This window comes from Mediterranea sp. An20 (assembly GCF_002160055.1).
Lineage (GTDB): Bacteria > Bacteroidota > Bacteroidia > Bacteroidales > Bacteroidaceae > Bacteroides > Bacteroides avicola.
This window is the reverse complement of sequence record NZ_NFJV01000024.1, coordinates 1-57,671: the sequence shown is the minus strand read 5'-3', so window position 1 is coordinate 57,671 and position 57,671 is coordinate 1. Positions and strand designations below refer to the sequence as shown.

General features: G+C 50.1%; 54 protein-coding genes, 1 tRNA gene and 3 pseudogenes (1 of these 58 running past the window's edge). 40 read left to right on the top strand and 18 right to left on the bottom strand.

Annotation, left to right across the window (positions count from 1 at the left end; all coding sequences use genetic code 11):
* From B5F34_RS13000 to B5F34_RS17930, 5 genes are all read left to right on the top strand, one after another.
* Positions 1-11 carry the 3' end of a hypothetical protein gene (locus B5F34_RS13000; protein WP_087339780.1) on the top strand. It extends 1,417 nt beyond the left edge of the window, so the window shows 11 of its 1,428 coding nt (coding positions 1,418-1,428); its start codon lies beyond the left edge, outside the window; its stop codon occupies positions 9-11.
* Positions 12-219: 208 nt separating this feature from the next.
* On the top strand, positions 220-1,449 hold the full coding sequence (locus tag B5F34_RS12995; RefSeq protein WP_087339777.1) for a site-specific integrase: 1,230 nt from the start codon (positions 220-222) through the stop codon (positions 1,447-1,449).
* Complete coding sequence (locus tag B5F34_RS12990) at positions 1,446-1,817, top strand: hypothetical protein (RefSeq protein ID WP_087339775.1); 372 nt, start codon at positions 1,446-1,448, stop codon at positions 1,815-1,817. The genes B5F34_RS12995 and B5F34_RS12990 overlap by 4 nt, the downstream gene beginning before the upstream one ends.
* Before the next feature lie 288 nt (positions 1,818-2,105).
* Positions 2,106-3,299, top strand: a complete 1,194-nt coding sequence (locus B5F34_RS12985; protein WP_087339773.1) for a primase-helicase family protein — start codon at positions 2,106-2,108, stop codon at positions 3,297-3,299.
* A 192-nt stretch (positions 3,300-3,491) separates the two neighbouring features.
* A complete protein-coding gene (locus B5F34_RS17930; protein ID WP_239448955.1) occupies positions 3,492-3,755 on the top strand; it encodes a hypothetical protein in 264 nt (87 codons plus the stop codon).
* A 194-nt stretch (positions 3,756-3,949) separates the two neighbouring features.
* On the opposite strand, the gene B5F34_RS12975 is transcribed toward B5F34_RS17930, so the two are convergent.
* Complete coding sequence (locus tag B5F34_RS12975; protein ID WP_087339771.1) at positions 3,950-4,513, bottom strand: Crp/Fnr family transcriptional regulator; 564 nt, start codon at positions 4,511-4,513, stop codon at positions 3,950-3,952.
* 159 nt (positions 4,514-4,672) lie between these two features.
* Between B5F34_RS12975 and B5F34_RS12970 the strand changes: the two genes are divergently transcribed.
* The 3 genes from B5F34_RS12970 (at position 4,673) to B5F34_RS12960 (ending at position 8,234) form a co-directional block, all read left to right on the top strand.
* Positions 4,673-4,999, top strand: a complete 327-nt coding sequence (locus B5F34_RS12970) for a multidrug efflux SMR transporter (RefSeq protein WP_087339769.1) — start codon at positions 4,673-4,675, stop codon at positions 4,997-4,999.
* Between the two features lie 13 nt (positions 5,000-5,012).
* Positions 5,013-6,194, top strand: coding sequence for an MFS transporter (locus tag B5F34_RS12965; RefSeq protein WP_087339766.1), 1,182 nt, complete (start codon positions 5,013-5,015; stop codon positions 6,192-6,194).
* A gap of 273 nt (positions 6,195-6,467) precedes the next feature.
* Entirely contained in the window at positions 6,468-8,234 is a 1,767-nt protein-coding gene (locus B5F34_RS12960; RefSeq protein ID WP_087339765.1) for a DUF3883 domain-containing protein, read from the top strand.
* A gap of 250 nt (positions 8,235-8,484) precedes the next feature.
* Here the strand turns inward: B5F34_RS12960 and B5F34_RS12955 are convergent.
* From B5F34_RS12955 to B5F34_RS12940, 4 genes are all read right to left on the bottom strand, one after another.
* Positions 8,485-8,557: transfer RNA gene (locus B5F34_RS12955), tRNA-Trp, on the bottom strand.
* A gap of 92 nt (positions 8,558-8,649) precedes the next feature.
* Positions 8,650-9,240 (bottom strand): uracil-DNA glycosylase family protein, encoded by a 591-nt coding sequence (locus B5F34_RS12950; RefSeq protein WP_087339760.1) that lies wholly within the window; start codon positions 9,238-9,240, stop codon positions 8,650-8,652.
* Positions 9,237-9,869 (bottom strand): hypothetical protein, encoded by a 633-nt coding sequence (locus B5F34_RS12945; RefSeq protein ID WP_087339757.1) that lies wholly within the window; start codon positions 9,867-9,869, stop codon positions 9,237-9,239. Before B5F34_RS12945 ends, B5F34_RS12950 begins: the two co-directional genes overlap by 4 nt.
* A gap of 215 nt (positions 9,870-10,084) precedes the next feature.
* Positions 10,085-10,729 (bottom strand): ATP-binding protein, encoded by a 645-nt coding sequence (locus B5F34_RS12940; protein ID WP_087339795.1) that lies wholly within the window; start codon positions 10,727-10,729, stop codon positions 10,085-10,087.
* 147 nt (positions 10,730-10,876) lie between these two features.
* On the opposite strand from B5F34_RS12940, the gene B5F34_RS12935 reads away from it, so the two are divergent.
* The 3 genes from B5F34_RS12935 to B5F34_RS12925 all read left to right on the top strand — a co-directional run bounded on the left by B5F34_RS12935 (position 10,877) and on the right by B5F34_RS12925 (position 13,176).
* Entirely contained in the window at positions 10,877-11,053 is a 177-nt protein-coding gene (locus B5F34_RS12935) for a histone H1 (RefSeq protein WP_087339754.1), read from the top strand.
* A gap of 87 nt (positions 11,054-11,140) precedes the next feature.
* The gene (locus B5F34_RS12930; protein ID WP_087339750.1) at positions 11,141-12,403 is read left to right on the top strand and encodes a putative DNA modification/repair radical SAM protein; all 1,263 of its coding nucleotides are present in this window, start codon (positions 11,141-11,143) and stop codon (positions 12,401-12,403) included.
* Complete coding sequence (locus tag B5F34_RS12925; protein ID WP_087339747.1) at positions 12,400-13,176, top strand: TIGR03915 family putative DNA repair protein; 777 nt, start codon at positions 12,400-12,402, stop codon at positions 13,174-13,176. Before B5F34_RS12930 ends, B5F34_RS12925 begins: the two co-directional genes overlap by 4 nt.
* Before the next feature lie 254 nt (positions 13,177-13,430).
* Here the strand turns inward: B5F34_RS12925 and B5F34_RS12920 are convergent, their stop codons facing one another.
* From B5F34_RS12920 to B5F34_RS12895, 6 genes are all read right to left on the bottom strand, one after another.
* Positions 13,431-13,943, bottom strand: a complete 513-nt coding sequence (locus tag B5F34_RS12920; protein WP_087339743.1) for a GNAT family N-acetyltransferase — start codon at positions 13,941-13,943, stop codon at positions 13,431-13,433.
* Positions 13,944-14,105: 162 nt separating this feature from the next.
* Positions 14,106-14,354 (bottom strand): DUF2442 domain-containing protein, encoded by a 249-nt coding sequence (locus B5F34_RS12915; RefSeq protein WP_087339740.1) that lies wholly within the window; start codon positions 14,352-14,354, stop codon positions 14,106-14,108.
* A 10-nt stretch (positions 14,355-14,364) separates the two neighbouring features.
* Positions 14,365-14,622 carry a DUF4160 domain-containing protein gene (locus tag B5F34_RS12910; protein ID WP_087339737.1) on the bottom strand — a complete coding sequence of 86 codons (258 nt, stop codon included), beginning with the start codon at positions 14,620-14,622 and terminating at the stop codon, positions 14,365-14,367.
* 112 nt (positions 14,623-14,734) lie between these two features.
* Positions 14,735-15,271, bottom strand: a complete 537-nt coding sequence (locus B5F34_RS12905) for a flavodoxin (protein WP_087339734.1) — start codon at positions 15,269-15,271, stop codon at positions 14,735-14,737.
* Between the two features lie 27 nt (positions 15,272-15,298).
* Entirely contained in the window at positions 15,299-15,952 is a 654-nt protein-coding gene (locus B5F34_RS12900) for a carboxymuconolactone decarboxylase family protein (RefSeq protein WP_087339731.1), read from the bottom strand.
* 195 nt (positions 15,953-16,147) lie between these two features.
* Positions 16,148-16,594: an aldo/keto reductase gene (locus B5F34_RS12895; protein ID WP_239448954.1), complete on the bottom strand. Its 447-nt coding sequence runs from the start codon at positions 16,592-16,594 to the stop codon at positions 16,148-16,150.
* On the opposite strand from B5F34_RS12895, the pseudogene B5F34_RS12890 reads away from it, so the two are divergent.
* From B5F34_RS12890 to B5F34_RS17920, 7 genes and pseudogenes are all read left to right on the top strand, one after another.
* Positions 16,572-16,847, top strand: a pseudogene (locus B5F34_RS12890) (AraC family transcriptional regulator); the annotation flags it as partial. The gene B5F34_RS12895 and the pseudogene B5F34_RS12890 sit on opposite strands and share 23 nt — an antisense overlap.
* A gap of 578 nt (positions 16,848-17,425) precedes the next feature.
* Entirely contained in the window at positions 17,426-18,106 is a 681-nt protein-coding gene (locus B5F34_RS12885) for a zinc ribbon domain-containing protein (protein ID WP_087339726.1), read from the top strand.
* Between the two features lie 5 nt (positions 18,107-18,111).
* The gene (locus B5F34_RS12880) at positions 18,112-18,456 is read left to right on the top strand and encodes a DUF3795 domain-containing protein (protein WP_087339723.1); all 345 of its coding nucleotides are present in this window, start codon (positions 18,112-18,114) and stop codon (positions 18,454-18,456) included.
* A 2-nt stretch (positions 18,457-18,458) separates the two neighbouring features.
* Positions 18,459-19,082 (top strand): DJ-1/PfpI family protein, encoded by a 624-nt coding sequence (locus B5F34_RS12875; protein ID WP_087339721.1) that lies wholly within the window; start codon positions 18,459-18,461, stop codon positions 19,080-19,082.
* Positions 19,083-19,109: 27 nt separating this feature from the next.
* The gene (locus tag B5F34_RS12870; RefSeq protein ID WP_087339720.1) at positions 19,110-19,538 is read left to right on the top strand and encodes a hypothetical protein; all 429 of its coding nucleotides are present in this window, start codon (positions 19,110-19,112) and stop codon (positions 19,536-19,538) included.
* A 120-nt stretch (positions 19,539-19,658) separates the two neighbouring features.
* Positions 19,659-19,865: a transposase gene (locus B5F34_RS17925; protein WP_239448951.1), complete on the top strand. Its 207-nt coding sequence runs from the start codon at positions 19,659-19,661 to the stop codon at positions 19,863-19,865.
* A gap of 25 nt (positions 19,866-19,890) precedes the next feature.
* A pseudogene (locus B5F34_RS17920) lies at positions 19,891-20,333 on the top strand (transposase); the annotation flags it as partial.
* A 171-nt stretch (positions 20,334-20,504) separates the two neighbouring features.
* Here B5F34_RS17920 and B5F34_RS12860 read toward each other — a convergent pair.
* Positions 20,505-21,938 carry an ATP-binding protein gene (locus B5F34_RS12860; RefSeq protein WP_087339717.1) on the bottom strand — a complete coding sequence of 478 codons (1,434 nt, stop codon included), beginning with the start codon at positions 21,936-21,938 and terminating at the stop codon, positions 20,505-20,507.
* Positions 21,939-22,231: 293 nt separating this feature from the next.
* Between B5F34_RS12860 and B5F34_RS12855 the strand changes: the two genes are divergently transcribed.
* Complete coding sequence (locus tag B5F34_RS12855; protein ID WP_204245608.1) at positions 22,232-22,975, top strand: alpha/beta hydrolase; 744 nt, start codon at positions 22,232-22,234, stop codon at positions 22,973-22,975.
* A 41-nt stretch (positions 22,976-23,016) separates the two neighbouring features.
* On the opposite strand, the gene B5F34_RS12850 is transcribed toward B5F34_RS12855, so the two are convergent.
* Complete coding sequence (locus tag B5F34_RS12850; protein WP_087339792.1) at positions 23,017-23,430, bottom strand: secondary thiamine-phosphate synthase enzyme YjbQ; 414 nt, start codon at positions 23,428-23,430, stop codon at positions 23,017-23,019.
* 134 nt (positions 23,431-23,564) lie between these two features.
* Here B5F34_RS12850 and pheS point away from each other — a divergent pair, with 134 nt between their 5' ends.
* The 11 genes from pheS (at position 23,565) to ilvC (ending at position 37,950) form a co-directional block, all read left to right on the top strand.
* Entirely contained in the window at positions 23,565-24,599 is a 1,035-nt protein-coding gene (gene pheS / locus B5F34_RS12845; RefSeq protein ID WP_087339713.1) for a phenylalanine--tRNA ligase subunit alpha, read from the top strand.
* A 120-nt stretch (positions 24,600-24,719) separates the two neighbouring features.
* On the top strand, positions 24,720-25,916 hold the full coding sequence (locus tag B5F34_RS12840) for an MFS transporter (protein ID WP_087339710.1): 1,197 nt from the start codon (positions 24,720-24,722) through the stop codon (positions 25,914-25,916).
* Positions 25,913-26,590 (top strand): endonuclease III, encoded by a 678-nt coding sequence (nth, locus tag B5F34_RS12835; RefSeq protein WP_087339709.1) that lies wholly within the window; start codon positions 25,913-25,915, stop codon positions 26,588-26,590. Before B5F34_RS12840 ends, nth begins: the two co-directional genes overlap by 4 nt.
* Positions 26,591-26,686: 96 nt before the next feature.
* Positions 26,687-27,943: a phosphoglycerate kinase gene (locus B5F34_RS12830; RefSeq protein WP_087339706.1), complete on the top strand. Its 1,257-nt coding sequence runs from the start codon at positions 26,687-26,689 to the stop codon at positions 27,941-27,943.
* A 74-nt stretch (positions 27,944-28,017) separates the two neighbouring features.
* On the top strand, positions 28,018-29,061 hold the full coding sequence (locus tag B5F34_RS12825) for a porin (RefSeq protein ID WP_087339703.1): 1,044 nt from the start codon (positions 28,018-28,020) through the stop codon (positions 29,059-29,061).
* 67 nt (positions 29,062-29,128) lie between these two features.
* On the top strand, positions 29,129-31,327 hold the full coding sequence (locus tag B5F34_RS12820) for a tetratricopeptide repeat protein (RefSeq protein WP_087339700.1): 2,199 nt from the start codon (positions 29,129-29,131) through the stop codon (positions 31,325-31,327).
* Between the two features lie 668 nt (positions 31,328-31,995).
* Positions 31,996-33,798, top strand: a complete 1,803-nt coding sequence (ilvD, locus tag B5F34_RS12815; RefSeq protein WP_087339697.1) for a dihydroxy-acid dehydratase — start codon at positions 31,996-31,998, stop codon at positions 33,796-33,798.
* 25 nt (positions 33,799-33,823) lie between these two features.
* Entirely contained in the window at positions 33,824-35,536 is a 1,713-nt protein-coding gene (gene ilvB, locus B5F34_RS12810) for a biosynthetic-type acetolactate synthase large subunit (RefSeq protein ID WP_087339694.1), read from the top strand.
* A 19-nt stretch (positions 35,537-35,555) separates the two neighbouring features.
* Positions 35,556-36,116: an acetolactate synthase small subunit gene (gene ilvN / locus B5F34_RS12805; RefSeq protein WP_087339690.1), complete on the top strand. Its 561-nt coding sequence runs from the start codon at positions 35,556-35,558 to the stop codon at positions 36,114-36,116.
* A complete protein-coding gene (locus B5F34_RS12800; protein ID WP_087339688.1) occupies positions 36,110-36,856 on the top strand; it encodes an acyl-ACP thioesterase domain-containing protein in 747 nt (248 codons plus the stop codon). Before ilvN ends, B5F34_RS12800 begins: the two co-directional genes overlap by 7 nt.
* A gap of 50 nt (positions 36,857-36,906) precedes the next feature.
* Positions 36,907-37,950, top strand: coding sequence for a ketol-acid reductoisomerase (gene ilvC, locus B5F34_RS12795; RefSeq protein WP_087339685.1), 1,044 nt, complete (start codon positions 36,907-36,909; stop codon positions 37,948-37,950).
* Between the two features lie 287 nt (positions 37,951-38,237).
* Here the strand turns inward: ilvC and B5F34_RS12790 are convergent, their stop codons facing one another.
* Positions 38,238-40,139, bottom strand: coding sequence for an AAA domain-containing protein (locus B5F34_RS12790; RefSeq protein ID WP_087339790.1), 1,902 nt, complete (start codon positions 40,137-40,139; stop codon positions 38,238-38,240).
* Between the two features lie 330 nt (positions 40,140-40,469).
* Here B5F34_RS12790 and B5F34_RS12785 point away from each other — a divergent pair, with 330 nt between their 5' ends.
* The 9 genes from B5F34_RS12785 (at position 40,470) to B5F34_RS12745 (ending at position 52,290) form a co-directional block, all read left to right on the top strand.
* Positions 40,470-41,237, top strand: a complete 768-nt coding sequence (locus tag B5F34_RS12785) for a DUF1295 domain-containing protein (RefSeq protein ID WP_087339680.1) — start codon at positions 40,470-40,472, stop codon at positions 41,235-41,237.
* A 92-nt stretch (positions 41,238-41,329) separates the two neighbouring features.
* Positions 41,330-42,568: an NADH:flavin oxidoreductase gene (locus tag B5F34_RS12780; RefSeq protein ID WP_087339675.1), complete on the top strand. Its 1,239-nt coding sequence runs from the start codon at positions 41,330-41,332 to the stop codon at positions 42,566-42,568.
* Positions 42,555-43,409: an SDR family oxidoreductase gene (locus B5F34_RS12775; protein ID WP_087339671.1), complete on the top strand. Its 855-nt coding sequence runs from the start codon at positions 42,555-42,557 to the stop codon at positions 43,407-43,409. The genes B5F34_RS12780 and B5F34_RS12775 overlap by 14 nt, the downstream gene beginning before the upstream one ends.
* Before the next feature lie 402 nt (positions 43,410-43,811).
* A complete protein-coding gene (locus B5F34_RS12770; RefSeq protein ID WP_087339668.1) occupies positions 43,812-45,443 on the top strand; it encodes a sialidase family protein in 1,632 nt (543 codons plus the stop codon).
* 94 nt (positions 45,444-45,537) lie between these two features.
* Positions 45,538-46,620 carry a cyclically-permuted mutarotase family protein gene (locus B5F34_RS12765; protein WP_087339665.1) on the top strand — a complete coding sequence of 361 codons (1,083 nt, stop codon included), beginning with the start codon at positions 45,538-45,540 and terminating at the stop codon, positions 46,618-46,620.
* Between the two features lie 75 nt (positions 46,621-46,695).
* Positions 46,696-47,256 (top strand): sugar O-acetyltransferase, encoded by a 561-nt coding sequence (locus tag B5F34_RS12760; protein ID WP_087339663.1) that lies wholly within the window; start codon positions 46,696-46,698, stop codon positions 47,254-47,256.
* Between the two features lie 333 nt (positions 47,257-47,589).
* Entirely contained in the window at positions 47,590-48,372 is a 783-nt protein-coding gene (locus B5F34_RS12755) for a DnaJ domain-containing protein (RefSeq protein ID WP_087339661.1), read from the top strand.
* Between the two features lie 128 nt (positions 48,373-48,500).
* On the top strand, positions 48,501-51,761 hold the full coding sequence (locus B5F34_RS12750) for a S41 family peptidase (RefSeq protein WP_087339658.1): 3,261 nt from the start codon (positions 48,501-48,503) through the stop codon (positions 51,759-51,761).
* Positions 51,762-51,897: 136 nt separating this feature from the next.
* A complete protein-coding gene (locus B5F34_RS12745) occupies positions 51,898-52,290 on the top strand; it encodes a hypothetical protein (RefSeq protein WP_087339787.1) in 393 nt (130 codons plus the stop codon).
* A gap of 159 nt (positions 52,291-52,449) precedes the next feature.
* Here the strand turns inward: B5F34_RS12745 and B5F34_RS12740 are convergent, their stop codons facing one another.
* Positions 52,450-53,652 (bottom strand): multidrug effflux MFS transporter, encoded by a 1,203-nt coding sequence (locus B5F34_RS12740; protein ID WP_087339655.1) that lies wholly within the window; start codon positions 53,650-53,652, stop codon positions 52,450-52,452.
* Positions 53,653-53,823: 171 nt separating this feature from the next.
* Here B5F34_RS12740 and B5F34_RS12735 point away from each other — a divergent pair, with 171 nt between their 5' ends.
* A complete protein-coding gene (locus tag B5F34_RS12735; protein WP_087339653.1) occupies positions 53,824-55,071 on the top strand; it encodes a 3-phosphoshikimate 1-carboxyvinyltransferase in 1,248 nt (415 codons plus the stop codon).
* A gap of 116 nt (positions 55,072-55,187) precedes the next feature.
* Here B5F34_RS12735 and B5F34_RS12730 read toward each other — a convergent pair whose 3' ends face one another.
* From B5F34_RS12730 to B5F34_RS17760, 3 genes and pseudogenes are all read right to left on the bottom strand, one after another.
* On the bottom strand, positions 55,188-56,057 hold the full coding sequence (locus B5F34_RS12730; protein WP_087339650.1) for an endonuclease/exonuclease/phosphatase family protein: 870 nt from the start codon (positions 56,055-56,057) through the stop codon (positions 55,188-55,190).
* Positions 56,058-56,162: 105 nt separating this feature from the next.
* Positions 56,163-57,326: a 6-bladed beta-propeller gene (locus B5F34_RS12725; RefSeq protein ID WP_087339648.1), complete on the bottom strand. Its 1,164-nt coding sequence runs from the start codon at positions 57,324-57,326 to the stop codon at positions 56,163-56,165.
* Positions 57,327-57,475: 149 nt separating this feature from the next.
* Positions 57,476-57,671 (bottom strand): annotated as a pseudogene (locus B5F34_RS17760) (hypothetical protein); the annotation flags it as partial.

Here is a 57,671-nt window from a genome sequence, read left to right as displayed (position 1 = left end):
ATAATCTGTGAATTAAGTAGTTAGGAGAAAATCACGGAAGTTGGGAAGAGGGCTGAAAACCGTTTCAAAGCGGATTGAAGCAAGAGAACGGTTTCCTATTCGTTACCCAATGAAAGTGCAGATTTAACAGTCGCCGTTCCGTTTGCGCCGCTCTGCGTAGGTTTGCTTATCAAGGTTTAACTCGTTGATTTATAGTTTTGCAACCAAAAAAGGACGAGTATGACAAGGAGTACATTTCGCGTGCTGTTCTATGCGAACGGCAGCAAGGAGAAGAATGGAATTGTCCCCATCATGGGACGGGTTACAATCAACGGAACGGTGGCGCAGTTCAGTTGCAAGCGGAGCATTCCAAAGACATTATGGGACGCAAAGGGCAACCGTGCCAAAGGCAAGAGCGTGGAGGCGAGGGAAACGAACCTTGCGCTCGACAACATCAAGGCGCAAATCATCAAGCACTACCAGCGCATATCCGACTGTGAGGCGTTTGTGACGGCAGAGATGGTGCGTAACGCCTATCAGGGCATAGGTGGCGAGTATGAGACGCTGCTCAAAGCCTTCGACCGTGAAAACGAGGTGTTCAAGAAGCGTGTCGGCAAGGACAGGAAGATGGCGACCTATCAGTCAAGGGTAGTGGCAAGAAACTATGTGGCGGCGTTCATCAAGTCGTTCTACAGGCGCAGCGACATGTCGATGCTGGAACTTACGCCCGACTTCATCAAGGAGTTTGCGGTCTATCTTTCCACGGAAGCGGGATTGCGCAACGGCACGATATGGGAAAAGTGCATGTGGCTGAAAGGCGTGGTGATGCGTGCGCACTTCAACGGGCTGATACCGAGAAACCCGTTTGCGCAGTTCCACATCAGCCCGAATATCAAGGAACGTGAGTTCCTGACGGAGGACGAGTTGAAAGCGGTGATGACGCACGAGTTCACAGACCCGAAGCTGGCATACATCCGTGACCTGTTCGTGTTTGCGAGCTTCACCGCCCTCTCTTTCGTGGACATCAAGGAACTGACCACCGACCGCATTGTGGAGGTGAACGGCGAGAAGTGGATTGTTTCCAAACGGCACAAGACGGGCGTACCGTACCAAGTAAAGCTGCTGGACATCCCTTTGCAGATAATCGAGCGTTACCGTCCGTTCCAAGAGGACAATCTTGTTTTCCCTAATCTGAACTATTGGTCTATATGCAAGCCGTTAAAGAAGATGATACGGGAATGCGGTGTAAATAAGTCGATTAGCTTTCATTGCTCACGTCATGGATTCGCAACCCTGGCTCTCTGCAAGGGTATGCCGATAGAGAGCGTAAGCCGTGTTTTGGGTCACACCAACATCAAGACGACCCAAATCTATGCGAAGATAACCACGCAAAAGCTGGACAACGACCTGACGGCATTCGGCAACCAGCTGAGCAAGTCATTCGGTGACATTAAAGTGGCAGGTGTATGAAACGTGAAGCCATAACGATGGACGGGTGCGGCAGGATTGCCGTACCGTCCGATACCACCAATGTATGGATGAGCGAAATGGAATTGGTGGAGCTTTTTGATGTAATTGCCCCGACACTCCATGCTGCCATCCGAGCCGTGTACAAGAGCGGAGTGTTGCAACCTTACGAAGCGGAAAGGCACGTCAAACTGTCCAACGGCTACTTTACGGACGTGTACGCCCTGCCAATGGTCGTGGCACTTGCTTTCCACATCAACACGCCCAACGCTGCAAGGGTGCGCAATGCCCTGTTGGAAAGGCTGTACTTGCGAAAAGAAAGGCAAGTGCTATGCATATCGTTAAGTGACGGACAGCCGTGTAAATGTTAATGGGTGCGATTATTCGTCAATACATCCATTCATCAATACGCCCGTGCTGTCACATATCCATACATTTTCAGTCCGAAGAAGTACGGTTTTGCTTCTTCGGGCTTTTTCTTTTCGCCTTTCGATGGCTGATATTACCTGTTCCGCTCCATTTTCTTATCTGTCAGTTTCTTTTGCGCCGTTCTTCATCGTTTTACGTATCAAGGTTTTAGCCGTCCTGCCGTAGCTTTGCAACCATGCTTAATCCGCTTGCCGACAGGGTGTCGGCGGCACTAAATCTGTATTAAAAACATGGAAAAGAAAGAAGAATTCATCCGAGTAGGCACCACGCTCTACAAGATTGTGGACCAGCCCCGCATTGACGGCGGCTATGTGAGGAAACGCATCGCATGGAATTCCGAGACCCTGCGGCAGGATTACGGCAAGGACTACATGGCAAGTGTTCCCAAGTATGACGGCTTCTGCACCGTACCCGACCATGTGGACTACAAGCCCGTAGTCGGCAAGTTCCTCAACCTCTATGAGCCGATAAGCCACCGACCGCAGGAGGGGGATTTCCCCTGCATCCGCTCACTGGTGGAACACATCTTCGGCGAACAATATGAATTGGGCATGGACTACCTCCAACTGCTGTATCTTTACCCCATTCAGAAGCTGCCCATCCTGCTGCTCGTGTCCGAAGAAAGGAACACGGGCAAGAGTACGTTCCTGAACTTCCTGAAAGCAATCTTCCAAAACAACGTGACGTTCAACACCAACGAGGACTTCCGCAGCCAGTTCAATTCCGACTGGGCAGGCAAGCTGCTCATCATGGTGGACGAGGTATTGCTCAACCGCCGTGAGGACAGCGAGCGGCTGAAGAACCTCAGCACCACGCTATCCTACAAGGTGGAGGCGAAAGGGAAAGACCGTGACGAGATAGGCTTCTTTGCCAAGTTCGTGCTTTGCTCCAACAACGAGCATCTGCCCGTCATCATCGACGTAGGGGAAACACGCTATTGGGTACGGAAGATTGTACCGTTACAGAGTGACGACACCGACTTCCTGCAAAAACTGAAAACGGAAATACCAGCTTTTCTCCATTTCCTGCAACACAGACGGCTATCCACCGGGAAGGAAAGCCGCATGTGGTTCAACCCGAAGCTGCTGGAAACGGATGCCCTGCGGAAGATAATCCGAAGCAACCGCAACCGACTGGAGATTGAGATGGCAGAACTGCTGCTCGACATCATGGCAAGCATGGATGTGGAGTCTGTTTCTTTTTGCCTCAATGACATCATCCCGTTGCTCGTCTGCTCGCAAGTCAAGGTGGAGAAGTCGCAGGTGCGGAAGGTGGTGCAGGAGTGCTGGAAGCTCACCCCTGCATCCAATTCACTTTCCTATACCACCTACCAATGCGACTACAGCCGTGAGTGCGGATATTCACCCGTCAAGAGGATAGGACGCTACTACACGGCAAGCAAGGCTCAGTTGGAAACATTCTGATATTTTGATGAAATGATGAAAGCATATATAAACATAAAGAATGACAGCCACTTACATGCTCATCAAACCCTCAACAAAAGGATTGGGCTGATGAAAAGAGAAAGGCAGCACAACGCCATTCATCACTTTTCTTTTGGCGAGCGGTTTGATGAAAAGATGTTGAGAGTGCATTTCTTTGGTGGTCAGTGAGTTATGTTGTCCATTCATCAATTCATCGGATTTTCACCCCTCAACAAGTCCGCAGGGAAAGCAACAGAGGTGAACACCGCCATCCGCAGGCTGGTCGGACGGACTTCCATCCTGCCGACCGACAGGGGAAAGCCCTTATCGCTGGCGAAAAGAAAAAGGCAACCGATAACAGCCAACATCACCGCCGACACCGCCGCAGGCTTTTGGGGAACCAAAAGCCATAGCTCATTAGGGCGTTTTCTTCACGCACCGCTTCGCCCATGCTAAAAACACCCTAATGAGCCAACGGGGTTACACCCCTTTGGACACCCCGTTTGTTTCCGGCAGAAGCAGCAAACTGTCCTTTGGGTTATCCAAAGGCTAATAAGTTACTCCAAAATCGGAACTCAGTTTTTCAATAGTAGCAAGTTTGTGTTTTGGGCAGACCAAAACCGCTTGCTGTCCCCCTGTTTGTTGAAACGTCACTTTATTTGTGCTCTAATCCTGCTCAAGCTCGCTTGTGTGACACCTAAATAGGTTGCGATACTTCCCAATGGTAACCGTTGCAACAAGTCAGGTTCTTTCTCTAATAACTCCTTATACCGTTCCGAAGCGATGGCGGACAACATGGAAATCAGCCGTTCTTCGGTGGCAAGCAACTCCATTTCAGCATAACGCCGCCCCCAATTGGCGATGTGCAAGTCTTCTGAAAACAATTCTTTCAGTTTCTTCCTTTCCAATACATACAGGACCGAATCCTCCATCAGCTCCATCGTTTCATATCCCGGTTCATCGTTCACGTATCCTTTCATGGAAACGAGAGTCGCCCCTTCTTTGCCGACCCAAAAAGTAATTTCTTTCCCTTCTACCGAAGTGTAGGCGCGAACAATACCTTGTTTGATGAAAAAGATGTCTTTCTCCACCTTCCCGCTTTCCAACACTCGGTATCCTTTGGGGTATGAAACTTCCGTCAGGCATTGCCGTAACCTGTCCAAAGACGTGTCCGGCATGGCATATCTCAGGTTGATGATTTGCTTAATATCCATAATTTATTGTTATCGGTGTGCAAAATTATGAAATAACACACAGAAACGGGAATGAACGGTTGTTTTTTTGTCAAATGCAAAATGCGTTTTTGTCAAATGCAAAAAGTTATGAGGGATTACTTGTTTACCTTTGTGCCCGAATTTTAATAAATCATAGATATGAATTGGATAGTCTTATTGTTCGCAGGATTATTTGAGGTGAGCCTTACATTCTGTTTGGGGAAGACGAGAACGGCGTCAGGAGTTGAGTTTTATCTGTGGGGAAGCGGTTTCCTTGCTTCCACCGTACTGAGCATGGCTTTGCTTGCCAAAGCTGTACAGACTTTGCCTTTAGGAACGGCATACGCTATTTGGACAGGCATCGGGGCGGTCGGCACGGTCTTGATAGGAATATTCGTTTTCAAGGAGCCTGCCACTCCCATCCGGCTTTTCTTTCTGTTCACGCTTATAGCGTCTTTGATAGGATTGAAAGTTGTTTCATACTAAAAGGAGGCGACCGATGAAGTATGAATTGAGGGAGAACCAAGGTATTCCGGCATCTCTGCTGGCTCTGATGGCAGCCGCTACCGGACTTTCCGTTGCCAACTGCTACTACAACCAACCTTTGTTGAGCAGCATGGCAAAAGATTTTGCGGTAAACGACTTTTCTGCCAGCATGGTAGCGACATTAACCCAGATAGGCTATGTGGCCGGACTTGTGTTTGTAATTCCGCTTGGCGACTTGGTTTCACGGAAGAAGCTGATATTGACCAATTATATCGTTTCCATGTGTGCATTGCTTGCCATCGCCCTTGCCCCGAACATCTATTGGGTGTGGGGCGCATCCTTGCTTGCCGGTGCATCTTCGGTTATGCCGCAGTTTTTCATCCCGTTGGTATCTTATCATTCAGCACCCGCACACAAGGTGCGCAATGTGGGAATCATACAGTCCTGCCTGCTCATAGGAATTCTTGGTTCACGGGTGTTCAGTGGCTTTCTCGCTAATGTATGGGGATGGCGTTCCGTCTATTTGGTAGCTTGCGTGTTTATGCTCGGATGCTTTTTTATGATTCACAAGATGCTGCCCGTGCTGTCTGCCCGTTCACAAGGAAATTATATGGAGCTGATGAAATCCCTGTTGCGCCTGTTCTGCAAATACCCGTATTTGCGTATCGCTTCGTTAAGGGCGGCATTGGCTTATGGTTCGTTCTTCGCCCTATGGAGTTGCCTTGCTTTCCGAATGAAACAAGAGCCTTTCTTTGCGAGTGACGATATTATCGGGGCACTCGGTTTGTGTGGATTGGCAGGTGCATCTACGGTTGTATTCATTAGCGGTTATATCCAAAAGTACGGTGCAAGGTTCTTCTCTATTGTCGGAGGATGTGTGGTGTTGGCTGCATGGCTGCTGGCATTTTTTTTGAATGACAGCTACTTGTGGATGGTAATCGCCATCCTTTTGATTGATGCAGGAATGCAATGCATTCATTTGTCTAATCAGACAAGCGTGGTTGCCCTCGATGCATCTGCCATCAATCGTGTCAATACCGTTTATATGACCATTTATTTCTTGGGCGGTTCTGCCGGTACATTCGTTTCAGGTCTGTCTTGGCAACATTATGGATGGACAGGTGTGGTAGGTGTAGGAGTTACCTTTACCGTGGCTTCCCTGCTCGTAAATTGCCTCAAGCCAAAAACGGCATAAGAGAGTGGATGCCAAGAGAGTGGATGACCATTCAGGCTGAAATAATATTTGGAATACTTCTTCCAGCCTGAATATTTTTTATACCTTTGCATCCGTAAGAGTTACCAAAACAAGCAAAGCGATGCAGACCACGGCAATCAGGACGGTTGCCAACTCATTACCCCAACGAAGTAATTCTTCTAACTCTCTTGATTTCAAGGAGGTTTATTCCTTATACAGATTTTAATAAAATATGCAACACAAGTCAGATATAACGAGCAGGAAACATTTCTTTTGCCAACAGCAGAGCCAATAGCATGGTCCGAAACGATTGAGCAATGGAGATGCCATCGTGATTTAGAGTTTTATATTACCGTGAAGGATGTTTGCCAATCAATACAACAGAAATCAGACGAGCTGCATGAATTCCTCTCTTTTCTTGTAGATAGCGGAAATGCATCTTTTTTAGATTCATATGAATTATTACCTAATAGAAAAGGTAAATTAAAGAAAAAGGGCGATTTAAGACACGGTGACTTTATGACTGCTGAACTATACAAATTGACAGAGCTTCTTATGGGTAGTGACGCCGATAGGATGATAGATACGTTATACAATGATATTGGTCATGTAAGTTCATACGAGGTAGATGATTTGCAACGCTCAATCGGCCAAACCGTAAGTGAATGGCGTGCTACAGCTTTAGGTCCTAATAAAGTTCCATTAACCCATAATCAGCTCAATGCTTTGATTGCGTTCTGTTCCGCTACGTCGCAAGTGGGACTTACGAATTATCGTGGACGAATGATGAATCTTATAACTAAATTCCATGGCATGGAATTTAAGAGGGTTGAGCAACCTAAAATAGTAGAAAACGAGGATGATTTCTACAAGTCTGCTTTCAATCTGCTACTTGACTATACATTGTATATTATCAGTACAAAGGATTGTAACTGGGTAATAAACAACAAATCATTGCTTCATGATTTCTTAACGGAATATGCCACAAGTTCAGCAAAGGAGCGTTTGGAACGATTAGATTATTATGGGGTAATTCCAAATCAAAACAATGAATTACACATCAAAAAGGAGTTGTACAAAAATGTCAATATTGACATCCGGCTGGCGGACATTTATAAACAGGTTATGGGAACGGACCTTCATGACAAGTGGGTGTCTACTGATTTTTCTGCAATTTTCACATACAATGAACAAAAAGCATCCGAAGTGGCTAATGAAATACAAAATAAGTTAAGTGATGGCGATTTTCAAGATGCAATAGTCATAGACATCATAGAATTGGCAGAAAACGAAAATACCGACTCATGGAAGATTCTTTTTAAGACAATCTATAATCAACGGGAATCCATCCGCTATAAATTGGGAACCCCTGAGGAACGAAAGGCTATCAACCGCATGATGAAGAAAAAGAGTCCGAAATTGTTGAACCTAATGGCTGATATAGTCGAAAGGAGTGATGCGGAGGAATTACTCAGCAACGTCAATACCGTCATCAGTCAAATGGAGCATGAAGCATACATTCAGATGCTTGGTGCTTATGTGGAGAAACACATAGGACTATATCTGGAAGAAGCGTTTAAGGGAATGGAAATAACCGTTAGTAATAACCAATGTGGTCAAGATTTTATTCTTAGTAAAAATGGCTGCAAAGATTATCATATTGAAGTGAAGTCCAGATGGGAAAGCGACCAGTCGGTTGAGATGAGTGCCACACAGTTCAAGTGTGCAGTTGAAAATTCCGATTGCTATGCATTAATAAACGTAAACATGTATCATTTTGACCGTAAACGAGCAGAAGAAAATGATCCTTTACCTTTCTCTGAAATTTGCTCTAACATAAAAGTATTAGACAACATCGGCAAGTTAGAAGCCGATCTTTATAGGCGTGCAGATGAAGCATTCAGAGATGATCAAACAGAAATCTGTCTAAACGGGACTTATAAAGTACGTGTGTCACAAAATGTATTCGACAAATATCCTCTTGATTTTAATGGTTTAATAAGTCGGATAAGATTGCATTTCTGTCAGGAAGGGAAATAATAGGAATATTTATCAAGCATTATAGCGGAACAGGCCCGTCGCTTTATTGCTTCAGAATATTCGAGCCGTAAAAAAATCAGCAATGGAGTGCGGATTTTGAGAGATAAAATTTGGATGGTGTATACAGAGGAGCGTAGCGGGCTACGTGACGAAGCATGCCGGGAAAATCAATATCATTCTTTGTCCGACTTCCGTCCGACCTAAACAAAAAATCCGATATAAGTCATTGGCTTATATCGGATTACCCTTGCACGGGAAGAGAGGCTCGAACTCCCGACACTCGGTTTTGGAGACCGATGCTCTACCAACTGAGCTATTCCCGTGTTTGCGGCTGCAAAGGTAATGCAAACTTTTGAATTGGCAAGGATTAAAAGATTTTTTTTAAAGCGTCCTGCTAAAAATCCCTCAAAATCCCTCAAAGCATACCCAAGTCCTGGTACATCACACGATAGGCAGCAGCTTTCTTTTCCAAAGCCAGCGGATAAGCACGCGAAGACGAGGGCATACGATAAAGACGCAAAGCCCGCTCTTCGAAAAGAAATTCGGAAAAGTCACCGACCCGGGGCTTGTCAACAGACAACTGCGCACACAACGTGTCGGTGGCCTTTTCGCCGGTTGTCACCACGGCACGGCACTCTGGCAGACAACGAAGCAGAGCTGCTACATCGGTAGGGGTAACTACTTCAAGAAACTTATCGGAAGCATTGTCCTGCAACCGACGGACAGCCGAAGCCGTATCGAAAAGCGCAATCCCCTTCTGTAGCAAAAATTCAACAAGACGCTCTTTGCAGAAAGCTTTCCGGCCTTCGGCCACGAAATAGTCCTTCTGACCGAAAAACAACAGCCCGGTCAACCTCCACATATCATTGTTCCAGTTCGGGTAATAGAACTCCATTGACCAGCGTTTGCGCTGGGGAGGAAAACTGCCCAACATGAGCAGACGGGCATGAGGAGGAAGAAAAGGCTGCAAGGGGTGCTGCTCGATGTCTACAGACGGTAGGCTCATTTCTTATTCTCCCCGTTGTCTTTGCGGCGCGGTTCTTTCTTGGCCAGTATGATTACATTATAGACATATTCTGACATCCATTGTTCGGAATATCCCAACCGCTCTTTATACTGGCGCACAGCCATGGCTGTCTTGTGTACATCGTCTTTTTTCCAGACAGTCTTGGTGCAGACATCGTGCATGGTCTTTTCCGTCATGGTGCGCAAAGCTCCGCGGAAAATGGAGGGAATACGGAATTTCCACTGCATCAATGTTCCCATAAGCATGATAAGGTCGTTGGAAAATCCCTGGTACATAAAGAGATAAGACTGGATGTCGTTCTGTGTCCGGCAGTGTTTCTTCACCGAAGCATCAATTTCACGGAAGAAGTTCTCGCTGATACCGTAATCCTGCATCAGCATTTTGCGGGAAGCAGCCTTCTCACCCAATCCCAGACGTCCTCCCTGAGTAGGAATCTTGAACAAGCGCTTGAAATTGGCCACATCCGGAATAAACCGGATATTGGTGATACCCAAATTGGCAGCAATCACCGACTGGAAATAAACGCGGGTCAACGAGACGAAGTCTTCTACTCCCTTGCCCGAAGCATTCTCTTTGTTTTTGTTAAACAATCTGGCTATAATACCCATAATAGTCCTTGATACTATATATAAATAATGTTGATACAAAAATATCCCTTACGGTTTCTCCGATGTCGCTGTTCCTCCGGACAAATAGAGACAAAAGCCCTACTTGAGTCCGACCGGATATTTCGACAGAGAATTGGTCTGCAAAATTAAATTATTTTTTGCAATCCCACCACAAACCAGGCATCTTTTCCTGCCCATCCACCCAGAAAAGGCGTTTAACTCTTCAGACGAAAATAGAATTTATGCCCTTCAAACAAAAGCTCGACAATGCCATAACGCACCAGCTTAGCCAGCAGGTGCTCTGCCGAACGACGGGGAAGACGCGACAAACGGCAATAACGGTTGAACGACAGGCGGTCATGCTCGGCAAACAAACGCAACAACAATTGCTCCCTTTCGGTAAACTCAATCAGTTCGCCGCGCGGATTCCCATTCTGCTGCCAGATACGCAAGTGTACCGGAGTGGCCAGAATATTCTCATCGGCAATACGCAGGTAAGCCAACCTTCGTCCATTTTCGTCCTTGGCATAGACGGGTTTTGAAGCACTTTCGTCGACTGTCACCACCAGCACCGTACGCCCTTCGGCCAAAAACGTTTGCCAATGACAATTTACCGGAGGCACACAATAAAGCTGGGCGGCTTCCTCTATCATATATTGCTCCTCTGCCGAGCGTACGCCGGCAATCTTTCCATTATCCTTCACTCCAATGAGCAGCCGTCCTCCGTCTGTGTTGGCAAAGGCAGACAATGTCTTGGCAATCTTGCGCACATCGGATATTTCAAACTTGAAATCCTGTTGCTGATGTTCGCCTTCAGCGATAAGCGCATGTATATAATCTGTATCTGTAAGCGGTTTCATGGTGACAAAAGTAGGCAAAAAATAAGGAAATGCTTTTTTTCACTAAAAAATAGCTTCTCTTTTCAAAAAAAATATCCTTTTTCTGCATTTATTTCAAGAAACGCTGTATTTTTGCCTTGCATTATAAATGAAGTAATACAAAAGATTATGAAAGAACTGATTGAAAAGGTTGCAGCATTGTATGCTGAATTTGAAAAGGACGCTAAAGCCCAGTTGGAAAACGGCAACAAAGCTGCCGGTACACGTGCACGCAAGAATTCGCTGGAAATTGAAAAAACAATGAAAGAATTCCGCAAGGCTTCGCTGGAGGCGTCGAAACAGTAAAACCAGACATAGCTCTGATTCGTATGCAAAAAGACTACCCGCGGGGTGGTCTTTTTTTGTCACAGCCACTTATTCCATCTGCATCCCATGAACGAGAATGTACTGAACAAACTGAAAATACTGGCAGAATCAGCCAAATATGATGTATCATGCTCCTCAAGCGGCACCGTACGCGCAAACAAGGCCGGCATGGTGGGCAACACCGTAGGAGGATGGGGCATCTGCCACAGCTTTGCCGATGACGGACGCTGCATCTCGCTGCTCAAGGTAATGCTGACCAATCATTGCATTTATGACTGTGCCTATTGCATCAACCGCCGCACCAACGACATCCCGCGTGCCACCCTGTCGGTTAGCGAACTGGTGGAACTGACCATGGAATTCTACCGGCGCAACTACATCGAAGGCCTTTTCCTGAGCAGCGGTGTGGTGCGCAATCCCGATTACACCATGGAACGCCTGGTACGGGTGGCTAAAGACCTGCGCACGGTACACCGCTTCAACGGATACATTCATCTCAAAAGCATTCCCGGAGCCAGTCGCGAACTGGTGAATGAAGCCGGCCTTTATGCCGACCGACTGAGCGTGAATATCGAAATTCCGACCGAAAAGAACCTGAAACTGCTGGCTCCTGAGAAAGATCACGAAAGCGTGTTCTCGCCCATGCGCTACATACAGCAGGGCGTGACGGCCAGTGCCGAAGAACGCCGACGCTTCCGGCACGCTCCGCGTTTTGCCCCTGCCGGACAAAGCACCCAGATGATTGTAGGCGCTACATCGGAAAGCGACCAAGACATCCTGCGACTCTCATCGGCGCTTTACCGCCGCCAGTCCATGCGACGCGTCTACTATTCCGGATACATTTCTGTCAATACATACGACCCGCGGCTGCCCGCCTTGAAACAGCCGCCTTTAGTGAGAGAAAACCGCCTCTATCAGGCTGACTGGCTGATGCGCTTTTACCATTTCACGGTAGACGAGATTGTGGACGATACCCACCCCAACCTCAGTTTGGACTTCGACCCCAAGCTGACGTGGGCATTGCGCCACCCGGAAGTGTTTCCCATTGATGTGAACACTGCCGACTACGAACTACTGTTGCGCGTGCCGGGCATCGGTGTCAAGTCGGCACGCCTCATTGTTGCCTCACGCCGTTTCTCACGCTTGGGTTTCTTTCAGCTGAAACAGATGGGCATCGTAATGAAAAAAGCACGGTATTTCATCACTTGCCGCGAATTGCCCGAACAGACTATCCACGAACTCACTCCCCAAGGCATCGCCCGCCTGCTGGCTCCCAAAACCAGGAAGAAGACGGACGATCGCCAGCTAAACCTGGATTTTTCGGAATGAAAGTATTTATCTTCGACCATACCTTAGAGGGATTGTTGACTGCCGTGTTCGAGGCTTACAACCGCCGCACGTTCCCCGACCTCCTGTTGCCCGACGGGGCGCCGCTTCCCCTGTTTTATGAGGAAACGCTGGACATAACGACCGATGAAGAAAAGGCCACCCGCGTGTGGACAGGGCTATCGCGCAAACTCTCTGCCTTTGCCCTGCAATGCGTGGCACGCTGCTGGCTGGCCGAAGAAGAAGAGACACCCCTGGTCATGTTCCGGTTTATTTGCAAGGTTTTCGACTCGCCAGTCCGCATTGAAACCAACCAGGCCGATCCCGATGTGCATGCTTTTACACAAATGTGGCGACGGGTAGAAGGAGAACGCACACGTCTCATGCAATTCATCCGCTTCCAGAAAGCGGCCGACGGCACATACTTTGCAGCTGTAGAACCCGAGAAAAATGCCTTGCCGCTTATTGTACCCCATTTCCGTGACCGCTTTTCCGACCAGCGATGGCTCATCTGGGACATAGGACGCACCTATGGCTTCTACTACAACGGACATGACGAAGTGCAACGCGTGACTATCGACAATGCCGGCAACCTCCCCCACCTCACCAGCGGCCGATTGGACGAATCGCTTATGGCACCCGACGAAGCTCTTTTTCAGTCGCTCTGGAAAACTTATTTCCAGTCTATCTGCATCCGCGAACGAATCAATCCCCGCAAACAACGCCAAGACATGCCGGTGCGTTATTGGAAATATCTGACGGAGAAACAAAACTGACAGGATAGCAGAAAAGCCTGTTAAATAAATGTGCAAAATTAAATGATACTAAACACAGAGGCACGGAGACACAGAGTTTTTGTTTTCTTACCCGTAGCTCACAAAGTTAATTTTCCTTCTCTCGTATGCGGCGAAGCCGCGAACTCTGTGCCCTCCCGTCATTTTTACTGACAGACAGTTACAGAACTTTGTGTCTCTGTGCCTCTGTGTTTGATATAAACTAATTCTGATTGATTACTTATATCCGAGGATGCCTATAATGCATATTCTTTCAACAACTCGAAGCAATGGCAGTCCAGGAACTGTCCATTTTTGAAGCAAGCTTTATGCTGAATACCTGTTTTCCGGAAACCTGCCTTTTCCAATGCCCGCATGGAGGCAAAATTGCCGGCATAAACCTTAGCAAAAATCCGCACGACATCGGTTTGGCTGAAATAATCGCTGACAGCTTGACGCAAAGCCTGCGTCATCATCCCTTTATTCCAATAAGGTTCGGCAATCCAATAACCTATTTCCGCATTGAAGCGTTCCACGTCTGTACCTCTGTCGAAACAGATGTTTCCGGCAGCTTCCGCATTTATTTCAATGCAATAATTGCTTTGCACGTCTTGAGACTTGATGTATTGTATGAATGAGGCTGCATCCTTTTCAGTATAAGGATAAGGCAAACTGTCCCGGCAGTTGTCCCAAATCTTTTTATTGTTGAGGTATTTTGCCAAAGCAGAAGCATCTGATTCCTGCCATTGGCGAAGGATAAACGGAATCATATTCTTATGTTTTTTGCGAAGATAGGGGAAATCAGGGAGCGGGGCAAGAATATTGTCTTATAATTACTGATACCATTCGCACCTTCTACATAAAAAAACGCCTGTCTGGCGTGTATGGTTCTACACGCCGTACAAGCGGATGAGCGAAAAACCGGAATGGCGTTAGGCGGGAGTGCCGTGTTCGTAGAGGTACTCTGGGGCAAAGCCGATTTCGTTGTTCCAGTCGATGGTGAATGGGTCGATGGTGAACCGTTTGAAATAGTCCAGGTCTTTTAGTTTCCGGCAGATGCCTTTAGTCAATTCGCCCGAAAAGTCAAACAGCTTTTCCACACCATTGTTGAACCAAATGTGGAGCGTGTAACCCTGTACATACTCGGCTTTTGTTACAGTAAGCAGTTCGTTGGTTTCCATAAGGCTATTTTTATTCTAATGGTTTAATACTTAAGGGAGCTTCCCGATTGCAGAGGCGTTCCCAGTTGTTCATCAGTTCTCCTTTGTGCAAGTCGAGCCATTCGTACACCAAATTCAGTGCCCGGCGCGGCATACACCCTGTCACGATGCCACTTTCAATGGTAATGCTGGCTTTGTAACCTTGGTACTCTACATGGAAATGCGGTGGATTGTGCTCGTTGATATACATGTAGATGATAATCCCATAGAATTTGCTTATTTGCGGCATATCAATCTTGTTTTATTGATTCAGTATGCAAAATTAGCAAAAATAGGCAAGAAAGCAAGCCCCCAAACAAAAAAATCCCCCGCCGTCGCACGTTGGCGGCAGGGGAAGCTCTTTACTTGACCAGCTTAATCTCTTTCAGCCACTCTGTGATGCCTTCGGTATTCCGGTCCACGGCTCCGAAGCCTTTCAGGTGACGGGCGTCGGGTGTGAGTTCGGCAATCTTGGCAAGCGTCTCGTCGCGGTAGGTCGAGGCGTAGGTGCAGAAGGGGACAACCGTCTTGCCTTTGAAGTCGTAGCTCTCGGCAAAGGTGTTGATAATCATCGGGGCGGTCCACCACCACACGGGACAACCGATGAACACCGTGTCGTAGCTGTCCCAGTCCGCTACCTTGTTCTTGATGGCAGGTCGGGCATTCTTCTCTTTCTCTGCCTTTGCCACTTCGGTACAGGGCGTGTATTCCGTGGGATACGGCTTGACCGGTTCGATGCGGAAGAGGGTTCCACCGGTCTGTTGGGCGATGTATTCGGCTACGTGCTGCGTGTTGCCGCTCCAACTGAAGTAAGCCACGAGGATTTTTCTGTCTTGGGCAAACGCGCCCGCTGTGCACATTACGATGAGCGTGAGGAGTGCAAAGATTCTTGTTTTCATTGTTCGGAAATATTTATTGGTTAGTTATTAATTACCGGTAGCGATGGCAGTCATCTGGCGAAGCTGATTCTCCGTAATGCCCTGCCGCAGGCAGATGGCAGAGTGCGACCGCAACATCGGTTCGACTCCTTCTCCCAAGACAGCGAGGATGGACACGGTGGCAAGCTCGCGCTCCTGCCACGTCAGCAGGTCGCGTTCGAAGATGTCGCAGAACAGGTGCTCCTTCAGGTATTGCTCGATGATAGGGGCAAAGGCGGCATATCCCATCTTGGGAGCATCCTTCGGCGCACCGCTCAGCTTTTCGAGCAGCTCCGCGCCACGGGTGTACTTGTCGCGGCTGTCTCCGACGGGCGATGCGTCACGTCCCATGAGGTCGGTGATGCCCTGCGCCTTGCGCTCGTCCAATACTTGCATGAAGGTTTGCAGGGCGCGAAGGCTGCGGGGAAAGCCGCAATAGGCATAGGCGTGTACCAATACTTCTTTCACCTCGTTCACCGTCATGCCGTTGTCCAACCCATGGGCGAGGGCTGTCTTGAGGTTTTCCAAATCGCCTGTGGCAGTGTTGGCGGCAATGGCTACGATGCTCTGCTGGCGGGTGCTCAGCGTGTCTGCCTGCTGCGCCCGGAGGTTTCCACACACGGCGAACAGCAGGAGAGTCAGGGATAAAATCGTTGTTCTCATAAATCAATCTGTCATTAAATTGGTTTTGATGCAAAATTACGGCAGATACCCTTGTCCGTCCATACACAGATTACAGATTGATATACCCATATCAACGAATGATGAAATGCAGAGTCCGTCGTTTAAACATTCCTCTTTAAGATTTATAGCCAGCCTCTTTGAGCCTCTTTCCGCTCTCTTTTCCCGGCAGATGTACTACCGTGGCTCCGTTTCATATTTTTTGCTTTTTACAGGTGAACCGCTGAACACGTCGCTCATGTGCATCGCATCAAGGGCAGCGTCTATATCCTTTATTTCTTCGGCGGAGAGACGGATGTCTGCCGCCCCGATGTTCTCTTTCAGCCTGCACAATTTACGGGTGCCGGGAATAGGGACTATCCACGGCTTCTTGCATAGCATCCAGGCAAGGGAGATTTGCGCAGGCGTGGCATGTTTCTGCTCTGCCAATTCATCAAGAAGGGTGAATAGAGCCTTGTTCTGCCCAAAACTTTCCTTCTGGAACTGGGGCATGGAAGCGCGGTAATCGTTGGCTGCATCGAAACGGTCGTTTTCCGTATAATACCCGGAAAGCAGACCGTTGGCAAGCGGGGAGAATGCCACGAAGCCAATGCCCAGTTCTTCGAGCACGGGAAAAATCATCATCGACTTCTTCGATTTCCATTCCCATCTGTATGGAGTAGACAATATCCCGCTGCAAAGCGCCACCATCATGAGCCGCTTCCTCAATATGCTGGAGAACGGGACATACCGCGAACACCGCGAAGTGAACTGGTACGCCGACAAGTCGCTGACCTTCGTCCGCATTTCCGACATGTTCGGTTTCTCATCGCCTGCTTATTTCAGCCGTTACGTGCAGCAGCATCTGGGAGTAAGCCCGACGGAGTATAGGGGGTGATGTGCTTTTCCTTGGTAAGGAAGATTGGCGTTTTTTTCATGACAACAATGAAGGGATTTAAACTTTCCCCTCAACAGATTATCGCATAACATACTGATATTCAACTTGCTGTTTCGTCTATATAACGAGCTTGCTGCTTATCGCTTGGAAGTGGGCTGCCCAGCGCTTGGCAACCTTCTCTGAAAGGGTTATCAGAAAAGCTGCCAGGTACACGGTGTACTCGTGCTGCGCATAAAAAGTTTAAATCACTCCAATAATAAATACGACCATAACGATAAAAAACAGCCTGTTTTTCGTATCTTTGCCGATGGTTAGAGGTTACTCTTTCCGTACATAATATTATAGAATAAAAAAGTAGAAGCGTTGTGCTTATCTCGAAGTCGGGAACGTAGGAAATTCAAGACTTATTCAGAGAGACGGCAGAGTGGTTCTCACGCTATAGCGTGGGCTGCTATTACCATATCCTGAATAAAGGTTTTCCTACGACCTCCGACTTAGATATGGTAGCATTGCAGTTCCACGATCTCGCATTTTATAACCGCCTATTAAGGGACTGACAGGCATCGAATAGGATATATATGGAACAACAATTTTGTCAAAGTTGCGGCATGCCCCTGACCGATGAGAACAGAGGAACCCATGCCGATGGAAGCCGTAGCGAGGATTATTGCATGTATTGTTACAAGAACGGCGCGTTTACCCAGGATTTCACGATGGGGCAAATGATTGAGTTCTGCCTGCAATTCTTAGACCAATGGAATGCACAGGCTGGATGTAACCTAACTCCCATACAGGCCAAAGAACAAATGCTTCAATACTTCCCGCGCCTGAAACGGTGGAAAGAAAAAGACGAACGGACACTGACGGAAAAAGCAACCCATTTGCTTGCCCAATGCGAAAACGTGACGGTCGCTTCCATAGATGCCAACGGTTATCCTCGACCTGTGCAGATGTCCAAGATTGGAGCAAAGGGTTTTCATGAGGTGTGGATGGCGACAAGTGCCGATTCTGTAAAGGTCAATGATTTTAAGGCGAACAACAAGGCGGGTCTTTGCTATGACCATTACGGAGACGGGGTTGCCCTACGCGGAACGGTAGAGGTTATCACGGACGATGCCATCCGCAAGGAAATGTGGCAAGACTGGTTTGCCTATCATTTCCCCGGCGGACCAAGCGATCCGAATTATGTGCTTCTTCACTTCGTCGGTAAGGAAGCCACTTTCTGGATTAACGGCGAATTTTCTCACTCCAACATCTGATATTTATGAAACCTGTCGTACCCGATACTCAAAGCATCGCCGCTTGCGGTCTTTATTGCGGAGCTTGCCGCAAGTTCTTGACAGGGAAATGCCCCGGATGCAAATGCAATGAAAAGGCGACCTGGTGTAAAATCCGTTCGTGTTGTCAAGAAAACAAGTTCAATACCTGCGCCGAATGTCCGCATGATGTAAAGGAATGCAAGGTGTTTTCCAATTGGATAGGCAAGGTGTTCGCCTTTCTGTTCAATTCCGACCGTGCCGCCTGCATCCGTTACATCAAAGAACATGGCGAACAGGCTTTTGCCAAAGAAATGACCCAACGTAAATGTCAGACCATCAAAAGAAAATAAATATGAAGAACGAGGTATTATATCTGTTGTTAAACAATTATGCCGATCATGAGCCTGCGTTTTTGGCATCGGCTATAGCATGTGACGAATATAGTATAAAAGAGAATCCCAAATACATCAACAAAGTCGTAGCGCCCACGTTAGATGCTGTGCGTTCATGCAGTGGTTTCCGTACTTTGCCCGATTATTCTTTTGATACGATGCCCGATGACTATGCCACATTGGTGCTAATTGGAGGTTTTGGTTGGCTTGACGAACAAGAAGCGGATAAAGTTGTACCTATCGTTCGCCATGCCATAGAGAAAGGAATTATAGTAGGAGCCATCTGCAATGCGGCTTCTTTTCTCGCCAAACACGGTTTCTTGAATGCAGTCAAACATACAGGAAACGGTTTGGAACAATTGCGGTTATGGGGCGGAGACAACTATACCAACGCAAAAGGTTATGTGAACGAGCAGGCCGTATCTGACAATCGTATCGTAACGGCAAACGGCACCGGTCACTTGGAATTTGCCAAAGAGTTGTTGTTATTGCTGGAGAACAATATTCCGGAGCAAGTTGAAATGTTCTATCGTTTTAATAAACTGGGGTTTGTGGAAATGATGCGTGAGATGCAGCAAAAATAATAGTTATGGCTTGTAAATCTGAATCATATGGCACTATCGGATTGGTTCAAAGGGTTTGAGAAAGGCATAGCCCGACTCTCGCCGGAGCAGCGGAGTGCTCTCTTTTCGGAATGTGGCAAGAACTGCGTGGACGGCGGCACACTATCCATTTATAGGAAACTCTATGAGGATGCTGAAGGGGACATGGATGTCTTCTTTCAGCTGGCGAATGGATTACCGGGAGTAAAAGGCGAGGTCGTAGAGAAAGGCAAAGTCTATTACCTTATCTTCCTGGAATGTACTTGCCATTTGTGCAAGAAAGGCTATGTCACAACGCCTATGCTCTGTGAATGTTCCCGTCAGAGTGTCCTCTACTCTTTGCAAAGCCTTTGGAAAGGGCGGGATTTTCAGGTGAAACTCTGCCATTCCATTTTGCAAGGCGAACCGGATTGCAAGATGAGGATTGAAGTAGTATAAGAGTACAAGAACTTGTGGATATGTGAAGCGTGTCCGTGCTTTGTATAACCAACCGCAAAAATGTAGTCATTTGCTGTAATTCGTGTAATAGGCGGCACAAGAAAGATTAATTTCACCCAAATGGGCAGTTACTCGGACAGCTCGGAACAACGCTTCCGGCAGTTGTTCGAACGTGAGTTTAACTGGATGCAGTTCAATCTCTTTCTTATGCGGCAGCGATTTAGAGAAAGCGTTAGAAAAGCCATTGCCATAGACGCAAGTTACATTTCAAAGTCGGGAAAGAAGACTCCTTATATCAGCAAGTTCTGGTCGGGACTGGTATCTTGACGTACTCCGCAAATACAAGGACAAGTTGCTTCGCATAACACGTTATGTCGTTGCAGACGCCTGGTTTTCGAAGGCGAAGTTCGTGGGTGAAGCCTGCCTGCTGGGATTCCATGTCATCAGCCGCCTGCGTGATGATGCCGCCTTGTGGTATTCACATGACGGTGTCCGCACAGGCAAGCGTGGACGGCCGCGTATCAAAGGCGAGAAGATTGATTTTGAGAAACTCGACCTTCAGCGTTGCGAGATTCTCGACATTGAAGAAGGAAGGGCTTACTCAGTCAAGGCATATTCAAAGGCAATGAAACGCAACATCAAAGTCGTGGTCCATTATCCGGAATCGGGAGGACATAAAATCATTTCTCCACCGACCTTGACATGGCGGCCAAAGACATCATCGAATACTACCGTACACGATTCCAGATTGAATTTTGTTTTCGGGATTCCAAGCAGTTTACCGGACTCAATGATTGTCAGGCAAGGGACTTGAGGAAACTTGACTTCGGCTTTCAATGCTTCACTGGCAAAGGCTTTGTCTCTGCTTCCAATCTTTCTATGGCTTTGTCCGTGGCAAGACGCGATCTTGATTCCGTATTTTATGGAATACAGAAAGCAATAAGGGAATTGGAACAGTAAAACTGCTCATGCTTGAAAAAGGTCGTCCATAGTAACTTCGCTATGGACGATGCTTTTATGTTTTCCACCCACGACGCCATAAGTTGTTACAAAAGTGATTACAAGCGATTTCTTGTTTTTTGTCGCCATCCGAAACAGTCCCATCCGCTCCCTCAGCTTCATCTCATAGCTGTCAGTTATGCCATATTGGTCCGTGCTGAATTTCATTTCGCACAGGTGGATAATCCTGTCTGCCCGCTCAATTATCATGTCAATCTGAAAACCGGGTATCCCTTTTTCCGTGTCGGCTTTGCTCCGCCATGTGGATATGGAAGTTCCCACTCCTGCTATTCCGAGTGCGCCTTTTATCTGTTTATGATGGCCCAGACATACCAATTCAAAACTCAGCCCCATCCATGCGGATACACTGCGTGCCCCCATGTTGTTACTCCACCATCTGTCATCCTTGGTGTTGTTGGATTCAATAAACTTGTAATAGAACAGCGTGTAGAAATCCGTAAGCCTGAATATGTTGTTACGGACTTTGCTGCCATATTGTGACAGCCGTGTTATGAAGTCACAACGCTCCAGATTCTTCAATATCTTGCTGAGGAATGCTCCTTCCAGGCCGGTGGCCTTGACTATATCTTCCCTTGTCATCCCCGACTTGTTCTCTGACAGCAGCCTGACTACTGACACATAAGTATCTGCATTCGTAAAAAGAGCATTGTAAAGTTCATCGAACTCCATTTTCAACTGTGCCCCCTCGAAGAAAAACAGCCTGTCTATATTCTGCGCAAGGCTGTCTGCCGTATTCAGAAGACTCAGATAGAAAGGTACACCTCCGAATATCATATAGCATTGTAATATCTGATACCGATCCCATTGGCAGTTCCTCTGCCGCAGATATTCTTCCGTCTCGTGAAGGTTGAACGGGGACAGATGCAGATTACAGGTAACCCTTGCATGAAGACCGCCTTGGTTCCCCTCTATCTTGTCTGCCATCCATGATGTCGCCGAACCAGTAGCAATGAGCACGATGTCTGTGCGCCTGTTGCACCAGCCGTTCCAGAAATTCTCCAATGCGCTGACGAAGTTTGATCGTTGTGTATCCATCCACGGCATTTCATCAATAAAAATAACCTTCTTTCTGTCAGAGGGCAATGTCTCAAGATAATCTTCAAGTGCATTGAAAGCATCATACCATGTTTCCGCTTTCGATTGGCGTTTCTTGGACTGCCGCTGGAGTGCACGCATGAAGTTCTGTATCTGGACTGTCGCAGGGGTCTTGTGCTCTCCTACAAATGTGAAATCGTATTTATACTTGAAGAATTTATCTATAAGATATGTCTTGCCGATACGGCGACGACCACTTATGATGACAAGTTCCGAACGGTCTGAATCCAGACACCTCTGCAATTCTTCACATTCTCTTTTCCGTGAAATCAGTTTGTCCTGCATGATACTTCAATTTTTAGCAAAGGTACTAAATCCGCCTGTGTCAGCCAAACTTTTAAAGTACAAGTTTATACTTTATTTATTAAAATAGTCAAGATAAAGTATAAACTCATACCGCTTTCAATTCTCGAGATACTACTTTATCTGAATTTCATTATCAAATAAAGTATAAACTCACAAGTCGGTCAAATAAGGGAATTATGACATGATCTTTCTTTCCTATTGGCTATGCATCATGTTCAGCTTGCTGAATTGTGTGGCACGAGGGTTACTGGAGCGGCGAGACCTTAGAAGATTTGCGCTTAGTTTGGTACAACTACATCGACCCGGACAAGACCGTCGAAATCTGCAATTACCTGAAAGCGCACGCCGACAGCGTATTCATCGACACCTATACGGAAGCCGAGAAGCAGGCCGACCCGCAGAAGCGCAACACGGGACTGTTCTTCTTCCGCGGGAATCCGGGTGCCCCCTTTGCCGTCTGCAACGCCGGTGGTGCGTTCGCATACGTCGGAGCCATGCATGACAGCTTTCCCCATGCCCTCGAACTGTCCAAACTTGGGTACAATGCCTTTGCGCTCATCTACCGTCCGGACGATGCCTACGAAGACCTTGCCCAAGCCATCACTTACATCCATGACCATGCCGACGAGTTGGGCGTAAGCGCTTCCGGCTATTCCCTGTGGGGAGGTTCGGCAGGGGCACGCATGGCGGCGGTGCTCGGTAATGCGGACTACCTCCTCCAACTGACCGGACGCGAAGATATACCGCAAGCCTCGGCTGTCATCATGCAATATACGGGCTATAGCACGGTTAGTCCGCAAGACGCAGCAACCTACGCCTGTGTCGGCACCAGCGACGGCATCGCCCCATGGCGCACCATGCAACGGCGGTTGCAAAGCCTCTCTGCCCTCGGCATCCCGACCGAATTTCATGCTTACGACAGGCTTCCTCACGGCTTTGGGCTGGGCACGGGGACGGTGGCAGAAGGATGGCTGACGGATGCTGTCCGCTTTTTGGAAAAAACCGATGATAGATAAGGTCAGACTTCATCCTACATCAAGTCCGACCTCATCTTTATTTACCCATATACCGTAGCCACCACCTTCCTCTCTCCACCTTCCTGGCGGAACTCGCAAAGATAAATGCCCTGCCAGGTGCCAAGATTCAAACGGCCACCTGTAATAGGAATGGTCAGGCTGACACCCAAGAGCGAGCATTTAGCGTGGGCAGGCATATCGTCAGGTCCCTCCAACGTATGGTCATAAAACGGTTCGTTCTCTCTGACAAGACAGTTCATGACTTTCTCCAAATCGCCGCGCACGTCAGGGTCGGCATTCTCATTGATAGAAAGCGCACAGGAGGTGTGCTGCACAAAAAGGTTAAGCAGTCCGGTCTGGGGCAAAGGTTTCGGAAGATGTTCCAGAATCTCATGTGTCACCAGGTGAAATCCCCGCCGCCTGGCAGACAATAGAAAAGTGGTTTGCTGAATCATAGTCTTTTTCAAGTTTAAAGGCGCAAACATACGGATTATTTTCAAATAAAACATTTCACGCTTCCTATAAATAAGAAGAAAGTAGTATCTTTGCACCGCTTAGACATAAATACAGAAAATAAAAATACCAGGATATGTTAGAAAAAATAGAACAACTTCTACAAGAAGTAGAAAACCTGCAAGCCTCCAACGCCGATGAACTGGAGGCACTCCGCATCAAATACCTCAGCAAAAAAGGAGCTATCAATGACCTGATGGCCGACTTCCGCAACGTGCCTGCCGAAAGCAAGAAAGAAGTGGGCATGCGGCTGAACGAACTGAAGAACAAGGCACAGGAGAAAATAGCTGCCCTCAAGGAGCAGTTCGCTTGCCAAGACACAGGACTGGACGAATTGGACCTGACGCGCACGGCCTATCCCATCGGACTGGGCACACGGCATCCGCTGAGCATCGTGAAGAATGAAATCATCGACATCTTTGCCCGCATGGGATTCAACATTGCCGACGGTCCCGAAGTAGAAGACGACCTGCACGTATATACGAAGCTGAACTTTGCCGCCGACCATCCGGCACGTGACATGCAGGACACGTTCTTCATCAACGTCAATCCGGGCGATGTGACCAAGAACATCATTCTGCGCTCACACACCAGCAGCGTGCAGGTGCGCACCATGGAACACGCACAGCCGCCCATCCGCATCATTTGCCCGGGCCGCGTCTACCGCAACGAAGCCATCAGTTACCGCGCACACTGCTTCTTCCACCAGGTGGAAGGACTGTACATCGACAAGGGGGTATCGTTCACCGACCTGAAACAGGTACTGCTGCTCTTCGCGCAGGAAATGTTCGGCAGTGACACGAAGATTCGTCTGCGCCCGTCTTACTTCCCCTTCACGGAACCAAGCGCCGAAATGGACATCAGCTGCAACATCTGCGGCGGCAAGGGATGCCCTTTCTGCAAACACACGGGCTGGGTGGAAATCTTGGGTTGCGGCATGGTGGACCCCAACGTACTGGATGCCTGCGGCATTGACAGCAAGGTGTACAGCGGCTATGCGCTGGGCATGGGCATCGAACGCATCACCAACCTGAAGTATCAGGTGAAAGACCTGCGCATGTTCTCAGAAAACGACACGCGCTTCCTCCGCGAGTTTGAAGCGGCATACTGATTTAATTAATAATTGAGAATTGAGAATAAAGAAATAAGTACGAAGGAAGCGTGCCACATGCAGCAGTTATGTTTCCTCCTCTCTCTTATTTTTTAATTCTCAATTCTCAATTCTCAATTTATGAAAGACAAGCTTATCACCCCCAGTTACTGCTTCATACTGGCAGCCAATTTTCTGCTTTACTTCGGATTCTGGCTGATGATGCCGGTACTGCCTTTCTACCTGGCCGAAGAGTTCCAGGCAGACAAGACAACCATCGGTATTGTCCTTTCATGCTATACCATTGCTGCCTTGTGCATCCGACCCTTTTCGGGCTACCTGCTCGATACTTTCGCACGCAAGCCGCTGTATCTGACAGCTTATTTCGTCTTCACTGCCATTTTCGGCGGATACCTCGTGGCAAGCACCCTGACTTTGTTCATCTTGTTCCGCATCATCCACGGCTTGTCGTTCGGCACTGTCACGGTAGGTGGAAACACCATCGTCATCGACATTATGCCGTCTTCGCGCCGCGGTGAAGGTTTAGGTTATTACGGACTGGCCAACAATACTGCCATGTCCATCGGACCAATGGTAGGCTTGTTCATGCACGATGCCTCCGTGGGCTATCCCATCATCTTCTGCACCTCCATGTTCTCTTGTCTGCTGGGTATGCTTTGTGCCTGGCTGGTGAAGACCCCTTACAAACCTCCCGTAAAGCGTGACCCCATCTCGCTGGACCGTTTCATCCTTCTGAAAGGACTTCCGGCCGGACTGAGCCTTCTGCTGCTTTCTATTCCCTATGGCATGACCACCAACTATGTGGCCATGTATGCACAACAAATCGGCATGGACGTATCTACGGGATTCTTCTTCACCTTCATGGCGGTAGGCATGGCAGTGTCACGTCTGTTCTCCGGACGGCTGGTAGACCACGGGAAAATCACACAGGTCATCGGTGCGGGGCTTTATCTGGTCATTGCCAGTTTTTTCCTGCTGGCTGACTGTGTCTATCTCATCCAATGGGACGCCACGGTGTGCAGCATCCTGTTTTTCGGCATAGCACTGATGCTGGGCGTAGGTTTCGGCATTATGTTTCCTGCCTACAACACGCTGTTTGTCAACCTGGCCCCTAACAAACAGCGCGGCACTGCCACCTCTACCTATCTGACTTCGTGGGATGTAGGCATCGGAATCGGCATGTTGGCAGGAGGATACATAGCCGAAATCAGCAGTTTCGACAAGGCTTACCTGTTCGGTGCGTGTCTCACCATCGTATCCACCTGCTATTTTCACCTGAAAGTATCGCCCCACTATCATAAAAACAAAATGCGATGAGAAAAAAAGAAAGATATGAAAATATTCTGGCGTGGTTTCGTGAGAACGTACCTATAGCCGAAACCGAATTACATTACGAGAATCACTTTCAGTTACTGATAGCGGTTATTCTGTCGGCACAATGTACCGACAAACGGGTGAACCAGATTACCCCTGCCCTCTACCGCGACTACCCCACTCCCGAAGCGCTGGCTGCCAGTTCGCCGGAAACAGTATATGAATATATTAAAAGCGTATCCTACCCCAACAACAAGGCCAAACATCTGGTAGGCATGGCACGTATGTTGATGGAAGACTTTGGTGGAGAAGTGCCCGACCGCATGGAAGACCTGCTCAAACTGCCTGGCGTGGGGCGAAAAACAGCCAACGTCATCCAGTCGGTCGCTTTCAACAAGGCGGCCATGGCGGTAGATACCCACGTGTTCCGCGTCAGCCACCGTTTAGGACTGGTATCTGACCAATGCACCACGCCGTTCAGTGTAGAAAAAGAACTGGTAAAACATATTCCGGAAGCCGATATTCCCATCGCTCACCACTGGCTCATCCTGCATGGCAGATACGTGTGCCAGGCCCGTTCACCGAAATGTGACAGCTGCGGACTCCGTCTGTGGTGCCAATATTACGGCCAAAAGTATAAAGTTCATAAAGATAGCAAGGAAGCCGCAAAGAAATAAGAGTTTTTTATATTGAAAAAAAGAAATAAATGCTAACTTTGCGGCAATGAAAAGAGAAACATCATAATAACACTTTTAATTTAAAAATATAAGGTTATGACAATTGATCAATTCAACTTTGCCGGTAAAAAGGCATTTGTCCGCGTAGACTTCAATGTGCCTCTGGACGAGAACTTCAACATCACAGATGACACTCGTATGCGTGCTGCACTGCCCACGCTGAAGAAAATCCTGGCCGATGGCGGCAGCATCATCATCGGTTCTCACCTCGGCCGTCCGAAAGGCGTAACCGACAAGTTCTCTCTGAAACATATCCTGAAGCACCTGAGCGAACTGCTGGGCGTTGAAGTACAATTCGCCAACGACTGCATGGGTGAAGAAGCTGCTGTTAAGGCTGCAGCCCTGAAACCGGGCGAAGTGTTGCTGCTGGAAAACCTCCGCTTCTATGCTGAGGAAGAAGGTAAGCCCCGTGGTCTGGCAGACGATGCTACCGACGAAGAAAAGGCTGCTGCCAAGAAAGCTGTAAAGGAAAGCCAGAAAGAGTTCACTAAAAAGCTGGCTTCGTATGCCGACTGCTACGTGAACGATGCCTTTGGTACTGCTCACCGTGCACATGCTTCTACGGCTCTCATCGCCAAATATTTCGACAAAGACCACAAGATGTTCGGCTACCTGATGGAAAAAGAAGTGAAAGCTGTCGACAAGGTGCTGAACGACATCCATCGTCCGTTCACTGCTATCATGGGCGGTTCGAAAGTTTCTTCTAAGATTGAAATCATCGAAAACCTGCTGAACAAGGTGGACAACCTGATTATTGCCGGTGGTATGACCTATACTTTCACAAAGGCCATGGGTGGCAAGATCGGTCTCTCTATCTGCGAAGACGACAAGCTGGATTTGGCTATCGACATCATGAAGAAAGCTAAAGAGAAAGGAGTAAACTTGGTATTGGCCGTTGATGCCAAAGTGGCAGACTCTTTCTCGAACGATGCCAACACCAAGTTCTGCGACGTAAACGATATTCCCGATGGTTGGGAAGGCCTCGACATAGGTCCGAAGACAGAAGAGCTCTTTGCCAATGTTATCAAAAACTCTAAAACTATTCTGTGGAACGGTCCGACGGGCGTATTTGAGTTCGAGAACTTCACGCATGGTTCACGCGCAGTGGCAGAGGCAATCGTCGAAGCTACCAAGAACGGAGCTTTCTCGCTGGTAGGCGGCGGTGACTCTGTAGCTTGCATCAACAAGTTTGGCCTGGCCAAGGAAGTATCTTACGTATCTACGGGCGGCGGTGCATTGCTCGAAGCTATCGAAGGCAAAGTCCTGCCGGGAATCGCAGCAATCAACGAATAATCACCCACATCATTTAACCCAAAGGCAATCTGGCGAAAACGCGCAGATTGCCTTTGTTTTTGCACAGTTATCTCATGAAGAAAATACTGATTTCTCTCCTGCTGCTCTTAGCTGTGACGAGCTGGGGTTCGGCGCAGGAAACCGACAAAAAAGAATCAAACTTAAACAAAGTAGTCAACACACTGAAGGAAAGACTGACCATCGAGGGATACACCCAACTGGCTTACAGTTATGACGATTCGGGCGATGCAAAAGCCAATACATTTGAAATAAAACGGGCCATCCTCATGGTACGGGGAAAAGTAACCGACCGCTGGACTGCTTATTTCATGTATAACTTTGCCAACACCGGTAAGATTCTGGAAGCTTATACCGAATATAACTTCCTGCCGGAGCTGACAGTACGCCTGGGACAGTTCAAAACCATGTTCACTTTCGAGAACCCCATGTCCCCCTGCAACGTAGAATTGATAAACATCTATTCGCAAGCAACAAATTATCTGGTAGGTTACGACAGCAGCGACCCGCTTTATGGCTCCAATGCAGGCCGAGACTTAGGACTGATGATATACGGCGATCTCTTCGGAAATCTGTTCAACTACAAGCTGGCAGTCATGAACGGACAAGGCATCAACAAAAAAGACGGTAACAACCAAAAAGACATTGTTGGCTCATTGATTGCCAATCCCACCCGATGGCTGTCTGTAGGCGGTACATTCGTCAAAGGTAAAGGATGCGCCGTAGCCACCTCTGCCGCCAACCCGAACATTGCCGTAGGCGAGAACTACACGCGCAACCGCTGGTCGGCTGGTGCCATGCTCAAGTTCAAGCCCATTGACATACGCACGGAGTTTCTGCACGGCAAGGACGGCAAAGTGCGAAGCAACGGCTATTACCTGACCCTCTCTGCCCACATCTTGCCACGGATAGACTTCATTGCCTCTTACGACTATTTCAACCGAAATACCAAGATGGACTTGCAGAACACCAACTACGTTGCAGGTCTGCAATGGTGGTTCTACCCCAAATGCCGCCTGCAACTGCAATATACACGCCGCGACCCCAAACACGGCGAAGGCTCCAACCTGCTACAGACACAGGTGCAGGTCCGCTTCTAAAAAACGCAAGCAGCCCGTGGCACACTTCTTGCAGGCAGAACTATCTTAATTTAACAACCGTTATCCTATGAATGACTTATCTATCAATGAACAATATGACAGCATAGTCCAACTGTTGCAACAAAGACGGTTAAAAGAAGCTCAGGTCCAGACTGAATCCCTGCTGACAGCAGGGGCTGACTGGACTTTGGGCAATCGGTTGGAACAAAACAAGACGTCCTACCAATATATGCTGCAATATATGCGACAAGGATTGAACGACCCTCAGCGACAGACACTCTATCTGCAGTTGGGAGCCGACCTGTGGGAGATTGCCGACCAAGCAAGGATTGCCGCCTTAGATAAAACTTCTGCCTACTACTACCACGAACTCCGCAGGAACAGGGCGTACATGAGTTCACCGGCTCCCACGCTGGAAGACAGGCTGCATACATTAGAAGATTTAGCCGACGACATGGCATTGGGAAAACTGCTCCCTCAAGACGGACAGATACCAGACGGACTGCTGAGAAAACACGAAGAAGCCAACCGCCTATTGTTTCTCTCCACCTGGAGTAACAGTGCGTGGAATGCCATAGACAAACAACAGGCGGCAGCTTTCCTTACTTCGGAACTATTGCCGGAAAATGACTTGTGTCTTTTGGTCAGCGCTGTAACCATGAGTCTGCTGGAGTGCTTTGATGCAGCCAAATGCCTATGGATGCTGGAAGCTGCCAGACACCGCAAAACCAGTGTCGAGCAGCGGGCACTGACCGGACTGGTGCTGGTCCTGTTGCGCCACGGCAACCGGATTTCGTTATATTACCCGCAACTGACAGAAACCTTCCAACTCTATCAGGAAGAATATAACCTGAAGAAACAGCTGAACCGAATCTGCCTCCAGTTGCTACGCAGCCGCGATACCGAAAAGATTGACCGGAAAATGCGTGAGGAAATCATACCGGAGGTGATGAAAAACGTAGATTTCCTGCGCAAAATGAAATTTGAAAGCGACGAACCGGAAGAGAATGACTGGAACCCGGACTGGACCAACGCTTTCGAAAAAAATGGCTTGGGAGATAAGATACGAGAAATTAACGAATTGCAGATGGCCGGTTCCGATGTTTACATGAGTACGTTTTCCATGCTGAAAGGATTTCCTTTCTTCAATGAAATATCCAACTGGTTCCTGCCCTTCGACCGTCATCACTCTACCATTATCCAGAGCCTGAAAAACCTGCCCGAATCGGACAAGGCTGCCAGTCTGATATTAGATGCCGGCCTCTTCTGCGACAGCGACAAGTATTCAATGGCTTTCACACTGGCCCAGCTGCCCAAAGGACAACGCGGACTGATGATGCAACAATTTAACAACAGAGGCTTAGAAGAAATAATAGACGAACAGCAATTCGGCCATATCCGCCAACACGCCGCCCGACCGGAGATTATAAGCAACCAATATATACACGACCTTTACCGCTTCTTCAAACTGTTCCGGCGTAAGAATGAATTCAAGGATCCGTTCCGGGAAGATATGAACCCTTATCATAACCCCATACTCCGGACACTGATGACAACAGCGGAAGACATACAGCCTATAGCCGACTACTTCTTCCAAAACAATTATTTGGAAGAAGCCCTTGAACTGTATCGCGAACAGGCCAGCGTGGAAGGTACGCCGGATATTTACCAGAAAATAGGCTACTGCCTGCAAAAAGGGAAACGTTATCGCGAAGCCATCGAATCCTACCAGACAGCAGATGCCCTATATCCGAACCAGGCATGGACCCTCAGACATTTAGGCACTTGCCACCGAATGCTGAAAGATTATAGCGCTGCCTTGGAATATTATCAGAAAGCAGATGCCCTGCAGCCGGACAATTACCACATTCTGTTTCATATTGGTACCTGCTTAGCCGGAATGGAAAGGTATGACGAAGCTTTGCAGTACTTTTTCCGCCTCGACCTGATGAAAGATGACAAAAACCTGAAAATTTGGCGGGCCATCGGCTGGTGCTCACTCTTGTGCGGACGCTGGGGACAGGCCGCCAAGTATTATGCCCGCATCCCTGAAAAGGAACGGACAGCCGATGACTGGCTAAATGCCGGACACGTCGCCTGGGTATCGGGAGACGTTACCTCGGCCACAGACTATTACCGGCAATCTGCAGCCTTATATGGCAACCATGCAACTTTCAGGGAAGCTTTTGAAAAAGACAGCAGCACGCTTGTTTTTCTGGGCATTCCTTCCGACGAAATACCACTGATGAAAGACTTAGTCATTTAAGGGCAAGCTACTTTCAGACTCTTTCTTCTACACTATCTCCCTCTGCAGAAGAATTCAAGACCACAAAACCTCCTACTCGCCACCGGAGGTTCTGTGGTCTTGTTGTACTGCAATCTACCCAAAAGGAAGAAAGACTTATTTCTTCGCCTATACCCCCGAAAGGGTGACTTCACAAGCACTTGTACCGCACATTTCCAACACCTTACTTCTTATATATAACCAGCCTGCTTCATATATATGGGCAGTCTGCTTCCAAGCTGTCAGCACCGGTTCTGTTCTATACATCCCGCCGGAAGAGGCAGCAGCAATCCCTCTTTCCTTTCCTCCGGTGTCATTCTAAACTATCAATTATCAACTATCAGACATGCTCTTTTTACGAACAATCACTTTTTTGCCACTTTTTTCTTCAAATTGTTTGCAATTTCTAAAAAACAATTTACCTTTGCAGCGTTATACGAAACAAGAACAACAAATGAAATAAAAGAATTATATGACGAACCTATCTGTTTATACCAACCTGGCAGTCCTGCATATTATTCGCGTCGTCGTGATTACCCCGAGAGCGTGAGAAAGGTTTGTGTATGTACATCCGTTCGTTCTGACAGATAATAATCGAAGCCTTTCTTACACCGTGGGAAAGGCTTTTTTCATGAAAGGAACCGAAGAGTATGAAACATCAGTTACGAAGCTCGGTATGCACCGAGGGAAGACGCATGGCCGGAGCACGCGCCTTGTGGGCAGCGGCAGGCATGAAACCCGAACAGGCCGGACAACCCGTCATTGCCGTGGTCAATTCGTTCACGCAATTCGTGCCCGGACACGTCCACCTGCACGAAATAGGACAGTACGTGAAACGGGAAATTGAAAAGTTAGGATGCTTTGCCGCCGAATTCAATACCATTGCCATCGACGACGGCATCGCCATGGGACACGACGGCATGCTCTACTCCCTGCCCTCGCGCGACCTCATAGCCGACAGCGTGGAATATATGGTAAATGCACACAAGGCCGATGCCATGGTGTGCATCAGTAACTGCGACAAAATCACGCCGGGCATGCTCATGGCTGCCATGAGGCTGAATATACCTACCATATTCGTTTCTGGCGGCCCCATGGAAGCAGGACAATGGAACGGACAGAAACTCGACCTCATTGATGCCATGATACAAGCGGCCGACCCCAGCGTAAGCGATGCCGACGTGGCACAGATAGAATGCCGGGCCTGCCCCACCTGCGGATGCTGCTCGGGCATGTTTACTGCCAATTCGATGAACTGCCTGAACGAAGCAATCGGCCTGGCCCTGCCCGGCAACGGTACCATAGTGGCCACACACCGCAACCGGCGCAAACTGTTCAAGGAAGCTGCCCGGCGCATCGTAGAAAACGCTCAACGTTACTATCGGGAAGGAGACGAAAGCGTATTGCCCCGAAGCATCGCTACCCGGCAAGCATTCCTCAATGCCATGACACTGGACATTGCCATGGGAGGCTCTACCAATACCGTATTGCACCTGCTGGCCATTGCCCACGAAGCAGAGGTGAATTTCAGCATGGACGACATAGACGCCTTGTCGCGCCGCACACCTTGTCTCTGCAAAGTGGCTCCCAACACACAGAAATACCACATAGAAGACGTGAACCGCGCAGGAGGAATCATGGCCATCATGGATGAACTGGCACGCGGAGGGCTGGTAGATACTTCGGTACGACGCGTAGACGGCATGACGCTTGCCGAAGCCATCGACCGTTTCAGCCTGCGCAGCCCCAACGTATGCCGTAAGGCATTGAAGCGGTATGCTTCTGCTCCCGCCGGCAGGCCTTGTCTGGAGATGGGCAGACAGGAAGCTTACTACAAAGAAATGGACACCGACCGCTCCACGGGATGTATACGCGATTTGCAACATGCCTACAGCAAAGACGGAGGACTGGCCGTGCTGAAAGGAAATATCGCCCAAGACGGCTGCGTGGTAAAAACTGCCGGTGTAGACGAAAGCATCTGGAAGTTCAGCGGACCGGCTCGTGTGTATGACTCGCAGGAAGAGGCTTGCCGGGGCATCTTGGAAGGAGAGGTACAGAGCGGCGATGTAGTGGTCATCACCCACGAAGGGCCCAAAGGCGGACCGGGCATGCAGGAAATGCTCTACCCCACCTCGTACCTCAAATCGCGGCACCTGGGTAAAGAATGTGCCCTCATCACCGACGGACGTTTCAGCGGGGGCACCTCCGGACTGAGCATCGGACATATCTCTCCCGAAGCAGCCGCAGGAGGCAACATCGGAAAGATTGTAGACGGAGACATCATCGAAATAGACATTCCCCGACGAAGCATCAACGTGAAGCTGACCAACCAAGAACTGGAAGCAAGAACGCAACGCCCACTCAAACGAGAACGTGAAGTGTCCAAGGCTCTCAGGGCTTATGCTACCTTAGTGAGCTCGGCAGATAAGGGAGGAGTAAGAATCGTAGAATAGCCAATTATTTTTCAACCATCATATCATGAGCAAAGACTCAAAACATAATAACTTCATTAGCGGCGCCGAAGCCTTGATGCGTTCACTCGAAGCTCAAGGTGTAGACACCCTCTTCGGTTATCCCGGCGGAAGTATCATGCCTGTGTTTGACGCATTGTATGACCACCGCAAGACTCTGAGACATATTCTGGTCCGCCACGAACAGGGAGCCACGCATGCAGCACAGGGCTATGCCCGTGTATCGGGTCGTGTGGGAGTGTGTCTCGTTACCAGTGGCCCGGGAGCTACCAATACCATCACCGGCATTGCCGATGCCATGATAGACAGCACACCCATCGTAGTCATTGCCGGACAAGTGGGAACAGGATTTCTCGGCACCGACGCTTTCCAGGAAGTCGACCTGGTAGGTGTCACGCAGCCCATATCCAAATGGAGCTATCAGATACGACGGGCCGAAGATGTGCCTTGGGCCGTGGCACGTGCCTTCTACATAGCACGCAGCGGTCGGCCGGGTCCTGTGGTACTGGACTTTGCCAAAAATGCACAAACCGACAAACTGGATTACCGCCCCGTAAAGGTAGACTACATACGCAGTTACGTGCCGGTGCCCGAACCCGACGAAGATGCCATACGCCAGGCAGCCGACCTTATCAACCATGCACAACGTCCTCTCGTGCTCGTCGGACAAGGTGTTGAACTGGGGCATGCTCAGGAGGAACTACGTGCATTTATCGAACGCGCCGGAATGCCAGCCGCACGCACGCTACTGGGTCTCTCTGCTTTACCTACTGACCACCCGCTAAACAAAGGCATGCTGGGCATGCACGGCAATCTGGGGCCCAACATCCACACCAATAAATGCGATGTACTTATTGCCGTAGGCATGCGCTTCGACGACCGTGTAACGGGCAACGTGCAGACATACGCCCGGCAGGCGAAAATCATTCACTTCGATATTGACCCCGCGGAGATAGACAAAAACATACGGACTGACGTAGCTGTGCTGGGTGACTGTAAACAGACACTCCCCCTGGTAACAGCCCTGCTAAAACCTGCCACCCATACCGAATGGCTGAGCAGCTTCCGCACCTACGAAGAAGTGGAAGAGGAAAAGGTCATCCGACTCGAACTGCATCCTGCCGGCAATACCTTAAGCATGGGCGAAGTAGTGCGTGCCGTGAGCGAAGCTACTCATGACGAAGCAATCTTGGTGACCGATGTAGGACAGAACCAGATGATGGCAGCCCGCTACTTCCGTTATCGCCAACCGCGAAGCATCGTCACCTCAGGCGGTTTGGGCACCATGGGATTCGGCATGCCGGCTGCCATTGGTGCCACTTTTGGAAGGCCGGACCGGACTGTGTGCGTATTTATGGGCGATGGCGGCTTTCAAATGAACCTGCAAGAACTGGGTACCATCATGGAACAGCAGGCACCCGTAAAAATGATTATGCTGAACAATAACTTTCTGGGCAACGTACGCCAATGGCAAGCCATGTTCTTCAACCGGCGTTATTCATTTACCCCCATGCTTAACCCCGACTACCAGCAGATAGCCGCAGCCTATGGCATCCCTGCCCGACGGGTAATCGCACGCAAAGAACTGAAAGAAGCCATTGACGAAATGCTGACCACCCCAGGTCCTTTCTTATTGGAAGCTTGCGTGACAGAAGAAGGGAACGTGCTGCCCATGACTCCACCGGGCGGCTCAGTAAACCAGATGCTTTTAGAATGCTGATTTAATTAAGAAGAAGATTATGGAAAAGACATTATATACCATCATCGTCCATTCGGAAAATATCGCCGGCTTGCTGAATCAGGTGACAGCCGTCTTCACGCGGAGGCAAATCAACATCGAGAGCCTCAACGTGTCGGCTTCGTCCATCAAAGGTGTACACAAGTACACCATCACGGCATGGACGGACAAAGATACCATCGAAAAAGTAGTGAAACAGATTTCCAAAAAGATAGATGTACTACAGGCTCACTACTTCACCGACCACGAAATCTATCAGCACGAGATAGCCCTCTACAAGCTCACTACGCCCGTACTCGAAAACAAGCCGGAAGTATCGAAAGTCATACGCCAGTTCCACGCCCGCATCGTTGAGGTAAACCCGGTGTTTGCCATCGCTGAAATGAACGGGATGAGTGAGGAAATAACCCTTCTCTATCAGGAACTGCAGAGATTGGGATGCGTGCTCCAGTTTGTGCGTTCAGGGCGTGTGGCCATCACTACCGGCTGCATCGAACGTGTTAACGAATACCTGGCAGAACGCGAAGCCAAATACCGTCAATCCAAAGAACAGACATCATGAACAACAACAAAATAGGCTCCTATCATTTTGTGGCAGAACCTTTCCACGTAGATTTTACCGGAAGGCTGACGCTGGGTGTATTGGGCAATCACCTGCTGAACTGTGCCGGATTCCACGCCGAGGAACGGGGGTTCGGTATGGCGACCCTGAACGAGGAGGACTACACGTGGGTGCTCTCACGCCTGGCTGTAGAGATGGAAGAGATGCCCCGGCAGTATGAGCCTTTCAGCATCGAAACATGGGTGGAGAATGTCTACCGGTTATTTACCGACCGCAACTATGCCATATTGGACAAAGACGGACACCCGCTGGGATATGCACGCTCTGTATGGGCCATGATAAACATGAATACCCGACGACCTATCGACCTGTTGAGTGTGAACAACGGAAGTATCACGGATTATATCTGCGAACATCCCTGCCCCATCGGAAAGCCCTCGCGCATCAAAGTGCATGCCGAGGAAGAGGCAGATTCACTCCAGGCCAAATACAGCGACATCGACATCAACGGACACGTGAACAGTATCCGCTACATCGAACATATTCTCGACCTCTTTCCTCTCGACCTCTACCGCAAGAAGCGTATCCACCGTTTCGAAATGGCCTATGTGGCAGAGTGTTATTACGGCGATACCCTCTCTTTCTTCTGTCAACAGGAAGCGGACGAAGACATCCGCAACGTGGAAATCAGGAAGAACGGAGAAGAAACGGTATGCCGGGCAAAGATAGAATTCAGATAAACAAGAACAAATCAGAAATACATTTATAACCACTTAAAAACAAAAAAACAATGGCACAGATGAATTTTGGCGGAGTAACCGAGAATGTGGTTACCCGCGAAGAGTTTCCCTTAGAGAAAGCACGCGAAATACTGAAGAACGAAACCATCGCCGTATTGGGCTATGGCGTGCAAGGCCCCGGACAGGCATGCAACTTGCGTGACAATGGTTTCAACGTCATCGTAGGACAACGCGAAGGCAAAACCTACGACAAAGCCGTGGCCGACGGATGGGTGCCCGGCGAAACGCTCTTCTCCATCGAAGAGGCTGCCCAACGGGGAACCATCGTATGTATGTTGCTCAGCGACGCCGCTCAGATTGCCGTATGGCCTAAAATCAAACCATATCTGACTGCCGGCAAAGCTCTCTACTTCTCTCACGGCTTCGGTATCACCTACAACGACCAGACCAACATTATCCCCCCGCAGGACATCGACGTCATCATGGTAGCTCCCAAGGGGTCGGGCACCTCACTCCGAACCATGTTCCTCGAAGGTCGTGGTCTGAACAGTTCGTATGCTGTCTACCAGGATGCTACCGGCCATGCCAAGGAGCGCACACTGGCTTTCGGCATCGGCATCGGTTCGGGCTATCTGTTTGAAACTACTTTCAAGCGCGAAGTTTATTCAGACCTGACGGGCGAACGCGGCTCGCTGATGGGAGCCATCCAGGGCTTGCTGCTGGCTCAGTATGAAGTGCTGCGCGAACATGGCCACTCGCCTTCGGAAGCCTTCAACGAAACGGTGGAAGAACTGACGCAATCGCTCATGCCTCTTTTTGCCAAGAACGGCATGGACTGGATGTATGCCAACTGCTCGACCACGGCCCAGCGCGGTGCCTTGGATTGGATGGGACCGTTCCACGATGCCATCAAGCCGGTGATGGAAAAGCTCTATCAAAGCGTGGCCAGCGGCAACGAAGCGCGCATCTCCATCGAAAGCAATTCAAAGCCTGACTACCGCGAGAAGCTGAACGCCGAGCTGAAGGCTCTGCGCGAAAGCGAAATGTGGCAGACGGCAGTGACGGTACGTAAACTGCGCCCGGAGAACAACTAAAAGAAGATAAGCACTTATTATAAAGGTGTATATAGAAGTGGTTGAATCTTTTTATGCACAACATCGGTACACTGTGTACAGGACGGATTCTCTGGTAAGCCCTTTGCAAAAAATAGCTAAGCGATAGGCAGCCTGCTTCCAAGCGATAGGCAGTAAGTTCGTAATATATGCGAAGTATGGTGCCGATTATCAGCAAGATATTAGCTATACTATCCGACGGATGAAAGATTCCAATCACTTCGTAGATAAAAAAGAAACAGGCGCGGGATTCCGCGCCTGTTTCTTTTTTATTCCCCCCGATGCAATTCCTGGATATATTCCAGCAATTCCCGGTAGAAAGGATGCCGGGCCAATGTTTCCGACTCGCCCAGGATGACAAGTTTCATCCGTGCGCGGGTGATGGCTACGTTCATGCGGCGCAAGTCGCCGAGAAAACCAATTTGCCCGTCATCGTTGGCACGCACTAAAGAGATGAAGATGACATCCCGCTCCTGTCCCTGGAAGCCATCGACAGTATTCACCGTAAAAAGTTCGCGGTAAGGGCGGAAGACGGCACTCTGACGGATGCGGCTGCGCAGGTACTGCACCTGAGCCTTGTAGGGCGAGATGATGCCGAAGTCTATGCGCTCGTCCAAGATGCGTTCTCCACCGATACGCCCGATATAGGCCTCCAGTTCGTGAAGCAGCAGGTCGGCCTCGTCTTTGTTAATGCGCCCGAAGGTCTCCCCCACAAACTGCTCCTTGAAATCGCGCCCGGTAGTGTCTATCCAATCAATGGGCGTATCCCAGTCCAAGATACCTCGATGGCTCACGGAAGGGTCGGCCTGCAGCAAATCGTGGTAGAACCAGTGGGAAGGGAAGCGCATGATGTCCTGATTCATTCGATATTGCACACGTAACAGGCTGACGGCCTCTGGCTTACGCCGGGCGATGCGTTCCATCAGCGTTTGTTCCAGTCCTCCGCGCGCGGCATCGTAGCACTTGATGGTGGGAGGCAGTTGCTGGTGGTCACCTGCCAAAACCACACGGTCGGCCCTGCGGATGGCTATCCAGCAAGCTGCTTCCAGAGCCTGAGCCGCCTCATCGATGAAAAGGGTACCGAAGCGGCGTCCATGCATCAGTCGGTGGTTACTGCTGACGAGGGTGGAAGCTACAACGTGGGCCGAATCGAAGAGGTCGGCGTTGATTTGCACCTCCAATGCCGTGGCCCGGTCGCGCAGACGGCTCATGCGACTGCGCAGCGACTCACGTTCGGCGTAGCTGCTGCGGCGGGAACGGCTGGAGAGAGCACGCAACTCCTTGCGCAAAGCCCATAGTTCGGAATAAGCGGGATGTGACTCGAAACGACGCTCGTAGGTAAAGGAAAGCATCTTGTCGTTCACCCGCGTGGGATTTCCGATACGCAAGACATTGACACCGCGGTCGACAAGCTTCTCCGATATCCAGTCTACAGCCGTGTTGCTCTGAGCGCAGACGAGTACCTGAGGCTCGCGGTGCAGTGTCTCATAGATGGCTTCGACCAACGTGGTGGTCTTTCCCGTGCCGGGAGGGCCATGAACAACGGCTACGTCGCGGGCACAAAGCACCCGGTTGACAGCTTCCTCCTGTGCCGTGTTGAGCCAGGGGAAGCGCACGGGATATAGCTCGCGGAAGGTAGCCTTTGATGTGCCAAGCAGCGTGTCGCGCAGCTCGGCCAGGCGGTTACCCTTGGCACGGAGCACATCGGCCAAGGCCTCGAACATGGTGCGGTAGGAAGTCTCGTCGAAGAAAAGCTGCACGCCTAAACGGTCGGCTGCCTGCAATTCGAGCACAGCTCCCATACCGGGCATGACAAGTACCAGGCGCGTATCGTCGGCATAACTCACACTGGCCTGCGTATTATAATAGGTAATCTTTCCGTCATAGTCTTGGCGGAAAAAGACGACGGGACGGCCAAACTCAAATGCGTGTTCGATATCAGTATCTTCCGTGCGCGTCACCTCCAACACAAGCTGGTTGAGCGAGTTGTAATAATGGCGCCCCACCGTGACGGGATACCAGCACAGGCCGCGCTTCACCTTGCGGGCCACCCCCATCGACTCGGTCTGTCGCCGGAATTCTTCCTTTTCGTATTCATACTCCATGCGCAAGAGCAACTGTTGGCGCTCAAGATGCAGCACGGGGCTTGGGATGTCTTCTTGTGGTTTCATGGCGCAAAGGTACGAAATTAATCCCATGCCACGCTTACATGTTGCAACAGAGTCTATATTTTTGCCAACATAGAGTACATCTTTTTTATCCTCCGCACCGAGGTATATATAGAGTAAAAACAGACGGGCCGGCAGTCTACAACCGGTAGAACGGGCATAGTCGGCAGCCCCTAATCCGCCAAAAGAAAGAACAGTGGAAAGGCATTGAACAGACCAACTCCTGCGAAAGAAAAGACACTATCGGGTGGAGCGCGAACACAAAATACGCTCCCCGTCATTGTTTGAATTGCGGATAATTGTACGTATATTTGCGCCGTCAAAATCAAGACTATGAAGCAAGAATACTTTCAAATCTTTCTTTGGACCATGTCGGCCATTGCCCTTGCCGTGTTCGTCGCACTCTACTTCGTGCGCGCTGGCTACGGCATCTTCCGCACCGCACAGTGGGGGCCCTCGGTTCCCAATAAACTGGGCTGGGTACTGATGGAAGCACCCGTGTTCATCACAATGTTCGTGCTCTGGGCACAGAGTGGCGTGGGCTTTGCCATGCCTGCTTACGCTTTCTTCCTGCTCTTCCAGCTGCACTACCTGCAACGGTCGTTCATCTTTCCCCTGCTGTTGAAAGGGAAGAGCCGCATGCCTGTTTCCATTTTGCTGATGGGCGTGGTATTCAACGTGCTCAACGGACTGATGCAGGCTGGCGGACTGTTCTTCTTCCCTACCGTGCCTCTTGATGCCGGATGTAGCTACCTGCTCACACCACGCGCCCTCGCCGGACTGGTACTGTTTTTCGCCGGTATGGGCATCAACTTGCACTCTGACCATGTCATCCGTCACCTGCGCCGTCCTGGTGACACGCGTCACTACTTGCCAGCCCGTGGTATGTACCGCTACGTCACCTCGGCCAATTACTTAGGCGAACTGGTGGAGTGGACAGGATTTGCCGTGCTGACTGCCTCGCCTGCTGCATGGGTTTTCGTCTGGTGGACCGCCGCCAATCTCGTGCCACGTGCCCACGCCATATATAACAGATACATCGAAGAGTTCGGTGCCGAAGCGGTAGGAAAAAGAAAGAGAATCATACCGTTCATCTATTAACCGCTTCCAACTCACCGCGACAAGAAAAAAGAAGAATATAAACCTGCCTTCTCGCCTCTCCCCATAGAGTGGAGAAGACCTTAAATGAAACAATGAGCAAACTGTTTACTCCCATTACCCTCGGCCCGCTGACCCTGCGCAACCGCACCATCCGCTCGGCCGCTTTCGAAAGCATGTGCCCGGGCAACAAGCCCTCGCAACAACTCTTAGATTACCACCGCTCTGTCGCAGCCGGCGGCGTAGGCATGACCACGGTGGCTTATGCAGCCGTCACCCGCAGCGGCCTCTCGTTCGACCGCCAACTATGGATGCGCCCCGAAATAATACCCGGTCTCCGCCAACTGACCGACGCTGTCCACGCCGAGGGTGCCGCTGCCGGCATTCAGTTAGGACACTGCGGTAACATGTCACACCGGAGCATCTGCGGCTGTACACCCGTAGGTGCTTCCACCGGTTTCAACCTCTATTCACCCACCTTCGTGCGCGGTCTCCGCGCCGACGAGCTACCCGACATGGCCCGTGCCTACGGACGCTCCGTCCGCTTGGCCCGTGAAGCTGGCTTTGATGCCGTTGAGATTCACGCTGGACACGGCTACCTCATCAGCCAGTTCCTCTCCCCCGCCACCAATCACCGACACGACCTCTTCGGCGGCTCGCTGGAGAACCGCATGCGATTCATGGATATGGTAATGGACGAAGTGATGCAGGCTGCCGGCACCGATATGGCCGTCATTGTCAAGATGAACATGCGCGATGGTTTCCGCGGTGGCATGGAGCTGGACGAAACCTTGCAAGTGGCCCACCGCCTGGAGCAGAGCGGCGCCCATGCCCTGGTGCTCAGCGGAGGCTTCGTCAGCAAAGCACCGATGTATGTCATGCGCGGCGAAATGCCCATACGAACCATGACTCACTACATGACCTGCTGGTGGCTGAAATACGGAGTACGCCTGGCCGGACGTATGATGATACCCACCGTGCCTTTCAAGGAAGCCTACTTTCTGGAAGATGCACTGAAATTCCGACGCGAAATCAAGATGCCCCTCATCTATGTGGGCGGACTCGTATCGCGGCAAAAGATAGACGAAGTACTGGACTACGGTTTCGAAGCCGTACAGATGGCACGTGCCCTGCTCAACGAGCCCAGTTTCGTCAACCGCATGAAAGCCGAAGAAAACGCACGTTGCCAATGCCGACACAGCAATTACTGCATCGCCCGCATGTATACCATCGACATGGCCTGCCACCAGCACCTCAAGGAGCCGCTGCCTCCCTGCCTGCAAAAAGAAATAGAACAAATAGAGAAACGACAAGCCGCTTATGGAGACCGATAAACAGAAACTCGCCGTCATCACCGGAGCCGACGGAGGCATGGGCACCGAAATAACCCGTGCTGTGGCCGAGGCAGGCTACCGGGTCATCATGGGCTCGTGCCGCAAACAGAAAGCTGAAGCCGTGCGCCGCACCCTCATGCACAACCGCCCCGACCTGCAGATAGAGGTGCGCAAACTCGATTTAGCAAGCCTGAAGAGCGTAGCTGGCTTTGCCGAAGACCTCATCCAAGAAAACCAACCGCTCACCTTGCTGATGAACTGCGCCGGCACTATGGAAACCGGGCTACACATCACCGAAGACGGACTGGAACGGACGGTCAGCGTCAACTACGTAGGTCCTTACCTACTCACCCGCAAACTGCTCCCGCTGATGGGTCCGGGCAGCCGGGTAGTCAACATGGTATCGTGTACCTATGCCATCGGTCACTTGGACTTCCCTGACTTTTTTGAGAGAGGCCGCAAGGGCGGATTCTGGCGCATCCCTATTTATAGCAACACCAAACTGGCACTGACGCTCTTCACCATCGACCTGGCCGAACGCGTGCGCAACCGAGGTATAGTGGTCAATGCTGCCGACCCAGGCATCGTTTCGACAGACATCATCACCATGCACGCCTGGTTCGACCCGCTCACCGACCTCTTCTTCCGCCCCTTCATCCGTACGCCGCGACAGGGTGCCGACACTGCCATCCGCCTCCTGCTGGACGAAGACGCAGGACGTCGCACGGGCACTTTCAACGTGAGCGGCCATCCCAAGCCCCTCTCCGAAAAATACACGCACCATGCACAGATGAAAGAGCTTTGGAACCGCACGGAACAAATTGTCAGTTCTTATCTGTAATATCTACAGACAAAAGACAAGTCTACAAGGCTGCACAAGGAACAGAATACGCATCCCAAGTCGGTCCGATTGGAAAACCGGAATCAACGGGAGAGCACTGATGCCAGGCAGCCTTGTCGCTTTGTTCCATACCACTGAGTTTCAAGTACAAACTTCCAAGCTATAAGAAGCAATCTTTTAAGCCATAAGAAGCAGACTCCCAAGCCATAAGAAACAGCCTCCTTATATATAAGCCCCTATCGCCTGTCTGCCCATTCCTGACGGAAGCATGCCTACCACCCGGCCTCTCGATGCTACCGTCAGGAAAAAATCGCCTTATTTCTTTAAACTTTTCCTTCTTTACCTGTTTATTTCAGAACAATTTCCTATCTTTGAGCCATTATTCATTAAAAACTTACCAACATGAAAACAATCCGCTTCTTCCTCCTGCTGCTAATGGCAGGATTCGCATGGAACGCCAAGGCCGCCGACACGGTCTACGTGCGCGAAACCCAAGTTCCGGTTCTGATTGAACGTCAGGACAATGTGTTGTACTACCTCCGCCTGAATGCCCGCGAAAGCCAGACATTAAACGAGGTGATACTGAACATCGACCCCAAAGAGGCATCGGCCATTCAATCCGTCAAGCTCTATTATGGAGGCACGGAAGCCTTGCAGGACCGCCCGAAGAAACGCTTTGCCCCGGTAGACTACATTTCGGCTTTCACACCCGGCCAGACTTTGGCTGCCAACCCTTCTTACTCCATCCCATGTGCCCTGGCCGAACAACCTTCGGGCAAGACGACACTGAAATGTGACTATCCGCTCTTTCCTGGCTACAACTTCTTCTGGATAAGCCTTCAGATGAAACCCGAAGCTACCTTGCAGACCAAGGTTAGCACCCGGCTTCTTTCCGTCAAGCTGGATGGCAAAGAAGCACCGGTCGAGGTAGTCTCACCCCAGAATATCGTACACCGCATGGGCATCGGCGTGCGCCATGCAGGCGATGACGGTTCGGCCGCCTTCCGCATCCCAGGACTGGTGACGACCAACAAGGGTACATTGCTGGCCGTGTACGACATCCGCTACAACAGTTCCGTCGATTTGCAGGAACACATCGACATAGGCCTGAGCCGCAGCACGGACGGAGGACGCACGTGGGAGAAAATGCGCGTGCCCCTTTCCTTTAAAAACACCGGCCACCTGCCTTCTGCCCAAAACGGCGTGGGCGATCCCTCCATTCTGGTAGACACCAAGACCAACACGGCTTGGATTGTGGCCCTGTGGTCGCACGGCATGGGCAACCAACGCGCCTGGTGGAGCTCGCATCCGGGCATGACCAACGATGTGACCGGACAGCTCGTCATGGCTAAAAGCACGGATGACGGGAAGACCTGGTCCGAACCCATCAACATAACCAAGCAAATCAAAGACCCGTCGTGGTACCTGCTGCTGCAAGGACCCGGACGCGGCATCACCATGCACGACGGTACACTGGTATTCCCCATCCAGTACATCGACTCCACCCGTGTGCCCAACGCAGGCATCATGTACAGCAAGGACCGTGGCGAAACCTGGAAGACGCACAACCTGGCACGCACCAACACCACCGAAGCACAAGTGGCCGAAATAGAGCCCGGTGTGCTGATGCTGAACATGCGTGACAACCGCGGAGGAAGCCGCGCCGTATCCATCACCCGCGATCTGGGACAGACGTGGCAAGAACATCCATCGTCGCGCAAAGCCCTGCAAGAACCTGTCTGCATGGCCAGCCTCATCCAGGTGAACGCCCAAGACAATGTATTGGGCAAGGATATCCTGCTTTTCTCCAACCCCAATACTACAAAAGGCAGAAACCACATCACCATCAAAGCCAGTCTGGACGGCGGACTGACTTGGCCTACGGAATACCAGGTAATGCTGGATGAAGACGAAGGATGGGGATATAGCTGCCTGACTATGATTGACCGCGAAACAGTGGGCATACTCTACGAAAGCAGCGTGGCCCACATGACTTTCCAGGCAGTGAAACTGACTGACCTCATAAAGAAATAACACTTCACCGGAAGATACAAGCATTTGTCCGACTCGACCGGCCTTTTGCCCGGCACACCGGACAGATGCTTGTCTTTTTTATCACCCTATCCCCATGAACCGATTGCTTGTTTTCATCCAATTCTGCATCCTTTCGCTGCACATCGGACTGTCTGCTCAAGAAACAGACCCATACACCCTTCCCGACTTTCCCATACGCAAAGGTGTATCCGCTCCTTTTGCCGGAATGGCAGACGGTCGGCTGATTGTGGCAGGTGGATGCAATTTCCCCGATACTCCCGCGGCAGAAGGAGGACGGAAAGCATTCTACGATGCGATTTATGCCATAGAGCTTACACACGATTCGGCGACATGGAGCCTTCTCTCCACCCTACCCGAACCCATTGCCTACGGAGCTACCGTAACCACTTCCAAGGGACTTGTGTGCATCGGTGGACAAAACGCACAAGGACCACAAACCAGTGTCTGGCAACTCGATGCCGACGGACACCTCACGCACTTGCCTTCCCTCCCTGCACCGGTAGATAACGGAGGCGCAGCCCTTATCGGACACACGGTATACGTGACGGGAGGCAATCAGCCCGACGGAAAGAAAGCCTTGTATGCCTTGAACCTGGATAATCCTACTGATTGGAAACGACTGGCTGATTATCCCGGTCTGCAACGGATACAGCCTATCGTGCTGTCATCGGACAACCGGCTTTTCCTGATAGGCGGATATTCCTTCGATGCAGCAAGCAAAACCTGTATTCCTTCTACGGATATGCTGAGCTACGACCCTTCCACCGACACCTGGAGCAACCTGGATGCCATTGTCCCCGAAAAAGACGGTACTCTGCGATGCTTAGCCGGAGGAAGCGGCATCTGCAAGGAAGGCCGGCTGTATCTGACTGGAGGCGTCAACCTGACTATCTTCCGGCAAGCCATGGAGGGGAAAGCCCCGGCAGATTATATGAGAAAATCTCCCGACTGGTACCGCTTCAACGATGACTTGCTGATATATGACCTCCAAGCCGGAAACTGGAGCATCTATCCCGATATGCCCGGTCTGGCACGGGCGGGTGGTATCTTGCTGGAATATCAGGACCGACTATATATGATATGTGGAGAAATCAAGCCCGGCATACGGACACCGCAAATCACAGTGATGCCGAGAAAAGGATGGAAGAATCCGTAATTCATCTACATCCCTTCCGTGCCGTATTCCGTATTTTTGCCCGCAAAAACAATCTATTAAAACAGAAAAGACAATATGATACTCGAAGAATTTCTGAATTACGTAAAAACCCGCCGGGCACTCTCTTCGACGGATATCCATCAGTTCATGGACGATATGAGCAACGAGGCACGGCGCATCACTTTCCAGCTGAACACAGCTTACCATACTCCCGGTGAAGTACGGGACTTACTCTCTGAACTGTTCGGTTACCCGGTGCCCGACACCCTGCGCGTATTTCCACCCTTCTATACCGACTTCGGCAAAAACATCCACATCGGCAAAGATGTCTTCATCAATGCTTGCTGCCACTTTCAGGACCACGGCGGCGTGACATTAGGCGATGGTTGCCAGATAGGACACAACGTCGTATTCGCCACGCTGAACCACGATGTCACCCCCGAAAGACGGGCTGATACCTATCCGGCCCCCATCGTGTTGGGCAAGAACGTATGGATAGGTTCCAACTCCACCATCCTGCAAGGGGTAACCATTGGCGACAACTCCATTGTGGCAGCCGGGGCTGTGGTCACCAAAGACGTGCCGGCCAATACCATCGTCGGTGGAGTTCCGGCCCAAACCATCAAGCAGATTTAAGAAGACACCTTCCTTCCCTCTTCTGGCTGCCGGTGCTTACTGGTCTGCCACCTACACTGCATCGGTCTGCGAAGGCCGCCGGATGAGGGTGGCAAACCAGTTTTCTTTTCATAGAAAGACCGCCAGCGAAAGATGGACTTCTGTTTTTTTCCGCAAAGCATCGCTTTTTGCAAAAAGATATGTATCTTTGTCAGGATTTGGAATAAAAGGTCAACGATAAATGGTTAGCGATAAAGAGGTTGCGCGTGAAACCGCCTGCCACATCTATCCACCCAATATCATGAACCGGATTATCATCAATCATTTATTATTCATTTAAATAAGAAAACATTTATGGGAGCAGGGAAATGGATTGGAGGCATCCTGGGATTTATGACAGGCGGACCCTTGGGTGCCTTGGCAGGATTTGCCTTAGGAGCCTTGTTCGACAACAGCACCAAGTCGGACAACGGCGGTATGTTTGGACAAACCCAACCGGAAGACACTGGTTATACGGGACATCGCAACAGCTTTCTGTTCTCCATGCTGGTGATGGCCTCATACATCATCCGTGCCGACGGACGTATCATGCACAGCGAGATGGAATACGTCCGACAATTTTTACGCCGCAATTTTGGCGAACAGGCAGTAAACGAAGGCCAGCAGATATTGCTCAACCTCTTTGAGGAACGCAAACGCATGGAACAACAAAACCCTTACGCTTTCAAAAACACCATCCGCGATTGCGGCAGACAGATAGCCGCCAACCTCTCCTACGAAGAACGACTGCAGCTACTGAGCTTCTTGGCCGAAATTGCCAAAAGCGACGGACATATCAGCAGTGAGGAAGTGGAAGCACTGAAAGAGGTGGCGGTCTATATGGGATTGTCTGCCCAGGAAGCCGAATCGATGCTGAGCCTGAAAGGCGATTCGCTGGAAGACGCCTACAAAGTGCTGGAAATCTCGCCAGATGCCACCGACCAGGAAGTACGGGCCGCCTATCGCCGCCTGGCACTGAAGCACCACCCCGACCGTGTAGCCACGTTGGGCGAAGATGTCCGGAAAGCTGCCGAAGAGAAGTTCCAGGAAATCAACAACGCCAAAGAACGGATTTACAAGGCCAGAGGGATAAAGTAAATGCCCCACCCTGTGCAGTTCTCTACCCCAAAGAACGAGATAAAAATCATTATATCCATTATTAAACGACCACCTCCGATTGATTCTCTGTAAAGGAGGAAATCCGGAGGAAAACTTTTTCTTTGCGTATGAAAAAACTCATTACGTGTTGCACCCTCGCCCTCGCAGCGCTTGCCGCCGAGGCAGGAACACCGCTATGGATGCGCGATGTACGCATCTCACCCGACGGAAAAGACATTGTCTTCTGCTACAAAGGAGACATCTATCGAGTTGCCGCACAAGGCGGACATGCCCTCCAGCTGACCACACAGGATTCTTACGAATGTAGCCCTGTATGGTCTCCCGACGGCAGTCAGATTGCCTTTGCCAGCGACCGCAACGGTAACTTCGACATCTATGTAATGCCAGCCGAGGGTGGAGCGGCCCGACGTCTGACTACCAACTCCAACGCCGAAACGCCCTCAGCTTTCACGCCCGACGGACGCTATGTTCTCTTCTCGGCTTCCATTCAGGACCCTGCTTCCAGCGCGTTGTTTCCCACTTCGGCCATAACGGAGCTGTATCGGGTACCTACCGAAGGCGGACGGACAGAACAAGTGCTGGGGACTCCTGCCGAAGCGGTTGCCTTCGATGCTTCCGGCAAATATCTTTATTATCAAGACAAGAAAGGCTTTGAAGATGAGTGGCGCAAACACCACACCTCGTCCATCACACGTGATATATGGGTGTATGACACCGAAACTGGCCGACACACCAACCTGACAGCACACGAGGGAGAAGACCGTAACCCGGTGCTTTCGCCCGACGGGCAAACGCTCTATTTCCTGAGCGAACGCAACGGAGGTTCGTTCAACGTCTACGCCTTCCCCAAAGACAACCCGAAGGAAGTAAAAGCTGTCACTAACTTCCGAACACATCCTGTACGCTTTCTTTCGATGGGTAGCAACGGCACATTATGCTACACTTACGATGGCGAAATCTATACCCAGAAGGCAGGCAGACAGCCGCAGAAAGTTGCCATCGACATCGTGCGCGACGATACGCCCCAAATAGCCACACTGAACTATACGAGTGGTATTACCTCGGCCGCTGTATCGCCTGATGGCAAGCAGATAGCTTTCGTTGTGCGCGGCGATGTCTTCGTGACCTCTGTAGAATATGGCACAACCAAACAGATAACACACACGCCCGAAGCCGAACGGGGACTGACTTTCAGTGCCGACAACCGCACGTTGGCTTACGCCAGCGAACGTGGAGGCAACTGGCAACTCTACCTGGCTAAAATAGCCCGCGAGGAAGACCCGAACTTCCCCAATGCCACTACCATCAGCGAAGAAGTGGTGCTTCCTTCCGAAACCATAGAACGTACTTATCCCCAGTTCTCACCGGACGGCAAAGAACTGGCTTTCATCGAAAACCGCAACCGGTTGATGGTGCTGAACCTTGATACCAAACAAGTGCGCCAGATTACAGACGGCTCTACCTGGTACAGCACAGGAGGAGGTTTCAGCTATAACTGGTCGCCTGATGGAAAATGGTTTACCTTAGAATTTATCGGCAACAAACACGACCCCTATAGCGACATCGGCTTGACAAGTGCTGCAGGCGGACAACCCATCATCAACCTGACCAACAGCGGATACATGAGTGGCTCTCCCCGCTTCGTGATGGAAGGCAACGCCATCCTATTTCTCTCCGAACGCTACGGAATGCGAGCCCATGCCTCATGGGGGTCACAAAACGATGTCTTCCTGGCTTTCCTCAACCAAGATGCTTACGACAAATACCAGCTGAGCAAGGAAGACTACGAGTTGCGCAAAGAGTTGGAAAAGGAGCAGGAAAAAGACAAAGAGAACGCAGACAAAGACAGCAAGAAAAAAGACAAAAAGAAAGATACAGACAAAAAGGGAGATAAAGAGGAGGTAAAACCCATCGTGGTAGAAACTGAAGGATTAGAAGACCGCATCGTACGTCTTACTCCCAATTCGTCTGATTTAGGAGGAGCCATGGTTACATCCAATGGAGAAAGCCTCTACTACATAGCTGCCTATGAGGCAGGACTTGCCCTCTGGAAAATGGACTTACGCAAGAAAGAAACCAAGCTGCTGCATAAGCTGACCAGCGGATGGGCTTCGTTGGACATGGATAAAGAAGGCAAAAACCTCTTCTTACTGAGCGGACGGAGCATGCAGAAAATGGAGCTGGGCAGCGATGCGCTGAAACCTATCAGCTACCGTGCCACAGTGAAAATGGACCTTGCCGCCGAGCGTGCCTACATGTTTGAGCACGTATATAAGCAAGAGAAGGAGCGGTTCTACAACACCAACATGCACGGTGTGGATTGGGATGCCATGTCTGCCGCTTACCGCAGGTTCCTGCCCCACATTGACAACAACTACGACTTTGCCGAGCTGTTGAGCGAATGGCTGGGCGAACTGAACGTGTCGCACACCGGCGGACGCTATTATGCCTCCACCCCCGGTGAGCGTACAGCGCAGCTGGGTCTGCTTTTCGACTGGACATACGACGGACAAGGCTTGCGCATAGCCGAAGTGTTGGAGAAAGGACCTTTTGACAAAGCCACATCGAAAGCTAAGGCTGGCCTTGTCGTAGAGAAAATAGACGGTACCCCCATTACCCCGGAAGCTGACTGCAGTCTCCTGCTCAACGACAAGGCGGGACGCAAGACACTGGTATCGCTTTACGACCCGCAATCGGGACAACGCTGGGACGAAGTGGTCATCCCCATCAGCCAAGGAACCTATAGCGGCCTGCTCTACAAGCGTTGGGTAAAACAGCGTGCTGCCGACGTAGAGAAATGGTCAGACGGACGCTTAGGCTACGTACACATCCAATCGATGGACGACGGCAGTTTCCGCAATGTTTATTCGGACATTCTGGGCAAGTACAACCAATGCGAAGGCATCGTCATCGATACCCGCTTCAACGGCGGAGGACGTCTGCACGAAGACATCGAAGTGCTGTTCAGCGGTCAGAAATACTTCACGCAGGTGGTTCGCGGACGTGAAGCGTGCGACATGCCCAGCCGCCGCTGGAACAAAGCCTCTATCATGCTGACGTGTGAAGCCAACTATTCCAACGCACACGGCACACCATGGGTCTACCAGCACCGCGGCTTAGGCAAAATTGTCGGTATGCCCGTGCCGGGAACCATGACCAGTGTATCGTGGGAAACGCTGCAAGACCCCTCTCTCGTCTTTGGCATTCCGGTCATAGGTTACCGCCTGCCCGACGGCAGTTATCTGGAGAATACTCAGCTGGAACCGGACCTCAAGGTGGCCAACTCGCCTGAAACCATCGTGAAAGGCGAAGATACCCAACTGAAAGCAGCCGTAGAAGAACTGCTCAAGGAAATAGACGGCAAATAAACTGATTGTGGTATAATGCAAGGAGCACACGGATAATACTTTTCAACCGATGACGCAGGTTGTCTTCTGTCTGCCAGGAGCCAACCTGCGTCATGCCATATATGTGTTTCTGTGCGACTTTAAAATGATACAGACAATGGACACAAGAGTCACTTCCAATCACATTACCGAACTGAAGCCCGGTGAAATATTCGTATTCGGCAGCAACTTAGAAGGTGCACACGGAGGAGGTGCCGCCTTACTGGCATGGCGCAAATGGGGCGCCGTATGGGGACAAGGGGCAGGATTGCAAGGACAAACCTACGGTATTCCCACCATGCACGGTGGTCCGGAAGACATCCGTCCTTATGTGGATGACTTCATTGCCTTCGCCCGGCAACATCCGGCAATGACATTCCTGGTCACAGAGATAGGCTGCGGGATAGCCGGCTTCACTCCACAAGAAATAGCTCCCCTCTTCCGGGAAGCCAGAGAAGTAGACAACATCTGGCTGCCCCAACGTTTTTGGGACGTACTGAACGGTAAATAAAGGACACACCACACACTGCGCGCCTCCCGGGTGATACAGATGCCGTTTCCTGCTTATATACAGGAAGCGGACTCCTTATCGCCCGGGGGCGGGCTGCTTATTGCTTGGAAGAAAGCTTCTTTTACCATGCTGCCTGTGAAAAGCAGGTTCCCATCCACTTCAATGCTTACGGAATGTACTGAGCGAAAAATATAGCCGCGCACGACGACGCCCCAAAGCCACCAGCGCACACAGCAACGAGCCGAAAGCGCAAACCACAAATACCAGACCGGTAGAAACCATTATATCGCCCAGCCCGACCAAAGGAGAAACCATCCCTCCGAAAGCAAAGCCCATAGCTCCCAATAAAGCCGAGGCAATGCCCGCATTCTCACGCTGACACTCCATGGCCAAAGCGGTAGAAGAAGTAAACGTAAGCCCCATGCTGAACAACAGCGCAAAAAGCAACAGTTCATATAACCAGAAACTGCATCCGGCCAGTAAAGCCATCCACTCTGCCAGCGTAAACACAACCATAGCGACGCAACCCAGCAGCGTGCTGCTCGCAGCCCGATGGAAGCGCACCGACAAAGCCGCTGCCACACCAATGGAAAGGGCATTTACTGCAAAGCAGATGCTGAACATCAGCGGAGAATAACCATAGTGTTGCTGGATAATAAACGGTGATGAAGCTATATAAGCAAACAAGACTCCCTGGGCAAACGCGAACTGAAGGACATAGGACATATACTGACGGTCGGCCAATACCGTGCGGAACCCACGGAACATATCGACCCACCCGACAGCCGAACGCCTTGCGGCAGGCAATGACTCGCGGAAACGGTAACTGCCAGCCAACAGAACCACACCCAACCCCAGCAAAATACAGAAGATGCCCTTCCATCCTATCAGACCGGTAAATACACCGCCGACGATGGGGGCTGCCACCGGCGCCACTCCGTTGATGGCTCCTATCACTGCCAGCATCTTGGCCAGGTCACGCCCGGTGTATTTGTCGGCTGCCACCGAACGGGAAATCACAATACCGCCCGCACCGGCAATTCCTTGCAAAAGACGGAAAGCGACAAACTGGAAAATCGTCTGCGAAAACAGGCAAAGCAACGTGGAAGCCAGAAACAACCACATGGCTGCCAGCAAGGGCCGGCGACGACCATAGCGGTCACTCAGCGGACCGAACAGCACCTGCCCCACAGCCAGCCCTATCATACTGGTGGTCAAGCCCAGTTGCACCTGTGAGGATGTGGCATTGAAATACTCGCCCATCGAAGGCAGACTGGGCAGATACATATCGGTGACAAACGGGCCGAATGCGGTCAGCATGCCCAGCAGAATCAGTAAAAAAACTTTAGAATTATCTTTCATATTACACTTTGTTATCCTGATTAATACCAGTTATCATGCGGCAAAGGTACCAAACATCCGGCAAGGTATTCCACACATTTTTACTTATTATTTCTAAACATTGTTACTGCAGTACGGCAAAGAATCCCTATTTTTGCAACCGAATCATTCAACCCAATAACCCAACAGAATATGCAATACCGACTCTTTGCCCCCGATTCCCTACCCGCTACCACCATCACGCTGCCTGCCTCGAAAAGCATCAGCAACCGTGCCCTCATACTGCACGCCCTGAGCCACGGCAAACACCGTCCGGACAACTTGAGCGACTGCGACGATACCCGCGTCATGGTGCAAGCTCTCGAAGCCGGGGCAGCAGATACCATCGACATACTGGCTGCGGGCACAGCCATGCGCTTCCTTACCGCTTACTTCAGTGTAACGCCCGGCAACCGCATCATCACAGGAACGGCACGCATGCAACAGCGCCCCATCGGCATTCTGGTAGAAGCCCTGCGCAGCCTCGGAGCCAGCATAGAATATGTCTGCAACGAAGGATTTCCCCCCTTGTACATCGAAGGAAGAAGACTGACGGGCAACGAAGTCACCCTGGCGGGAAACGTCAGTTCGCAATACATTTCTGCCTTGCTGATGATAGGTCCTGTGCTGCCACAAGGGCTGACCGTGCATCTGACCGGAAAGCCCATATCACGCCCCTATATCGAACTGACCCTGCAACTGATGCGCGACTTCGGTGTCCAGGCCGCCTGGACATCGGACCACAGCATCTGCGTGCCACCGGGAAGCTATCACGACACACCTTTCACGGTGGAAAGCGACTGGAGTGCGGCATCCTATTGGTATGAAGTGCTCGCCCTCTTCAACCACCGGAAACCTGCCCATGCCCGGATAGAACTGCCGGGACTTTTCAGCCGGAGTTGCCAAGGAGACAGCCGGGGAGCCAATCTCTTTGCCAGCCTGGGAATCCGGACTTCTTATGATGAGGCGCAAGTGGTGCTTGAACCCGGAGAAGAAACCGTCACCAGGTTAGAAGCCAACTTAGTGGACATGCCCGACCTGGCACAAACGTTTGTCGTCACCTGCTGCCTGCTGGACATCCCCTTCCGCTTCACAGGATTGCAAAGCCTGAAAATTAAAGAAACCGACCGCCTGACTGCCCTGATGAACGAACTGAGAAAACTCGGATATGTGCTACGCTGCGAGCAGGACAGCATCCTGACATGGGAAGGCGAACGCTGTCAAGCCGTACCCTCGCCCGTCATCCAAACTTACGAAGACCACCGCATGGCCATGGCATTTGCCCCAGCCTGCATAACCTGCCCCGGACTATGCATAGCAGAACCGCAAGTAGTATCGAAATCATATCCCCGCTTTTGGGATGACTTGAAGAAAGCCGGATTCCACATCGAAGAGTCCTAAACACTGCCATGACAAACAAAGGTACGGAACCTCAGACTGATGCTTTCGCCCAACGTATGGCGTGCATCTCTGAAGGTCCGTACCTTTGCATACCGGGACAACAGATGCCCCTTTCTTTATTCCACACTTACCAGCACGGGGGCATGGTCGGACAGATAAGCCTCTCCCTCGGTTTCTGCCAGAACGCCATACTTCAGTACCTTAAGCCCGTTCTTCACGAAAACGTAATCTATGCGTGAACGTTCGCTATAAGGCACTTTGCCAAAATCATGAAAAGTCCAGTCCGGTCCATAGACCAGCTCCGCCACGGTACGCGCATCGGTCAGATGCTCCGGGTCAGTCTCGTCCGTCACTTGCCGTATGACACCCGACTCCGGTTCGGCATTGAAATCACCGGTCACAATCACAGGCAGCTTGCCGCTCAATTCCTGCACCTTGTCCAGCACCAGCTTCACTCCCTCCCGACGGGCAGCTACCCCCACATGGTCCAAATGCGTGTTCAGCACGAAATATTCCTTGCCCGTCTGCTTGTCTGCCAGCTTAGCCCAGGTGGCTATGCGTTCGCAAGCGCCGTCCCAGCCTTTGGAGCCTGCCACCTCGGGTGTCTCGCTCAGCCAGAACCATCCTGAATCTTGGGCGGTAAAGCGGTCTTTGCGATACCATAAGGCACTGTACTCGCCCTTTTCCTTGCCGTCTTCCCTGCCCACTCCGATGGCTTCGTATTCCGGAAGCCGTTGCTTCAAGTCTTCCAGTTGGTTGTGAAGCACTTCCTGTGTGCCTACGATGTCTGCCTCATAGAAACGGATGGCACGGGCGGCACGGTCCTTGCGGTAGGCCCAGTTGTTCAGGCTATCTCCGGGGTTGTCATAGCGGATGTTGAATGACATGATGTTAATGGGGTCGTCCACAGGGGTGGATGCCTGCTGTCCTTTCTGTCCGCAGGCAGCGAGCAGGAAGGGCACAACTAATAAATACACTTTCTTCATAGGTTGTGTTGTTTTTTGATAATAATAAGTTTCAACAAGTGCTGCAAAGATACGCAATTTTGTCGGATTTCTTTCCCCTGCCCAATAAGATGGGTTGCTTCATGGCTATTTAAAGTATAATCGCAACAAACAGGGGTTGGACTCTTCGTCCAACCGGGCTACTTTGGCATATTCTTCCGGAGAAAGCAAATCTTTCATTAAACCAAAATCTTCCGGATGAAGTACAGACAACATATAGTCATCAGTCATGGCTTCGGCAGAAACCGTAAGGCCTTCTTTCAACTTGCTAAAGACAAAGGATCTTCCGCTTGCTTTATGATAGAAGACATTTCTATACCATGTATTACTCTCTAAAATTTTCCCGTTTTTATACCCTTTCCATCTAAGGTAATAGAACTTATTTGTCTGATACTGATTTTGTTGAAGAAGTAAAGAACCATCTTCCCAACCTTCCATTACCAGTGCCCAACCGTCATGATCTCCGGTTTCGCTTTCGTTTTCTATTTTTTTAATTAACTCCGGGTTAAAACCAGTGTCTCCAAAATCCCACCGATAAGCCACTTGAAGCGTATCGCCGGATAGTTCATAAACCTCCGGGAAACAACCCGTTGAGAAATAGACCTTCCCATCATAATGATAAAAAGGCTTGCTTATCATATAATTAAACGACATATGTTGATGCCAATACCCTTTCACATACTCTCCATCCTCGTTAAAAAGCCTTATGGCTTCCCTATCTTTAAAAGTATATACCCAATGGGCAATATAGCCGTCTTCCGTAAAAACCACAGCCTGACAAGCGGCTCCATCGGGAACTATCTGTTTCCGAAGAAATTTTCCGGACAAATCATACACGAACCATATACCATTGCAATCCAACAGCATAAATTCCTGTTTCGCTTCGTTTATGGCACAGTCTTCTATCTGGTAGTATTCACCGGGACCATTCCCCATTTTACCTATCGGATATAAAAAATTACCGTCTTTGTCAAACACATAACATGCCGGAATCTTTCTGTCCACCACATAAATCTTGTCTTTATAGGGAAGTACCTTACTCAGCCGCATCACCAGGCAGCTGTCGTTATGGTCTTCTAAAGGTACGACCTCTATGCGCGAGAACAACTCTTTTATGCTCGGAGTGCTTTCCCTCAAATCGACTTTCAATACAGGGCAATCTGCTTTCGATGAATCATCACTACAGGAGCAAAACTGAAAACCGAATAATAAAATGCAGGCACCATATAGAAATAAACGCTTATAACCCATATTTCTTATCTAATAATGATAGTGGAAGAGGAAGAAACTGGCAAGTAAATATAATATGCAGCAATCACCTTCCTCTTCTTCTAAAAATCCATTTTCTTCACCTAACTACTCCTTGGTATCAATGACTGTGGAATATAAAGGTCCTTCAATTAATTGCATTGGCAGTAAATATGTGGATCATCAGAACGCTGGCAATCATCACCTACTCTCTTCCAACATTGGCCAATACCGTCATTGCATCTATAAGAACAGTTAACGACAACTTCCGGAAGTTCATAGTCCGCAAGAGCCTCCACATTATCCAACAACAATTGAGCTTGAGAGCTGAGTGCAGCTTGTCTATTT

Excerpts from the sequence above, each read along its gene's own strand:
- B5F34_RS12995 (WP_087339777.1), top strand. The coding sequence starts at position 220 with ATGACAAGGAGTACATTTCGCGTGCTGTTCTATGCGAACGGCAGCAAG.
- B5F34_RS12990 (WP_087339775.1), top strand. The coding sequence starts at position 1,446 with ATGAAACGTGAAGCCATAACGATGGACGGGTGCGGCAGGATTGCCGTA.
- B5F34_RS12985 (WP_087339773.1), top strand. The coding sequence starts at position 2,106 with ATGGAAAAGAAAGAAGAATTCATCCGAGTAGGCACCACGCTCTACAAG.
- B5F34_RS17930 (WP_239448955.1), top strand. The coding sequence starts at position 3,492 with ATGTTGTCCATTCATCAATTCATCGGATTTTCACCCCTCAACAAGTCC.
- B5F34_RS12975 (WP_087339771.1), bottom strand. The coding sequence starts at position 4,513 with ATGGATATTAAGCAAATCATCAACCTGAGATATGCCATGCCGGACACG.
- B5F34_RS12970 (WP_087339769.1), top strand. The coding sequence starts at position 4,673 with ATGAATTGGATAGTCTTATTGTTCGCAGGATTATTTGAGGTGAGCCTT.
- B5F34_RS12965 (WP_087339766.1), top strand. The coding sequence starts at position 5,013 with ATGAAGTATGAATTGAGGGAGAACCAAGGTATTCCGGCATCTCTGCTG.
- B5F34_RS12950 (WP_087339760.1), bottom strand. The coding sequence starts at position 9,240 with ATGAGCCTACCGTCTGTAGACATCGAGCAGCACCCCTTGCAGCCTTTT.
- B5F34_RS12945 (WP_087339757.1), bottom strand. The coding sequence starts at position 9,869 with ATGGGTATTATAGCCAGATTGTTTAACAAAAACAAAGAGAATGCTTCG.
- B5F34_RS12940 (WP_087339795.1), bottom strand. The coding sequence starts at position 10,729 with ATGAAACCGCTTACAGATACAGATTATATACATGCGCTTATCGCTGAA.
- B5F34_RS12935 (WP_087339754.1), top strand. The coding sequence starts at position 10,877 with ATGAAAGAACTGATTGAAAAGGTTGCAGCATTGTATGCTGAATTTGAA.
- B5F34_RS12930 (WP_087339750.1), top strand. The coding sequence starts at position 11,141 with ATGAACGAGAATGTACTGAACAAACTGAAAATACTGGCAGAATCAGCC.
- B5F34_RS12925 (WP_087339747.1), top strand. The coding sequence starts at position 12,400 with ATGAAAGTATTTATCTTCGACCATACCTTAGAGGGATTGTTGACTGCC.
- B5F34_RS12920 (WP_087339743.1), bottom strand. The coding sequence starts at position 13,943 with ATGATTCCGTTTATCCTTCGCCAATGGCAGGAATCAGATGCTTCTGCT.
- B5F34_RS12915 (WP_087339740.1), bottom strand. The coding sequence starts at position 14,354 with ATGGAAACCAACGAACTGCTTACTGTAACAAAAGCCGAGTATGTACAG.
- B5F34_RS12910 (WP_087339737.1), bottom strand. The coding sequence starts at position 14,622 with ATGCCGCAAATAAGCAAATTCTATGGGATTATCATCTACATGTATATC.
- B5F34_RS12905 (WP_087339734.1), bottom strand. The coding sequence starts at position 15,271 with ATGAAAACAAGAATCTTTGCACTCCTCACGCTCATCGTAATGTGCACA.
- B5F34_RS12900 (WP_087339731.1), bottom strand. The coding sequence starts at position 15,952 with ATGAGAACAACGATTTTATCCCTGACTCTCCTGCTGTTCGCCGTGTGT.
- B5F34_RS12895 (WP_239448954.1), bottom strand. The coding sequence starts at position 16,594 with ATGATGATTTTTCCCGTGCTCGAAGAACTGGGCATTGGCTTCGTGGCA.
- B5F34_RS12885 (WP_087339726.1), top strand. The coding sequence starts at position 17,426 with ATGGAACAACAATTTTGTCAAAGTTGCGGCATGCCCCTGACCGATGAG.
- B5F34_RS12880 (WP_087339723.1), top strand. The coding sequence starts at position 18,112 with ATGAAACCTGTCGTACCCGATACTCAAAGCATCGCCGCTTGCGGTCTT.
- B5F34_RS12875 (WP_087339721.1), top strand. The coding sequence starts at position 18,459 with ATGAAGAACGAGGTATTATATCTGTTGTTAAACAATTATGCCGATCAT.
- B5F34_RS12870 (WP_087339720.1), top strand. The coding sequence starts at position 19,110 with ATGGCACTATCGGATTGGTTCAAAGGGTTTGAGAAAGGCATAGCCCGA.
- B5F34_RS17925 (WP_239448951.1), top strand. The coding sequence starts at position 19,659 with ATGGGCAGTTACTCGGACAGCTCGGAACAACGCTTCCGGCAGTTGTTC.
- B5F34_RS12860 (WP_087339717.1), bottom strand. The coding sequence starts at position 21,938 with ATGCAGGACAAACTGATTTCACGGAAAAGAGAATGTGAAGAATTGCAG.
- B5F34_RS12850 (WP_087339792.1), bottom strand. The coding sequence starts at position 23,430 with ATGATTCAGCAAACCACTTTTCTATTGTCTGCCAGGCGGCGGGGATTT.
- pheS (WP_087339713.1), top strand. The coding sequence starts at position 23,565 with ATGTTAGAAAAAATAGAACAACTTCTACAAGAAGTAGAAAACCTGCAA.
- B5F34_RS12840 (WP_087339710.1), top strand. The coding sequence starts at position 24,720 with ATGAAAGACAAGCTTATCACCCCCAGTTACTGCTTCATACTGGCAGCC.
- nth (WP_087339709.1), top strand. The coding sequence starts at position 25,913 with ATGAGAAAAAAAGAAAGATATGAAAATATTCTGGCGTGGTTTCGTGAG.
- B5F34_RS12830 (WP_087339706.1), top strand. The coding sequence starts at position 26,687 with ATGACAATTGATCAATTCAACTTTGCCGGTAAAAAGGCATTTGTCCGC.
- B5F34_RS12825 (WP_087339703.1), top strand. The coding sequence starts at position 28,018 with ATGAAGAAAATACTGATTTCTCTCCTGCTGCTCTTAGCTGTGACGAGC.
- B5F34_RS12820 (WP_087339700.1), top strand. The coding sequence starts at position 29,129 with ATGAATGACTTATCTATCAATGAACAATATGACAGCATAGTCCAACTG.
- ilvD (WP_087339697.1), top strand. The coding sequence starts at position 31,996 with ATGAAACATCAGTTACGAAGCTCGGTATGCACCGAGGGAAGACGCATG.
- ilvB (WP_087339694.1), top strand. The coding sequence starts at position 33,824 with ATGAGCAAAGACTCAAAACATAATAACTTCATTAGCGGCGCCGAAGCC.
- ilvN (WP_087339690.1), top strand. The coding sequence starts at position 35,556 with ATGGAAAAGACATTATATACCATCATCGTCCATTCGGAAAATATCGCC.
- ilvC (WP_087339685.1), top strand. The coding sequence starts at position 36,907 with ATGGCACAGATGAATTTTGGCGGAGTAACCGAGAATGTGGTTACCCGC.
- B5F34_RS12790 (WP_087339790.1), bottom strand. The coding sequence starts at position 40,139 with ATGAAACCACAAGAAGACATCCCAAGCCCCGTGCTGCATCTTGAGCGC.
- B5F34_RS12785 (WP_087339680.1), top strand. The coding sequence starts at position 40,470 with ATGAAGCAAGAATACTTTCAAATCTTTCTTTGGACCATGTCGGCCATT.
- B5F34_RS12780 (WP_087339675.1), top strand. The coding sequence starts at position 41,330 with ATGAGCAAACTGTTTACTCCCATTACCCTCGGCCCGCTGACCCTGCGC.
- B5F34_RS12775 (WP_087339671.1), top strand. The coding sequence starts at position 42,555 with ATGGAGACCGATAAACAGAAACTCGCCGTCATCACCGGAGCCGACGGA.
- B5F34_RS12770 (WP_087339668.1), top strand. The coding sequence starts at position 43,812 with ATGAAAACAATCCGCTTCTTCCTCCTGCTGCTAATGGCAGGATTCGCA.
- B5F34_RS12765 (WP_087339665.1), top strand. The coding sequence starts at position 45,538 with ATGAACCGATTGCTTGTTTTCATCCAATTCTGCATCCTTTCGCTGCAC.
- B5F34_RS12760 (WP_087339663.1), top strand. The coding sequence starts at position 46,696 with ATGATACTCGAAGAATTTCTGAATTACGTAAAAACCCGCCGGGCACTC.
- B5F34_RS12755 (WP_087339661.1), top strand. The coding sequence starts at position 47,590 with ATGGGAGCAGGGAAATGGATTGGAGGCATCCTGGGATTTATGACAGGC.
- B5F34_RS12750 (WP_087339658.1), top strand. The coding sequence starts at position 48,501 with ATGAAAAAACTCATTACGTGTTGCACCCTCGCCCTCGCAGCGCTTGCC.
- B5F34_RS12745 (WP_087339787.1), top strand. The coding sequence starts at position 51,898 with ATGGACACAAGAGTCACTTCCAATCACATTACCGAACTGAAGCCCGGT.
- B5F34_RS12740 (WP_087339655.1), bottom strand. The coding sequence starts at position 53,652 with ATGAAAGATAATTCTAAAGTTTTTTTACTGATTCTGCTGGGCATGCTG.
- B5F34_RS12735 (WP_087339653.1), top strand. The coding sequence starts at position 53,824 with ATGCAATACCGACTCTTTGCCCCCGATTCCCTACCCGCTACCACCATC.
- B5F34_RS12730 (WP_087339650.1), bottom strand. The coding sequence starts at position 56,057 with ATGAAGAAAGTGTATTTATTAGTTGTGCCCTTCCTGCTCGCTGCCTGC.
- B5F34_RS12725 (WP_087339648.1), bottom strand. The coding sequence starts at position 57,326 with ATGGGTTATAAGCGTTTATTTCTATATGGTGCCTGCATTTTATTATTC.